Origin of the sequence: Bacillus sp. GZB (assembly GCF_001975995.1) — a bacterium.
In the GTDB taxonomy this organism is placed as follows: Bacteria; Bacillota; Bacilli; order Bacillales; family Bacillaceae; genus Bacillus; species Bacillus velezensis.
Genome location: NZ_MTQG01000017.1, coordinates 112,590 through 170,260, shown reverse-complemented (window position 1 = coordinate 170,260; position 57,671 = coordinate 112,590). Strand labels below are relative to the sequence as shown.

Genomic DNA, 57,671 nt, shown 5'->3' with positions numbered 1-57,671 from the left:
TGAGTTCGCCGTTCAATGAATCGTCCTTTTCCGCCCGGTTTTCTCTCAAGGTGACAGGCTGTGTTTTATCAATCAGTTCCGGAAGCTTCCCGCTTCTTTCAATTTGGTACCAGTCGCTGGCCGCTTTCCTCAGCGCTTCGGCCGTTATCGTATCCTGTTCATTAATTGCGGTCATGACGACGTGCTGCATGGAGATAGGATCTATTCCGTATAAATATGAAAGCTTTTTAATGCTCTCCCGCACGTCCTGTGTGATTGATTTACGCGGTATCATCGTTTCTGACAGTCCCGCCATGAAAAGCTCAAAATCAAACACTTCCTCCGTCACCGTATAGGAAGGCGCTTGTCCGACAGACGCCGTCTCATAGTCCTCGGGGAGCTTCATCGCTTCTTCCATATCAGGCGTCATTTTCCATTCACTCGGCTGAAAAGAGGCAAAGGCGTGATTAAACGGACGGGTAATTTCCCTTGCGCCCGCGCCGACGGAAGGATGCGTGTAAAATTGTCTCAGCTGCTGGTATTTCGTTTTACCGACTCTGTTATAAAGAAAGACATTCAGCATGCCGTCTTCAAAAAAATCATTCGGTCTGAGCGGGGGCAGCAGCTCATAAATAAACATCCGCTCTTTTTGCTCGGACTCCCGGATATACACTTTCAGCAGCCCGATTCCTTCAAGCTTTCCCTGTTCATGATGAATCTTCTTTAAATTTGACTGCATCATGCCCATCAGCTGCCTGTGCGTGGATTCCGCTCCCCACAAGCGGTTCTGCTCAAGCTCCCCCCATAAGGTCATATAAAGGGAGTATGCAAAAGAACCGATCAGCGGCTGGTACAGATGTGTCAAAACCTGTCTGTCGACATCCTGAAGAAGCGAACGGCTTTTGACCGTATAAGGATCTACAGGCAATACGTCATTCCAATAGTCAGCCATGATTCTCAAACCTTCCGATATGTTTCTACTCTCATTTTACACCGTTTCTGTGATCTATCAAATGCCAATTTTGCTCATGAGAAAAGAGCCAGACACAATCTCTTAGCTCTCTCAGCGTTCTTTCTTTATTAAATCTTTCAATTCATCGATAAACACGTTTATATCCTTAAACTGCCGGTAGACGGAGGCAAAGCGGACATAAGACACCTCATCGATTTTCGCCAGACGGTCCATTACCATTTCTCCGACAAGTTCGCTTTTGACTTCAGATACACCTTGGTTTCTCAGCTCTTTTTCAATGTCAAAGCACATGTCTTCCAATGTTTTTAAAGGAACGGGCCTTTTTTCACAAGCTTTAATTAACCCGCGCAGCATTTTTTCACGGCTGAATTCTTCCCGGACGCCTTCTTTTTTCACGACGATCAGAGGCATCTCTTCAAACTTCTCAAATGTAGTGAAGCGGTAATGGCAGGCTTCGCATTCCCGCCTTCTGCGGATTGATTTCCCTTCGTCCGCAGGCCGTGAATCAAGTACGCGGGAACCGTTATGCTGGCATGAAGGACATTTCAAATTGAATCAGCTCCCATCTGTTTCGTTGCTGTAATGCGGTTCGCAAGCTTCCGGTAAATGCCCGCCAACGTTTCTAGGATGAGCCTATTTGTTGGGAGAGCCGATAGACCGGCCTTATCTTTTCTATTTTACAAAAAAAATGCTTAAAGAAAAAGCAATGCTGTTTTTTTACATTAGAAAAGGAGCATCAGCTTCAAAGCGCGTAATGGCTTTTTCAGCTTAGCTCCCTTGTGTTTGCGTTTTGAAAATTACAGTACTTTCGCTTGTGCCTGTTTAATCTGTACAGGCCCCATTCCTCTCGGTATTTCAATGTTTTCTCTTGTATCTGCATGTAATGCGTCCGCAATGTAATCCGCAGCCACATTAGGATCCAGGTCTCCACAAGTATAAACATCAATGCTTGCATATCCGTGTTCAGGAAAACTGTGAATCGTTAAATGTGACTCAGAGATGATAACGACTCCGCTTACGCCTTGCGGTGCAAATTTGTGAAATGCGACCTCGCGCACTTCAGCTCCTGATTTCAAAGCAGCATTTACAAACGTTTTTTCAATAAAATCCATGTCATTGAGCTTATCAAAATCGCATCCCCACAGCTCGGAGATGACGTGACGCCCCATTGTTTCCATAATCATGGACCCCCCTTAACAAGAATTAAAAAAGTGAATTTCCGAGAACTGACCCGGCCATTTACCACGGGGGAAAGTTAGTCCGGAGAGGTCCTAACCCTTTAAGTAATTCCGAAGCAGTCACGAGCAAGAAGTTCACGAAAGATAGTATACTGTGTTTAAGTTTATTTTGCAAGGTGTGTTTTTTGCGAATATGCCGTTAAGGGTTTTTTTCTAACAAATGTCCATGATCTTTAGTCTACACAGCTGACGGGTGTTTCATTCGCGCGGCGACGTGACGGATAAGATCAACGACCCGGCAGGAATATCCCCATTCATTGTCATACCAGGCGAGCACCTTTACTTTTCGGTCTTCCATCACCATCGTTGTCAGTCCGTCGATGATCGCAGAGTGTGAATTCGTATTATAATCCGAAGAAACGAGCGGCTCATCCGAATAATCAAGAATTCCGTACATCGACGTTTTTGCGGCTCTTTGGAAAGCGGCGTTCACTTGCTCGGCCGACACATCTGTTTTCAGATCGCAGACAAGGTCCACTAATGACACATTCGGAACGGGAACACGCAAAGCAAGACCGTGAAGTTTTCCTTTCAAATGAGGCAGCACGAGCGACAGCGCTTTGGCGGCGCCTGTAGAAGTCGGAATGATGGATTCTCCGCACGCTCTCGCCCTCCGCAGATCTTTATGCGGATTGTCGATATTTTTTTGATCATTCGTGTAAGCGTGAACAGTCGTCATCAGGCCGCTTTCAATCCCGAATTCCTGATCAAGCACTTTGACGACCGGCGCAAGACAGTTTGTCGTGCAGGATGCATTTGAAATAATGACATGTTCATCGGGGTTGAACTGCTCTTCATTTACTCCCATGACAATGGTAACGTCTTCATTTTTGCCCGGAGCCGTTAAAATGACTTTTTTCGCCCCTGCTTCAATATGGCTCATCGCTTTTTCTTTTGAATTAAATTTCCCCGTTGCCTCTACGACGATGTCTATTCCGCATTCTTTCCACGGAAGCTCTCTCGGGTCCCGGCGATTGAACAGCATAATATGTTTTCCGTTGACGATCAGGCTGTCGTCGGCGGTCTCAACTTCTTGATCGTATTTGCCGTGAATTGTGTCATACTTTATCAAATGAGCAAGCGTTTCCGGGGGATAGCTTGCATTAATGGCTGTTATTTGAATTTGATCATCTTCCATTGCTTTTCTGAACACCATTCTTCCGATTCTTCCAAACCCGTTGATTGCTACTTTTACCTTCATGCTCAGGTCACCCCTTTTTAATATGCCACTCTAATTTACCTTTATTTATATATAGTATAACACATTAAAAGAAATCCGCCAGTACAACTTGATAAAAATCCACCCTTATACCGATCAATATGTTGTTCAATCGGTTTTTTTGCATATAAAATGATCTTTCTTCCATAAAAAAAGCAGGATCAGCGTCTCAGGCTGCCTGCTTTTTTCTTATATTTGTCCCGGTTCTTTAAATTTGTCATTTAAAATGCTGTCCTCTAAAACGGAAGACACCTCGCCGTACCGTTTAGCAATATGCATCGCGCCCCAGTCGCACAGCGCGTTTAAAATTCTTTCCAGACTGTGCCCGTATTCACTCAGCTCGTATTCCACTTTCGGCGGCACCTGATTGTACACGATCCGGTTGATGACGCCGTCAGCTTCCAGCTCCCGCAATTGCTGTGTCAGCATCTTCTGGGTGATGTCCGGCATAAGCCGCTTCAATTCGCTTGTCCGTTTTTTCCCGCGCATGAGGTGGCAGAGGATCACACACTTCCATTTTCCGCCGATCACTTCAAGCGCCGCCTCTACGGATATATTGTATTTTTTCTTCAGCAACGGTAATTCCTCCTCATCTATAGGAACTAAAAAGTGCCTATGGCACTTAAAAGTACGTTCTTTTCAATGACACTTCTATCGATCATAATGACATTTGCCGGCTGAAAAGGAATGTACTCTTATACTTATATCGTTTACCCGGCATCATTTCAACCATACATTATCGTTCAAGGAGGAAAACAGATGTCTTCACATCGCCAAAGCTATTTACCAGCGCTGCTGGCATTAGCCGTCAGCGCTTTTGCGATCGGCACAACCGAATTTATCAGCGTCGGGCTGCTGCCGCTTATATCTCAAGATCTGCATATACCTGTGACAACGGCGGGGCTTACCGTTTCCATGTATGCTCTGGGCGTGACATTCGGCGCGCCGGTTTTAACATCTCTCACATCCGGCATGTCACGGAAAACGCTGCTGCTCTGGGTGATGTTAATTTTTATCGCCGGAAATACACTCGCAGCGAGCGCTTCCTCAATCGGCGTCTTACTGGCGGCACGGGTTATTTCGGCTTTTTCCCACGGCATTTTCATGTCAATCGGGGCAACAATCGCCGCCAATATCGTGCCGGAGCATAAAAGAGCAAGCGCGATTTCCATTATGTTTACGGGGCTGACGGTGGCTACGGTGACCGGCGTTCCGTTCGGCACCTATCTCGGCCAGCAATTCGGATGGAGAATCGCATTTGCCGTCATTGTGTCGGTAGGAATCATCGCATTCCTCACAAACGCGCTTCTCGTTCCGTCACATTTGCGCAAAGGGACGAAAACCGCATTTTCCGAGCAGGTCAAACTCGTCACAAACGGCCGGTTATTGCTTTTATTTATTATTACCGCGTTAGGCTACGGCGGAACGTTTGTCGTGTTTACGTATTTATCTCCGCTTCTTCAGGAGGTAACCGGTTTCCAGAAAGAAACCGTCGCGGCCATCCTGCTCATTTACGGAATTGCGATTGCTATCGGAAACATGATTGGCGGCCGTTTATCAAACCGGAATCCGCTGAAAGCCTTGTTTTATATGTTCATTGTCCAGGCTGCTGTGCTGTTTGTTCTGACTTTTACCGCGCCGTTTAAAACAGCCGGGCTGATCACCATTATTTTCATGGGGCTGTTGGCGTTTATGAATGTGCCGGGGCTTCAGGTATATGTTGTGATGCTGAGTGAACGTTTTGCGCCAAGCGCCGTTGATACAGCATCAGCCTTAAATATCGCGGCATTTAATGCCGGAATCGCGATCGGCTCGTTTGCCGGCGGAATCATTACAGACTCAATCGGAATCATTCATACCGCTTGGATCGGGGCGCTGATGGTGCTCAGCGCGGTCGTATTAACCGGATGGAGCAGGAAGCTTGAAAAGCGGGATCGCACTGCTCTTGAAAGGAGGTGAGTTTTTCTTCAGCGCATTTTGATTGTTTCAACAGACAACTAATAGGAGGAATATATACATGACAACACATTTACAAGCAAAAGCAACATTGCATAACGGAGTAGAGATGCCTTGGTTCGGCATCGGAGTTTTCAAAGTAGAGGAAGGCGCGGAACTCGTCAACGCGGTGAAAACGGCATTGGTGCACGGCTATCGCAGCGTTGATACCGCCGCGATTTACGGAAATGAAGAAGGTGTCGGCGAAGGCATCCGCCAAGGACTGCAAGAAGCGGGATTAAAACGTGAAGACATTTTTGTCACGTCAAAAGTGTGGAATGCCGATTTAGGATATGAAGAAACGTTAAAAGCGTTTGACACAAGCTTAGAAAAACTCGGTTTAGATTATTTGGATTTATATTTAATTCATTGGCCTGTCGAAGGAAAGTACATCGATGCGTGGCGGGCGCTCGAAACCCTCTACAGGGATGGACGCATTAAGGCCATCGGGGTCAGCAATTTCCAAATTGACCATCTGAAACATCTCATGAAAGAAACGGAAATCAAGCCAATGATCAACCAGGTGGAGTACCACCCGCGTCTGACACAGAAAGAACTGCTTGCTTTCTGCACTGAACAAGGCATTCAGCTTGAAGCGTGGTCGCCATTGATGCAAGGGCAGCTGCTTGATCATCCCGTCTTACAGGAGATCGCTGAGAAGTACGGCAAATCAGCCGCTCAAGTGATTTTGCGCTGGGATTTGCAGAACGGTGTCATCACCATTCCGAAATCAACTAAAAAACATCGTATTGAAGAAAATGCAAATGTCTTTGATTTCGAACTGTCAGCTGACGATATGAAGCGGATTGATGATCTGAACGAAAATCTCCGTGTCGGCCCTGACCCTGACAATTTTGATTTTTAACCAGAAAAACACCGTTCGGCTTTCCGAACGGTGTTTGTTTATGCCCAGCCGCTCAATACTTCCTCAAGCTGGTGCTTTGTATATTCAAGACTGCCGCTGTTATCAATGACGGCGTCAGCTTTTTTTGTTTTGTCCGCTAAAGGCATTTGCGACGTTATCCGGCTCATCGCTTCTTCTTCTGTAAGGGAATTCCGCTCCATCAGCCGTTTGAGCTGAATGTCTGCCGGTACGGTGACGACGAGCACCTTACCGACAAGATAATCAAGCCCGCTTTCATACAAAAGCGGTATATCCAAAACGACGAACTGCTCTTTTCGTGCAATGGCTTCATCCCGCTGTTTCAGCATTTCCGCACGTACCGCCGGATGAACGATCTGATTCAGCTTCAGACGCTTCTGTTCGTCAGTAAAAACGATAGAACCGAGTTTTTTTCTGTCAATATCGCCATTTTCCAGCAGGATGTCTTTTCCGAATGCTTCCACAATTTGTCCGTAAGCCGGCATTCCTTTTTCCACCGCCTGTTTTGCGATGACATCCGCATCAATGACTGTTATTTTTTTGTCGATCAGCATACGCGCTACCGTGCTTTTGCCGCTTGCGATGCCTCCCGTTAAACCGATGACCAAGCTCAAAAAGCCCACTCCTTCTTACATTTTCCAAATCCCGATGATAATCAGCAGGACTCCCGGCAAAAATGTCATTTTATCTATCCAATTCCATCTTGAAAGCAAATGCCCCGCGTTTATGCCGAGTGAAACAAACAGCGAGCTCATCAGCCCGACAGTCACGCTCATCATAACCGGAGAAAAGCCGAGAATGGCCGCTCCCAGCCCGGCACCAAACGCGTCAATGGATAAGGCGATACCGAGCAGAAGCGCCTCGACTCCGTTAATGGTTCCGGATTGATCAATATCGGCGCTGGTCGGTTTTTTCAAAATGTGAATGACGATGCCGAGCGATTTCACTTCAAGATTAAGTAGCGTTTTTTCATGCAATAAGTAATCCGGCTCTTTAGCCGGTTTGAAAAATTGCCAGATGACCCATGCCCCGATTCCGATTAAGATCAGCCCGCCCAGTTTTTCCGTGACGGATACGGGAAAAATCTTTGTCAGAAAATGGCCGATCAGCATGGATATAAACATCACAGAGGCTGAACAGCAAGCGATCACGGCAATCGCTTTGAACGGGATTTTCATTTTTCTCAAACCATACGTAAACCCGACTGAAAAACTGTCCAAGCTGACAGCAAAAGCCAAAAGCAGCAAAGAAACAATCTCCATATCCGTTTCTCCCTTTCTCTTGATCGGCAATTGTGACATATGCCTATTGGGTGAATCACAATATATATATGGAGAAAGGTCATCAACTGTGTTAGAAAAAAGTCATTCTGCTGCCGCCTGCTTGTACAGCTTCAGTTTATGATTTTTTTTGGCAGCGGGCGCAAAAATGCGTCCCCCTTCCGCCGACCACGATTTTAGAAATCATCGTGCCGCACGTTTTGCACGGTTCATCCTTTTTGCCGTATACGTAATGTTTGAGCTGAAACATTCCGATCTCCCCTTGAGAATTGATATAAGACCGGACGGTGCTCCCGCCCGCGTCAATCGCTTCCTGAAGGGTGTCTTTAATTTCTGTATGAAGCGTTTTTATCTGCCCGTCTGACAGACTGTTCGCTTTTGTCTCAGGATGAATACGCGCCCGGAATAAAGCTTCATCGACATAAATATTGCCGAGGCCGACGACCGCTTTTTGGTCGAGCAGGGCTGTTTTCACCGCGCGGTTCGTTTTTGCAAGCCGCTCTTTTAAATAAGCAGCGGTAAATGCTTCATCATCGGGTTCGGGCCCGAGCTGTGAAAGCGGTAATGCATTCAATTCCTCTCCCGGCGCAAACAAATGCATCGTGCCGAATTTCCGGACATCCCGGTAGCGGAGCTGTGTTCCGTCCGTCATGTGAAACACGACGTGCACATGTTTATCGTCAGGCTCATCGGCCTGATGAAGACCGTATTTCCCCTCCATCCGCAGGTGGGACACCATGACATAATGATCCAGATGGAAAAGCAAAAACTTTCCCCTTCTTCCGATGGATCGGATTGTTTCTCCTGCAATCTGCCGCGCGAATTCCTCCGGCTCGGCGGGTTTTTTGATGATATTCGGCCATCTGATATCCGCCGATTCAATCGTTTTCCCCTTCACAAGACCGGTCAGAGTGCGCCGGACCGTTTCAACTTCTGGTAATTCCGGCACAATCATCACTTCCTTTTTCTCTGTTTATTTTGCATCGTACCAAGACGGCCCTGAAGCATAATCCGCCTTCAGCGGCACGTCTAATGCCAAAGCATGCTCCATCACTTCAGGAACCAGCTTCTCTAATATTTCAATTTCTTCCTTAGGCGCTTCAAAAATCAATTCATCGTGCACCTGAAGCAGCAGTCGTGCCTTCAGGTTTTTCTCTTTCAGCTCAGCTGCCATGTCAATCATGGCTTTTTTAATAATATCGGCGGCGCTTCCCTGAATCGGCGTATTCATGGCCGTCCGTTCCGCAAAGCTCCGCAGGTTGAAGTTGCGGCTGGTCAGCTCAGGAATATAGCGGCGGCGCTGCATAAGTGTCGTGACATATCCTTTTTGCTTCGCTTCCTGCACCGATTCTTCCATATATGCCTTGACGCCCGGGAAGCTCTCCAAATAGCGGTCTATAAAAGCGCCCGCTTCTTTCCGGGTGATGCCGAGGTTTTGTGACAGCCCGTAATCACTGATGCCGTAAACAATGCCGAAATTGACGGCCTTTGCCTGGCGGCGCATCGCTTGTGTCACTTCATCTTCACTGACATGAAACACGTCCATGGCGGTTTTTGTGTGAATGTCCATGTCATTCGTAAACGCTTCGATCAGATTTTCATCTTTTGAAATATGCGCAAGCACCCTTAATTCAATTTGTGAATAATCGGCGGCGAAAATAAGCCAGTCCGGTTCGGACGGTACGAAAGCCTGACGGATTTTCCGCCCTTCCTCCAGCCGGATCGGAATATTTTGCAGGTTCGGATCCGTTGAGCTGAGGCGTCCGGTTTGAGTCAATGCCTGATTGAATCGTGTATGCACCTTATGAGAACCCTTGCGCGTGACTTTCAGCAGCCCTTCAATATAAGTCGATTGGAGTTTGCCGATTTGTCTGTATTGCAGAATGTATGCGACGATATCATGTTTGTCTGCGAGCTTCTCAAGCACATCAGCTGAAGTGGAATAGCCCGTTTTTGTTTTCTTTACTGGCGGCAGGCCGAGTTTTTCAAACAGAATGACGCCGAGCTGTTTTGGTGAATTGATGTTAAACGGCTCACCGGCGATGTCATGGATTTTTTCTTCATATTCTTTCAGTTTTGCCTTGAGCTCTTCTCCCATTCGCTTCAGTCTTTCAACATCCACTTTGACGCCCATTGATTCCATTTCTCCGAGAATTAGCGCAAGCGGGAGTTCAAGATCTTCATAAAGCTCAAGCTGATTATTTTCTTCCAAAGCGTCAAGCAGTTTGTCACGGAGGCTGTTAACGGCAGACGCTTTCCGCGCGAGATGATCGGCAAGCTCTTTTTCAGCGGGAACGGCGCGTTTTGCGCCTTTTCCGTATACCGCTTCATCTTTTGAAACGATATTCAGCCCGTATTCTTTCGCTACGCTCGCGACATCGTCGTACGAATTGCCCGGGTTTATAATGTAGGCAGCAAGAAGCGCGTCAAATTCCGTTCCCTTCAGCTCAATTCCCTGCCAGCGCAAAGCGACGACGGAACGTTTGCTGTCGAACACCCACTTTTTCATCGATTCATCTTCAGCCCAAGATTTAAAAGCTTCAGACTGAATGGCGATTTCTTTCGGAATATAATAAAGACCTGTTTCATTCACGATGGAAAAGCCGAGGATCGGTTCTTCGTGATAGTTATCACCGATTTGTTCGACGACCAAAGCGGACGGCGAAACGAGCATATCTTCGGTGATTTCTTCTGCCGTTTCGACATTGATGTCTTCAAAATTTTCTTCCGCCGTTTCCCCGCTTTCTTCACCGAGCCGCTCAAGAAGCGTATTAAAACCGAGGTCTTTAAAAATGGCAACAACTTGTTCACGGTCAAACCCTTGGTAATCTAAATCTTCGGGCTTGACTTCAATCGGCGCATTTGTCATAATCGTCGCCAGCTCTTTGCTCATCAGGGCTTGTTCCTTATATTCTTCAAGCTTTTCTTTTAATTTTTTTCCGCTGACTTCATCAATGGAATCAAGCAGTTTCTCAACCGAATGGAACTGCTTTAAGAGCTTAATCGCGGTTTTTTCTCCGACGCCGGGGACGCCCGGTATGTTATCGGATGAATCCCCCATTAATCCCTTCATATCAATGATTTGCAAAGGAGTCAGACCGTACTTTTCCCGCACGTGCTCCGGCGTGTAATCTTCTACGTCGGTAATGCCTTTTCTCGTAATGGCAACGGTCGTTTTCCCGGTTGCAAGCTGGGTTAAGTCCTTGTCCCCCGAAACGACCTTCACTTCAAAGCCGTCTTTTTCAGCAGATACGGCAAGCGTGCCGATAATATCGTCCGCTTCATATTCAGGAAGCTCGTAGCGGCTGATGTTGTAGGCATCGAGGAGCTCACGGATGAACGGCATCTGTTCTGAAAGCTCCGGCGGCGTTTTTTGTCTTCCGCCTTTATATTCTTTAAACGTGCTGTGGCGGAAAGTGGTTTTCCCCGCATCAAAAGCCACCAGCATATGGGTCGGTTTTTCATCCTCCAGCATTTTCATTAAAATCATCGCAAACCCGTATACGGCATTTGTATGAATGCCTTTTTCATTGCTTAAAAGCGGCAATGCAAAAAACGCCCGGTACGCCAGACTGTTTCCGTCGACAAGCACTAATTTTTTTCGTTCCGTCATTCAATATCCTCCTAAGAGCAAAAGCTCGTCATTCCTCTGTTTTTTAATCTCACAGCTTCTCTTATTTTAACAAAGTTCAATTTGAAAGGAAAATGAGCGGACCCCGTGAAAACGCAAAAAAGGACGGGAACAAGAAAACGCGTTCCCGCCGTCAAAATTGGCTCCTTGGATGAAGGGGTTCTGTTATATCCTAACAAGATAGGTTTAACAGGTCATGAAGAAATTGTTAATCCTTTGTAAAGCTGATCACGCTGCCGGCGGCCGCTTCAGCGTCACAGTGAACACAGTTCCCTGTCCAGGCTCGCTTGTGACCTCGATTTTACCTTCATGGGCTTCTATTAAGTGCTTCACAATGGCGAGGCCGAGGCCGGTTCCTCCCGAGTTGCGGCTTCTGTCTTTATCCACGCGGTAGAATCTCTCAAATATCCGCGGGATCTCTTCTTTCTGAATGCCGATTCCCGTATCGGACACTTTGATATCGACAACGGTTTCTTTCACATGTACCGAAATCCCCACCGTCCCTTTTTCAGGCGTGTAGGTCAGGGCATTGTTCGCCAGATTCAAAAATACCTGCTTCAGCCTGTGCGCATCACCCGTCACAAAAATCGGCTCTTCCGGGAGATCGAGCTGAAAGCTGATGCCTTTTTCCTCAGCCTTATGCTGCAAAAGCGCCTCAATTTCATGCAGAATTTTTGCAGCATCAAAGGACTCTACGCGCATCGTAAAGTTTTGCTGCTCCATCTTGGATAAATCCAATAAATCCTGCACGAGAGATTGGAGCCGCTCACTTTCTTTCAGAATGATAGACAGAAAGTCTGAAAGCGCCTTTTCGTCTTTCATCGCTCCGTCTAACAGTGTTTCCGTAAATCCTTTAATCGAGGTGATCGGTGTTTTCAGTTCATGGGAGACATTGGCGACGAAGTCCTTTCTCATCTGCTCCAATTTTTTAATTTCTGTCATATCGTGAAAAACGAGGACGATGCCCTTCCATTCATCATCAGGGCCCATGATCGGAACGCCGTCAACTTCAAAGTAGCGCCGCTCAATGTTGATGGGAAGTCTGAGCAGCTGGCATTTTTTCGTCTCCGTCATAAAAATGTCTTCGACAAGCCGAATGATCTCCTCATGTTCAAACGCATCGTGGTAAAGGCGCCGAAGCAGACGTTCAGGCTTTGTATGAAACTGCTTCGTGTATGACCGGTTCACGAGATTGATAAAACCTCTCCCGTCTATTAAAATCAAACCGGATCCGATATTTTCAATGACGGTTAACAGACGATCGCGCTGCATATCCTGCGTTCTTGTCATTTCCATTAAATCGACCGCCAGGCTGTTCATCGCACGCCCGAGACGGTCCGACCGCCTTGCGTAACCGCTGTAGGAGCGGGCGTCATAATTCCCCTTGGAGAGCTCCGTCGCCACCTTTGTCGCGGCGTCGATTGATTTTTTGTAACGGGACGTCATGTTTGTATAAAAGAAAACGATAATGATAAAAGCGGTACAAAGACTTGCTGCCAGCATGCCCCACATTTCTCCGGTAACGCTTGAACCGCCGTTGATCTCCGAGGAAACGAGTACATACCCCGCAATTTTCCCTGCGTCATTTTTTACGGCAGTGCCGCGGATGACTCTGCTTTTCGACTGTACGGCTTCCTCGCTTTTATTGTGAGAAATGAATTCCTTTACGGCTGAATCATCAGCACGACTGCCGGAATGATATACGGCGTCACCCTTCTCGTTGAGCAAGGAGACGTTTATACCGAGGGTGCGGCCGGCGTCACGGATTACCGTTTCATTGCTTTTATTGCCGATTCGGCCGGTGTCAAGAAGGCCCGCTATGTATACCGATTCCTTTTTCAGCTGATCCGCCGTTCTTTCTTCAGCGGATGAAGAAATAAGCTGCTGTAAAAAAAGGCCGAGAACACTGAAAACCAATATGATACATACAACGAGTAAAGCGAACAGACGCACACGGACTTTATTCATTCATTTTTGGCTCCTCCAGTTTATACCCCAAACCTCTGATTGTTTTAATATAGATCGGTTTTTTGGTATTTGATTCGATTTTGTCGCGCAGATGGCTGATATGAACGTCAACAATCCGGGTATCCCCGGCAAAATCATAGTTCCAGACCGCGCTCAGCAGAAGATCTCTCGTCAGCACTCTTCCCTTGTGTTTTCCCAAATACAGAAGCAGTTCAAATTCTTTAGGCGTCAATTCCAGCTGTTCTGACTTAAAATACGCTTCGTAATGCTCAGGAAGAATTTTCAGCTCGCCGATGAGGATCTGCCCGTCCTTTTCCTCTTCTCTGCCTTGTGACAGCGAAGAAATGTCAGCCCTTCTTAAAATGGCTTTCACCCGCGCAGTGACTTCCCGCGGACTGAACGGCTTTGTCATGTAATCATCCGCTCCGAGCTCCAGTCCCAGCACCTTATCAAATTCCTCATCTTTTGCTGTCAGCATCAAGATCGGAACCATCATTTTCTGCTGTCTGAGCTGTTTACAGACGTCGATTCCGTCCACTTTCGGCAGCATGACATCCAGTACGATTAAATCCGGATTTTCATTCTCTGCCAGCTCCAGAGCCTCTTCGCCGTCTGATGCGGTTATGACATCATAGCCGGACCGTTCCAGATTATACTGTAAAAGAGTAACGATAGATTGTTCATCATCTACAACTAAAATTTTTTTGTTCATGCTGCGCCCTCCGCTGTCTATTTTCCCCGACATCCAATTTTCTCTATTTTATGTGCTGCATATCACTTTATGATTTCATTTTATCCAATACTGCCCGTTCAGACAATTCGCCTTTTTGATCATTTTCAGAGAAAGGATCGCTCAGGGAAAAAGAAAACGCTTTCATTAATTGTAAAAAGAGGAAGGCTTCTGATTCGGAAGCCTTCCCTTTTTTCTTATGACAATACTTTCATCACGTTTTTGACAGATTCAACTGATTTACTCAGCTGCGCTTTTTCATAGTCTGTCAGTTCAAGCTCGATGATTTGCTCCAGGCCGTTTCCTCCGATAATCGTCGGTACGCCTAAGTAAATGCCTTCATGACCGTATTCGCCTTCTAAGTAAGCGATGGTCGGAAGCACGCGGCGCTGATCTTTCAAAATGGCTTCTACCATTTCAGTCAGTGATGCAGCAGGCGCGTAGTAGGCGCTTCCGTTTCCGAGAAGGTTGACGATTTCCCCGCCGCCTTTTCTTGTGCGTTCTACAATCGCATCAAGACGGTCTTTCGGGATAAGCGTTTCAAGCGGAATGCCGCCCGCATAGGAATAACGGACGAGAGGAACCATGTCGTCACCGTGTCCGCCAAGAACAAAACCGGTCACATCTTTTACAGACAGGTTTAATTCTTCAGCGACGAATGTTCTGAATCGCGCAGTGTCAAGCACTCCGGATTGTCCGATGACGCGTTCTTTCGGGAAGCCTGATTCTTTGTACACCGCATATGTCATCGCATCAACAGGGTTTGTCAATACAACGATAATGCAGTCAGGAGAATATTTCACGATCTCACGTGTGACGCTTCTCATGATTTTTTCGTTTGTAGATACGAGATCATCACGGCTCATGCCTGGTTTTCTCGCAATTCCGGCTGTGATGACGACGATATCAGAACCGGCTGTGTCCTCGTAGTTGGACGTGCCTGTGATTTTCGCGTCAAATCCTTGGACCGGACTTGCTTCGAGCATGTCTAGCGCTTTTCCTTTTGTCGGGTTTTCTAATTGCGGAATATCAACGAGCACAACGTCCGCAAGCTCTTTTTGAGCTGTAAGAAAGGCTGTTGTCGCTCCCGTAAATCCTGCTCCGATAACAGAAACTTTACTGCGTGTTTTTCCCATGATTCTCTTCTCCTTTTTTGGCTTCATTAGAAGTCTGCTTTAGGTTCAGTCCATGTTTTTGATTAGCTCTTCACCAAACTCTGAACATTTCACTTCAGTTGCACCGTCCATTAATCTAGCAAAATCGTACGTTACTACTTTTGAAGCAATCGTTTTTTCCATAGATTTAATGATCAAGTCGGCAGCCTCATTCCAGTTCAGGTGTTCAAGAAGAAGCACTCCTGAAAGGATGACGGATGACGGGTTGACTTTGTCAAGGCCGGCATACTTAGGAGCCGTTCCGTGAGTCGCTTCGAAAATCGCATGCCCTGTTTCATAGTTGATGTTCGCTCCCGGCGCGATTCCGATTCCGCCTACCTGAGCGGCAAGCGCATCAGAGATATAGTCTCCGTTTAAGTTCATTGTCGCCACGACGTCGAATTCGCTCGGACGGGTTAAGATCTGCTGAAGGAAAATATCAGCGATGCTGTCTTTGACGATGATTTTTCCTGCCGCTTCCGCGTCGCTCTGCGCTTTATCAGCCGCTTCTTTTCCGTCTTTTTCGACAATGCGGTCATATTCAGCCCAAGTGAATACTTTATCTCCGTATTCTCTTTCGGCAAGCTCGTAGCCCCAGTTTTTAAATGCCCCTTCAGTGAACTTCATGATGTTTCCTTTGTGGACAAGCGTGACAGACTTACGGCCGTTTTCGATCGCATACTCAATGGCAGCTCTGACTAAGCGGCTTGTGCCTTCTTCAGAAACAGGCTTGATGCCGATTCCTGACGTTTCAGGGAAACGGATTTTGTTAACACCCATTTCATTTTGCAGGAAGCTGATCAGCTTTTCAACTTCTTCAGAACCTTTCGCATACTCAATTCCGGCGTAAATATCTTCGGTATTCTCGCGGAAAATGACCATATCCGTATCTTCAGGACGTTTGACCGGGGAAGGCACTCCCGTGAAATATCTGACAGGGCGCAGGCACGTAAACAAATCAAGCTCCTGTCTCAGCGCCACGTTCAGAGAACGGATACCGCCGCCGACCGGTGTCGTCAGAGGACCTTTGATGGCGATGAAATACTCTCTGATGTCTTCCAGCGTTTCGGCAGGAAGCCACTCACCTGTTTTATTATAAGCCTTTTCACCGGCATAAACTTCTTTCCACGTGATTTTTTTCTCGCCTTTATATGCTTTTTCAACAGCGGCTTCCAATACTTTAGAAGCGGCGTTCCAAATATCAGGGCCTGTGCCGTCGCCTTCAATAAACGGGATAATCGGATTATTTGGTACGTTTAATACTCCATTAGAGACTGTAATTTTTTCACCTTGTGACACAATATTACCTCCCAGTATGTAATTCATATTTAGAAAACATTTTATTTTTCTTGTATAGAAAATAAAATGACTTTTCTCAAGATTCTATCAAAATTGTAAACCAATCCGGGCTTGATTAACAAGAGGCTAACGACATGAAAATCACCAGCCTCCCGTTTGATCAGGCTCTTTCATCAATCGGAACAAAAGTCTGCTTATCCGGACCCGTGTAATCAGCGCGCGGGCGGATGAGGCGGTTGTTATCGTACTGTTCAAGAATATGGGCGATCCATCCTGACATTCTGCTGACCGCAAAGATCGGCGTGAACAGATCGTGATCAATGCCGAGACTGTGGTATACAGATGCGGAATAGAAATCAACGTTAGGCGGAAGTTTTTTCTCCGACGTCACGATTTCTTCGACACGGATTGACATCTCGTACCATTTGCTTTCACCCGTCAGATTCGTCAGGCGTTTGCTCATTTCTTTTAAGTGTTTGGCGCGCGGGTCTCCATGCTTATACACACGGTGTCCGAAGCCCATTACTTTTTCCTTTTTCTCCATTTTGCTGCGGATATAAGGCTCGGCGTTTTCCACTTCGCCGATTTCTGTCAGCATTTTCATGACGGCTTCATTGGCTCCGCCGTGAAGCGGTCCTTTTAAAGCACCGATGGCGGCAGTGATGCCTGAGTAAATATCAGATAAGGTGGCGACACATACTCTCGCCGTAAATGTTGATGCGTTCAGCTCATGATCCGCATGAAGAATGAGCGCTTTGTTAAACGCTTCCACTTCGATCGGAGAAGGCTCTTCACCGTTTAAGGTGTAAAGGAAGTTCTCCGCGATTCCGTACTCTTCCTTCGGTTCAACAGGATCAAGTCCTTTGCGGATTCTTGAGAAAGCGGCGACAATGCCCGGCACTTTCGCCTGCAGACGGATGGCTTTTCTGTAGTTCGCTTCCGGATTCATAACATCGGCTTCACTGTCAGTCAGACCGAGTAATGAAATCGCCGTCCGGAGCGCAGCCATTGGATGTACGTTATTGAGGGGATAGGATTTGAAGTGCTCAATGATTTCTTGTGGAACGGCAGCTTCTTTCGCAAGCTGTTTTTTCAGTTCAGCAAGTTCCGTTTTATTCGGCAGGCGCAGATGCCACAGCAAATAAATGATTTCTTCAAAACTTGCATTCTCTGTCAAGTCGTCAATATCGTACCCTACATATGTAAGGGTATCGTCGATAATAGAGCTTACAGATGATGTTGTTGCTACAACCCCTTCAAGACCGCGTGTTGCTGTCATATTCAACCTCTCCTTTTCAATCAAAATTCCCCTTTAAAGAGTATATAAAACATACGGCTTACTTAAAATGAGTCATGCAAACACTCCCTTTCCCCTTCAAGAAAATGCTTACATTTCACTGGTTGCGGTTACATAACCGATATGCTTATAGAGGAACATAACAAATTCTTATAAGCTTATTTAAGTTTAAGCCTATTCTTATTATAAACAATAATCTGATTAATTTGTAGACTTTTAACTAAAAATGTTTTAAAAGCCCTATATATCAAGGTTTTGCGTTGATAAATTTAATCGCTTGCTTTCAGGCGCTTTGTAAAACCATGTATTCTCATGTTTTCAATTGGGGGAGTTTTGGAGGAGACTTTAAAAGGACAGGCGCGACAACTTCACCGCAAATTCCCCCTCCTTCTTTACCGGAGAAGAGGGTTATTTTGTTTACTCGACTGAATCAATGTTCGGATCAGCTTCAGAAATCCATGTCTTGGTTTTAGTTGGCTCCCCCCACATGGCCTGGAATCGTTTGACTGCATTTGCGCTGATTTCGGGCCGTAAATATCCTCATCAAACCGTTCATCAATTGAAACTGACTCATTTACTGATGTAAGTGAATTTAAATAAATTGCAGAAAAACCCTCCTCATCTCGAGAAGGGCTCGATTTCTACTTCTTTTTCTCTAAATCAGTCCGAAGAAACAAACTGATGCCGCTCAACTTTTCAATCGAAGGGCTTCATCGGGTTCTCCAACTATTTTCCCCTATGCTTTTCTTTTGCTTTTTGTTTTCTGATTAAATATTTTTGTTCCCTTATTTTTTCTCTTTGTTTTCTATTCAGTTGTTTTTTCTTTTCTTTTCTTGCTTCAAGCTCCTGTTTTATCGCTTTTTGTGCCTTAGTTGATATCCCGATATTTTTCATCTCTTTAGAAGCTTGCCGTTGCAATCTTTTTGGGTTTAATTTCTTAGATTTTGCTTTAACACAAACCCCTTCTTGTTCAATGTGGGAGAGAGTCTGTAAAAGTTGATTATTAACAAAATGCATTATTTCTGAATCCTTTGGCTCTTGTCCAAACAAATGACTCATTGCTCTTAATTTCCCATCATCCACAACTTCAATGACTCCTACCCAAAACTGACCATCGTAGTAAACCGTTAATTTCATAACGATTCCCTCCTCCTAAATTTACTGAAGAATGATGGACATCCCGAGGAGGGGAAGGTTACTGACATTTTAAATCATGCATCCGGACTACCAACCGAATTGTGTTTTTTCATTCTCATTATAAATTTAACAAACTTTCAAATTGAAGGAAAGGGTCTCCGCTTATTTTGACAACACTTCAAGTTTTGCTTTGGTATCAGCGCATAAATTCCATCAGCTTTTAATCCATTCATCAATTGAAATTACTGCAATCGCTGTTTTCGCTCCATGTGCGCCGTCGATTCCAAAGTTCTTTGTTACATGGTAAGCCACTTCATTCATCGGAATAATGTAAATGGCATTTGTCTGAACTACAAAATGCGCTGCAAACTCTTATTTTCACACGCAAAAAAAGCAGCTTTACGCCGCTTTTTTACTTTACGAGGTGAATATTTTAACGATTTGCATGGCCAAGTAGGCGATTCCGGCGCCGATTAACGGGCCGACGGCGACGCCTCCGAAAAGCGCGACGGCAAGTATCGTGCCGATGACCAGCGCCGTTGTAATATGAGGGTCGTTTTCCAATAAGGTGAGTCCGTTTTTGGCGATTAAGGCAACCGCGATCCCGGCACCGAGAGCGATCCACGCATAATATGATTTCATTGCTTCTCCGAGCTGTTTAAAACCGATATCACCTGTGGCAATCGGCACTAAAACGGCGATTGTAATGACGGTGACTCCCCAGTTGATGCCTTTTGACTGAATAACCGGAAATAGTTTCTGATCAAGACCGACAGCTTTTATCACAATGAGAAAGCCGACGGCAAAAAGCAATGACTGATTTTTGGCTACCAATGCGATGGCCAGCAATAATAGTAAAAATAAATTCGCCTGTGTAAACATCCTGAAAGCACCTTCTTTCATCATATCTGTATTCATATCCTTTTTTTTGACGAATAAACTAATGTAATAGGACGTGCCGACCGAGAGGAGGATCGATGTGAACCCGCACTATGCAACTGTTTTTTTCCGCGCGCTGTTTGTACTCGCTGCGGCCGGCGGCGCTTTAGCGGCCGGTTACGCCTCATTTCCGTTAACTTATCCGTTTCTGATCGCCCTTATTCTGTCATCAGCGATCATTCCCGTTGTTGACTGGCTGGACAAACTGACGGGGCTGCCCCGGTCAGTCAATACTGTCATTGTCCTGGTCTTCTTTTTGCTTATTCTTCTTGGCGCGGCGACATTTCTCGTTGCGGAAATCATTTCGGGAACCGCCTATCTGGCCAAAACGCTCCCTCCTCATATCAGCGCCTTTATGACGTATTGTGAAGAGCTGTTCACTTCCCGCATTCAGCCATTGTACCACGAGCTGACCGTCCTATTTAACGGGCTGGAAACCAATCAGCAAGCATCCATCGTGACGCATATTCAGACCCTCGGTGATACAGCCGCTAAAAATGCGGGGCTGATGCTTTCACATCTTTTGGAGCTGGTGCCGAAATGGATTGCCTTCCTTCCCAATACAGCTGCCGTCTTCATTTTCGCAATGCTGGCGACTTTTTTTATGACAAAGGACTGGCATAAGCTGAAGGCGCTGCTTTATTCCATTCTTCCGGAACGGGTTTCGGCAAACGCCAAGGCCGTATCGGGAGAGCTGAAAAAAGCGATGGCAGGTTTCATTAAGGCGCAGGCCGTGCTCATACTTTTCACGATGATCATTGTCTTTATCGGACTTTTTCTTTTAGGGATTGAGCATGCGGCAACCATCGCCTTTTTTATCGGCCTGGTGGACCTTCTCCCGTATCTCGGCGCCGGGTCGGTCTTTGTTCCCTGGATTATGTATTTGGCCATTGCCGGTCAGCTTCCTCAAGCGATCGGTCTCGGTGTTTTATATATTGTGGTTCTCATTCAGCGCCAGCTGACGGAGCCGAAAATTTTAAGCAGGTCAATCGGGCTTGATCCGCTTGCGACCTTAATCGCCCTGTTTGCCGGCTTTAAACTGTTCGGAATTTTAGGACTGGCTGCGGGGCCCGCGCTGCTCGTTTTCATTCAGGCCTTTATCACAACGGGCGCTTTAAAAGAAATATGGGCCTATATTACTGTTCAATCCAAATAAAAACAGCAGCCCTGTAAGAAGGCTGCCGTTTTTATTTGATAATGATCCGCTTGTTTTTTGACATTCCTCTCAGCCATTTGAACAAAAGCGGCTTCATGCGGTTCCGAGTGAACGGAATCAGAAGACAGGCCCCTGCAATATCGGACAGAAAACCCGGAAGCATCAAAAGCAGGCCTCCGAAAAAGACGCATATTCCATCAAGAAGCGCTTCCCCCGGCATTTTGCCGTGCTGCAGGTCGCGCATCACCCGATGATACACATCGGTTCCCTGTCTTTTTGCCACCAAGGCGCCTAACACGCCTGTCAAAATGATGAGAAGGAAGGTCGGAAAAATACCGAGCCATTTTCCCGCCAGCAGAAACAAGCCGATTTCAATTGCCGGACACACGATAAACAGTAAGAATAAAACTCTCATTTTTCTGTCCTCCTGCCCTTCTAAAAGCGCGTCACCGCCCGCATGGGAATAGGAAAATCAGCCTAAAGACAAAAGAGAAGGGAAAACCCCCCCTCTCTTTTTTAAAGCTGTTTAAAGAACGCTTGCGCGGCCTTCATACACAGCGCCGCGGGCAGCGTCAACTGTGATAACCTGTCCTTCTGTTAAAACTGAAGTTGCGTTCTCCAGACCGACGATAACCGGAATGCCCAAGCTTAAACCGACAACGGCTGCATGGCTTGTCAGACCGCCTTCTTCAGTGATGAGCGCTGATGCTTTTTCAAGTGAAGCGATCATGTCGCGGTCAGTGCTTGAAGCAACCAATACTGCGCCGTCTGTCATTTTTTGTTCAGCTTCTTTCGCATTTTTTGCAACAACGACCGGACCGAATGCAGATTTGCGCCCGATGCCTTGCCCTTTCGCGATAATGCTGCCGACAGTGTGGACTTTCATCAGATTCGTCGTGCCTGATTCACCGACAGAACCTGCTGTAATGACAATCAGATCACCGCGTTTCACGATGCCGCTGTCAAGTGATTTTTGAACCGCGTCTTCAAGCATTTCATCGGTTGAATTCGCGTTTTGGCCGCTTGCCGGAAATACGCCGAATACAAGGCCGAGTTTGCGTGATACAGACTCATTAACCGTAACGGCTACAATCGGAGCCTGCGGACGGTATTTCGCGATCATACGCGCCGTATGGCCGCTTTCTGTAGGGGTAACGATAGCTGCCGCACTCAGATTGATCGCCGTGTGCGCAACTGATTGGCCGATCGCATCGGTAATCGTCATGCCGACCTGATCTCTGCGTTTAGACAGAATTTCTTTGTAGTTCAGAGATTCTTCCGTGCGTGTGGCGATGTTAAACATTGTTTGAACCGCCTCGACAGGATATTGTCCCGCAGCCGTCTCACCGGAAAGCATGATAGCATCTGTGCCGTCGAAAATGGCGTTGGCAACGTCACTTGCTTCAGCGCGTGTCGGACGAGGGTTGCGCTGCATGCTGTCAAGCATTTGTGTCGCAGTAATAACCGGTTTGCCGAGCGCGTTGCATTTTTTGATCATTTCTTTTTGCACGAGCGGCACTTCTTCGGCCGGAATCTCTACGCCGAGGTCTCCGCGCGCTACCATTAAGCCGTCAGATACTTCCAGGATCGCGTCCAGGTTGTCCACGCCTTCCTGGTTCTCGATCTTAGGAATGATTTGAATGTCAGACGCGTTATGCTCTTCAAGCAGTTCGCGGATTTCAAGGACATCCGTAGAACGGCGTACAAATGACGCAGCGATGAAATCAACGCCTTGCTCGATACCGAATACGATGTCTTTGGCGTCTTTTTCAGTAATTCCGGGAAGGTTGACGCTGACGCCGGGAACGTTTACGCCTTTTTTATTTTTCAGCGTGCCGCTGTTTAAGATTTTTGTTTTGATTTCGTGTTTTTCCGGATTTGATTCTAGCACTTCCAATCCGATTAAACCGTCATCCAACAGGATGATAGACCCTGCTGACACGTCGTCTGCCAGGCCTTCATAAGAAACTGAGAATTTTTCAAGCGTTCCCAGCACCTGTTTCGTAGAAACGATAATTTCATTTCCCGCCTGAAGCTCAAGCGCGCCGTTTTCCATATCGTGCGTGCGGATTTCCGGACCTTTCGTATCGAGGAGAATCCCCACGTTTTTGCCGAGCTTTTTGCTTGCTTCTCTGATGTTTTTGATTCTTGCGCCGTGCTCTTCGAAATCACCGTGTGAAAAATTCAGACGAGCAACGTTCATACCCGCTTCCATCAATTTTGTCAGCATTTCTACACTTTCACTGGCCGGACCGATTGTACAAACGATTTTTGTTTTTTTCAACTCGTTCACTTCCTTCTGAAATCTTCAGCTTCTTCCGCCTTAAATAGACAGTTCTTTTGAAAGCTGATACATGTTTGGTTCAACAGTATGTTTTGATTCTAAAATTTCTATAATATCATGGTCTACAAGCTTGTTGTTTTGTATACCTACGCAGCGTCCGCCTTTTCCTTTAAGCAGAAGCTCAACCGCGTAAGCGCCGAGGCGGCTTGCAAGAACCCGGTCAGAAGCGCTTGGAGATCCGCCGCGCTGGATGTGCCCTAAAACGGATACCCGTGTTTCAAGGTTCGTTTCTTCTTCGATGCGTTTTCCGAATTCAACCCCGCTGCCTACCCCTTCTGCAACGATGATGATACTGTGTTTTTTGCCGCGGTCGTGCCCTCTCTTCAAACGGCCGATAATTTCCTGCATATCGTAGTCCGCTTCAGGAATTAAAATTGATTCCGCTCCGCCTGCAAGACCTGCCCATAAAGCAATGTCGCCCGCATGGCGCCCCATCACTTCAATAACGTATGTACGCTCATGAGACGTAGCGGTGTCACGGATTTTATCAATCGCATCAATTACGGTGTTTAACGCCGTATCAAATCCGATCGTAAAATCAGTTCCCGGGATGTCATTATCTATCGTACCCGGTACACCCACACACGGAAACCCGTGTTCCGTTAATTTTTTCGCACCCATGTATGAACCGTCTCCGCCGATGACGACAAGACCTTCAATGCCGAGTTTCTTTAAATTTTCGATTCCTTTTTCACGGCCTTCAACTGTTTTGAATTCAGGACATCTGGCCGTATACAGCTTTGTTCCGCCGCGGTGGATGATGTCACCGACCGAACCAAGCTCCAGTTTCTCTATTTTTCCGCTGATTAATCCTGAATAACCGTTATAAATTCCGTACACTTCGACGTCGTGGTAGATAGCTTTCCGCACAACCGCGCGCACCGCAGCGTTCATACCCGGGGAATCCCCGCCGCTCGTTAAAACTCCTATACGCTTCATTTCCTATTCACCTCAGCAACATATATATGTTAAACATATCATGATCATTGCCCTAAAACAATGAAAAGGGACGCCTGAGCTCCCATGAAACCTTACCTATTATACAATTAAATAAATTGTTTTTAAATAAAATTTAAGGAATATCACAAAAATCACAAAAAATAAACGTGAGCCATAGGCTTCACGTCTATTCAGTTTACCCCGATATATTGATCCTCAACCGAAACTTTCCCGATTGCTTTATATTTTTCATATCGCTGTGAGATCAATTCTTCGGCGTTCAATTGAAGAAGAGATTTTAACGTTTCTTTAAGTATACCGTCAATGTAGCCCGCCTGCTGCTTGATATCATGGTGAGCTCCGCCCTTCACTTCTTTAATCATATCATCAATAATTCCTAATTCTAATAAATCGGGCGCAGTAATCTTCATGGTTTCGGCCGCTTTTTTCGCAAGGCTGGAGTCTTTCCACAAAATGGATGCGGCTCCTTCAGGAGAAATAACGGAATACGTCGAGTTCTCAAGCATCAGCATGCGGTTGCCCACACCTAACGCAAGCGCGCCTCCGCTGCCGCCTTCCCCGATGACGATACAAACGACAGGCACTTTCAGGCCGGCCATCTCGAACAGGTTCTTGGCGATGGCTTCACTTTGTCCCCGTTCCTCCGCCGCTTTACCCGGGTACGCTCCCTTCGTGTCGATGAAGCAGATAATCGGGCGGTTGAACTTATCCGCCTGCTTCATGAGACGAAGCGCTTTGCGGTAGCCCTCAGGGTGAGGCATCCCGAAATTGCGGACAAGGTTTTCTTTCGTGTCTTTTCCGCGCTGATGTCCGATAACGGTGACCGGCATGCCGTGATATTTGGCGACTCCGCCGACAATCGCCGCATCATCTCCGTATGTTCTGTCTCCGTGGCACTCAAAAAAGTCGGTAAACAGGTATTGAATGTAATCAAGCGTCGTCGGCCGGTCGGGAAGGCGTGCGATCTGCACTCTGTCCCACGGCTTCAGGTTTTTATAAATCTCATCCTGAAGCTTGCTGAGCCGGTCTTCAAGCCTTGCGATTTCAGCGCTTAAATCCATCTCCGAATCTTGGGTGAATTTTTTCAGTTCGGCGATTTTCGTCTGCAGTTCAATCACTGGTTTTTCAAATTCTAATCTTGCAGCCACTCATGCTCACCTCCTGTTTGGTGCATGTCCAGCAGAAATGCGAGTTTGTCTTTCATGTCGTTTCGGTGAATCACCGCATCAAGCTGGCCGTGCTTTAATAAAAATTCCGCCGTCTGGAAATCTTCCGGCAGTTTTTCCCCGATCGTCTGTTCAATAATACGTCTTCCGGCAAATCCGATCAAGGCGCCCGGTTCAGCGAAATTATAATCACCGAGAGACGCGAAACTGGCCGATACGCCGCCTGTCGTCGGATGGGTCATGACAGAAATAATCAGTCCCTGCTCCTCACTGAACAGTTTTAATGCAGAGCTTGTCTTGGCCATTTGCATAAGGCTTAAGACCCCCTCCTGCATACGTGCGCCGCCGGAAGCGGTAAAGATGATAAACGGGACTTTTTCCTCTTTTGCTTTTTCAATTGCAAGCGTGATTTTTTCGCCGACAACCGAACCCATGCTGCCCATTCGGAATGTTGAATCCATGATCGCGATCACGGCAGGGAATCCGCTGATGGTTCCTTTTCCGGTAACCACCGCTTCATTCAGCGATGTTTTCTCACGGTCTTTTTCGATTTTTTCTAAGTATTCCGGGAAACCGAGCGGGTTTTCAGATATCATTCCCTGGTTGAATTCTTCGAATGAATCTTCATCCAGGAGGCTTTCAATGCGCTGCTTTGCATTCATCGGGAAATGGTGCCCGCAGTTCATGCAGACGCGCAGGTTTTTATCTAACTCTTTTGTGAGCATGATTTTTTTACATTTGGAGCACTTTGTCATAATGCCTTCCGGAACATCATGTTTTGCCTGCTCAGACGGCACGGAAGCATATTTTTTCTTTTTTGTGAATATATCCTTTAACAAATGATTACCTCCCTTTTGTGAAGGGTTCTCTTCACTGCATGTCTTCCGATTAGATAGACTTAATAATAACTTTACCGAAACTATTGTACTTTTTTTGTCAAACGGTGTCATCCTCCATTCGACATTTTTTGCTGCAAAACAGACGGAAACGGACGGATTTCATACCGTAAAAAGCGTTGTTCAGCCTTATCTGTCAGCGTTTTCAAAAGAAATAAGAATTCTGCTGAAATTTTTTTAAGACCTGCCCTTAAAAAAATGCCAGCAGTCCGTATATTGAACAGCAGCGCGTTGTTTTTTTCCAACGCGCTGCCATTTCATTTTTGTGTTATTATTCGCCGATAACCGTGAGCTGTCTTGTTTTTTCAGCCACTTCCTCAGGATCGACCGTAATTCTGGCGACGCCCGTTTCCATCGCTGCTTTCGCAACAGCTTTCGCAACGGCAGGAGCCACACGTTTGTCAAATGGAGCCGGGATGACATAATCAGCGCTTAATTCTTTCTCTGAAACGAGGGAAGCAATCGCTTCAACCGCAGCAATTTTCATTTCTTCGTTGATGTGAGTCGCACGAACGTCAAGCGCCCCTCGGAAAATTCCAGGGAATGCCAGAACATTGTTAACCTGGTTCGGGAAATCAGAACGGCCTGTTCCGATTACGCTTGCGCCGGCTGCGCGCGCGTCTTCAGGCATAATTTCCGGATTCGGGTTGGCCATTGCGAAGATAATTGGATCTTTCGCCATGCTCTCCACCATTTCTTTCGTCAGCGCGCCTTCGACTGATACGCCGATAAAGACGTCTGCATCTTTAATGACATCCTGCAGGGAACCGTCGTTGCGGTCTTGGTTTGTAAACTTGGCCACTTCGTTTTTCACTGCGTTCATGCCGGCCGGACGCCCTTCGTAAATCGCCCCTTTAGAGTCGCACATCACGATGTCGCGTACGCCGAAATGGTAAAGAAGCTTGATGATCGCGATGCCTGCCGCTCCCGCTCCGTTTGCCACAACTTTAATGGATGACATGGATTTTCCTGATAATTTCAGCGCATTTACAAGTCCGGCAACGGTTACGATGGCAGTGCCGTGCTGATCATCGTGGAAAACCGGAATGTTTGTTTCTTTTTTCAGGCGCTCTTCGATAATGAAGCAGTTCGGCGCCGCAATATCTTCAAGGTTGACACCGCCGAATGTCGGTGCAAGCAGCTTCACAGTGTCAATGATTTTGTCCACATCGTTTGTGTCAAGCGCGATCGGGAATGCGTCCACGCCCGCGAAACTTTTGAACAGCACCGCTTTCCCTTCCATGACCGGAAGTGAAGCTTCAGGCCCGATATTACCGAGACCGAGAACGGCTGATCCGTCTGTTACGACTGCTACCATGTTCCCCTTCATTGTATAATCATATACTTTGTTTTTATCGTCATAAATCTCTTTACAAGGCTCAGCTACTCCGGGAGAATAGGCAAGGCTTAAGTCGTCCGCGTTTCTGACTTCTACCTTTGCTTTTGATTCCAACTTTCCTTGGTTTACTTTGTGTAAATGTAACGCTTCTTCTCTTAATGACATTCTAAACACTCCTTTTAAGTACTTTGTTACATATTCTGCCGCATAGACTGGTACAATCGCTGGAGGTGAAAAATTTCAGAATCTTTAAATAAGATAGCACAATTGTTTCAATTGTATAACAAAATGATTATTGTTACCACTATTTTAACACGACGTTTTCGCGGCCCAGCAGCTCTTTTAAACGGTATAACGCCTGATGGTCCGCCTGAATATGAAAAGTATCCGGCAGCCTGATCGTCTGCTTGTCTTTTTCATAATAAAGATAAACGCCGGTTTCCCCTTTATGCTCCAGTAAAATACGCTTCATCTTTTCCAAAAACTCCTGATTGTGCCGGCTGCCTTCGATTTTGATGTAAACAGACGGCGCTCTGTCTGCCTCCGTCTGCTCAAGAAGAGAGGCGGATGACATGATGAATTGTGTCTTCTCCTGACGCTCTTCCATTTTTCCGGCGGCGAATAAAAGCGCGCCTTCTTTTAACAGCGGAGACAGCCTTCTATATTGGTCAGGAAACACGACGGCTTCCATTTCTCCCGTTTCATCACTTAATGTGAGAAACGCCATATGCTGACCTGTCTTTGTCCGAATCGTTTTGATGCCCGCGAGCAAAGCGCCGATTGACAGCTGCCCCTTCGGCATCTGCCGCGCTGCTGTGATCGCTTGCGCCCCCCTTTTTTTCAGGAGATCCCTGAAAGCAGATAAAGGATGGCTTGAGAAATAAACACCGAGAGCTTCTTTTTCGAACCGAAGCTTGTCCACGAGCGGAAATTCCTCAGCCTCTACATATTTTGGCTTAATGGAGAACGATTCTTCCAAAAACAATCCCATTTGGTCATCGTCTGCACGAAAAAGTTCAGCGTGCTCTAAAGCCACATCAACGGAGGCCAGCAAGGCGGCGCGATTTTGATTGAATTCGTCCATGGCGCCAGAAAATATAAGGGCTTCGATGGTTTTCCGATTCACACTTTTTGCGGGTACGCGAAAGCAGAAATCGAAAAGATCCTCGAACGGTTTATGTGTTCTTGCTTTATAAATATCTTTCACTGCCGAGACGCCTACGTTTTTAACGGCCCGCAAACTGTATCTGACGGCTCCGTTTTCCGGCGCAAACGGAAAACCGCTTTTGTTTATTGACGGCGGAAGGACTTGAATCCCGCTCCCCTTCGCTTCATGCAGATATTGCGATATTTTGTCCTCATTGCCGATGACGCTCGTCAACAGCCCGCACATAAAATATAACGGATAATGCGCTTTTAAATAGGCGAGCTGATAGCCGATCATGCTGTATGCGACAGCATGGCTTCTGTTGAATCCGTAGTTAGCGAATTTTACAATCAGATCGTAGACCTCGTTTGCAGTGACTACAGAATACTCCTTTTTTATGCACCCTTCAACAAAATGGCTTCGCTCTCTGTCCAGAATGTCCTTTTGCTTTTTGCTGACAGCCCGTCTGAGCAGATCCGCTTCACCTAATGAAAACCCTGCCATGCGCGAGGCGATCATCATTATCTGTTCTTGATAAACGATGACGCCGTAAGTGTCACTGAGAATATTTCTTACGTCCTCGTGCGGCACTTCCACACGCGCCCGCCCGTGCTTCCGGTCGATAAATAACGGAATATTTTCCATCGGTCCCGGCCTGTAAAGCGCGTTAACCGCGACAATGTCTTCCAGTCTTGACGGCTTCAGGCGCTTCAGCACGTTTCTCATTCCTGATGATTCCAGCTGGAAAATACCCGTCGTATCACCGTTTGACAATAGTGAGAACGTTTTTTCATCCTGATAAGAAATCTCGGAAAAATCAATTTTTGTATTCGTTTCTTTTTCAATCATCGTTTTAATGGATTCAATAAGCGTCAAGTTGCGCAAACCTAAAAAGTCCATTTTTAAAAGACCGAGATCTTCCAAGTGATCCATCGCATACTGCGTTAAATACACGCCGTCATGCCCTTCTTGAAGAGGGACAACTTCCGAAAGCGGCTCTTTACTGAGAACGACCCCGGCCGCATGTGTTGACGTGTGCCTCGGAAGACCTTCAATTTTCCTTGCGATCTGAAACACTTTATGAAGAACGGCGGATTCGGACAGCCGCCTGTTCAGCTGAGCGGACTGCCGCCTCGCCTCCTCAAGCGTCATTCCCGGTTTTGACGGAATCAGGCGGGCAAGCTGGTCGGCTTCTTTCGGGCTGATTCCGAACACTCTCCCGGTATCCCTTAACGCCGCCTTTGCGGCCAATGTCCCGAAGGTGATAATCTGGGCGACGTGCATGGTCCCGTACTTATTTTGTACATACTGAATGACCTCATCCCTTCTCGTATCAGGGAAATCGATATCAATATCCGGCATGCTGATCCGCTCGGGATTAAGAAATCTCTCAAACAGCAGAGAATGTTTAAGCGGATCCACGTCGGTAATGAAAAGAGAGTAAGCGACAAGCGAGCCTGCCGCGGACCCCCTTCCCGGGCCTGTCACAATGCCCTTTTCATGCGCGTACTTCATAAAGTCCCATACGATGAGAAAATAATCACTGAATTTCATGCGCCTGATGACGTCCAGCTCATATTCAAGCCGGCGGACAGCGCGCTCATCAGGAGTGCCGAAACGGAGGCGCAGCCCCTCATGACAGATCTCCGCCAAATAGTCATCGGCTGATTTGCCGTCCGGTGCCGGAAAAGACGGAAGCTGTGTCTGTCCGAGGCTGACATCGACCCGGCATTGCCGGGCGATACGCGCGGCTGCTTCAATCGCTTCCGGATGCCGCATGTAAAGCTCTGCCATTTCTTCAAGCGTCCTCAAGTATAAGTCCGGCAGATCCCCGCTCTGATCCTCCCACTTCTCTCCGGCTTTAATAGCGCACAGACAGCGGTACGCATCTTGATCTTCTTTCTTGATATAACGGACATCCCCCGCAGCGCAGACAGGGATTTCCGTTTCGGCTGACAGGCGGAGAATCTCTTCTGATAACGTCTCATGTCCTTTAAACGGCTGGTACCCCAAATAAAAACGGCCGTCTCCGAACAGCTCCCGGAATCCTTCGGCAGCCCGGACCGCTTCTTCAAACTTCCCGGTTTGAAGCAGGCTTTCAATGTAGCCGTTTTCACCGGGCGTAATGGCGATCAGCCCCTCACGATAGCTCTTCATCCATTTTCGCTTCATGCCGCCCTTTGCCATGGATTGCAGCGCACTTGAGATTTTCACCAGGTTCTGATAGCCGGTGTTTGTCTCTGCTAAAAGAATGAGCGGGTGTGCTTCAAGCTCCGTATCGTCCGTGTATATAGAAGCCGTCAGACCGATAATCGGCTTAATTCCGTTTGATTTGCATGCTTTATAAAACTCAATGGCGCCGTACATCACATTTTCGTCCGTCAGCGCCAATGATGAATATCCGAGTTCCTTCGCTTGTGTAACAAGCTCTTTTACAGAAGCGGCGCTGTTTAACAGGCTGTAGCCGCTATGTACTTGCAGGTGAACAAAAGACAATGCCGCCACTCCTTTCCCATACGTTCATTTTGCCTTTCTACATTATAAGACGGGTTTTCTTAAGAAACAAATGTTCTTTTTTTGACTCATCATCATACTTGTCCGTTTCGCTCAATATGATAGAAAAGTGAGGTGGTGTATATATGGATCAGGAAGCCGGATTTATGGCGAATTTCATCAGCAGTTATTTTATCGCCCTCGGTGTGTTGCTCGGCGGCGCGCTGATCGGCGGACTCGGAGCTTATTTATCAGGTGAGCCTCCGCTGACAGCGATCACAAAATTGGCGAACAGGCTGAAGATCTGGGCGCTTGTCGCGGCCATCGGGGGAACATTTGACGCGGTATACAGTTTCGAGCGGGGGCTGTTTGAAGGCAACACGCGCGACATCTTCAAACAGCTTCTTTTAATTATTTCAGCAATGGGCGGCGCGCAGACCGGCTGGCTGATTATTTCATGGCTGACCCAGGAGAATATGTCACCATGAGAATTCCCGAGTATTATAAAAAACCGGGATGGCAGCGTTTTTTTGCGGGAATGATGTGCGGAGCCATCGTCAGCTGGCTGTTCTTTCTGTTTACATACGGAACGTTTCAGGAAGAACAGGTGACGTTAATTGAAAAGCAGCGGGAGCACGCGCGGGATTTAAAAAACCAAATCTCCATCTATCAGAAGGATCTTCATAAATTAAATGAGGATAATAAGCAAAGACTTCTCATCCAAAGTGTTGATGTGAAGCTGATCAATGGGGAAAAATACAGAATCGCCCAGCCTGACAAGATGAAATTTGAGGAACAAGTGAAAGATAATATTTCTGAAGTCATCACAAAGGATATTGAAAGCGTGTATAAAACAAAGGAACTTTTAAAACGGACGATCGAAAACAAAATATACACCATAAATGAGAAGGAATTTAAAGCTGAAGTAAAGGAACTGACGATTTATACGAGATTGTCTGTCGAAATTCATATTTCTTTTGCGACGTAATTATGTCATTTTTAAAAAATTTCCATAGACCTGTCGCTTTTTTCTCCGCTTTTTTATAAACTGTAGATGAGACATTTTCAATGATTCTGAAGGGAGGAAGGGAAAATGGAGGTTTTTAGTGAACGCCGCTTGGCAAAAGATCATGCAGCCCGAATCAGACAAGGCTATTCCGCATATGCAGAAACAGACACACTCGCTTCCCTCATAAAAAAAGAACTCCAAATCTGTAATCTCCGCGTCTACGAAGACCTGACTGATTTCGGCTGCTGGTTCATCCCCGTGACAGATGAACACTAAGAAAGAGGGTCTCCCCTCTACTTGTGTTCGTTACATACCTCTTCCAGATCAGCAAGAATCTGATCGGTTTCATCCCAGCTGAAGATGGATGCGCCGGCCGCAAGCGGATGTCCGCCGCCATTGTATTTCCGGGCAATTCCGTTGATGACCGGACCTTTTGAACGGAACCGGACTCTGATTTGATCGTCTTCTTCTACGAACAACACCCAAGCGCGGATACCCGAAATATTTCCGAGTGTTCCGACAAGCTGCGACGCTTCAGAAGCGGTGGTTCCATATGTCTCCAAAATGTCTTTTTTAATGAAAACGGAAGCGACGCCGTTTTCAGACAGTGACACATTTTGATAAATAAAGCCGTTAAGCTTCACCACATTTAACTTTGTTTCATACAATTGATTGAACAGCTCTGACGATGAAAATGGGAACTCAATGAGCTCTCCCGCGTATTTTAATGTCTTTTTTGTGGTGTTCGGGAACAAGAAGCGCCCCGTATCACCGACGATACCCGCGTAGATCAGCTCAGCTGCTTTCGTATTCAGTTTCCAGCCGTGCTGCTTTCCTTCCAGGTACAGCTCATAGATCATTTCGCTTACGGAGCTTGCATTCGTATCGACCCATAACAGATCGCCATACGGATCTTCATTTGGATGGTGGTCTATTTTCATGAGCTTTGCGCCGGAATGGTAGCGCTGATCGTCGACCCTGCCTTGGTTTGCGGTGTCGCACACGATGACAAGAGCATCTTTATAGGTTTCGTCATCCACCTCATCGAGGGAATATAAAAAAGACAAGGACGGTTCAGGCTGTCCGACGGCAAAAATATTTTTTTCGGGATACGTTTCCCGCAGGATTTCCGTAAGGCCGCACTGTGAACCGTAGGCGTCCGGGTCAGGCCTCACATGTCTATGTAAGATAATGGTGTCATATAATGATATGGTTCTGATCAGTTCGGATTTCATCGTTTTCTCCTTTTCGTTTTTATTCATTTAATCATACTCTTTATCCATGGAAAAGGAAAATCTTTCAGCAACGGTATAAACGGTTTTGCAAACTCATATAATGGAGGATTTCATTTATGCTGGTTTTTGTTTTTCTCATCGGGCTTTCTGCCTGCTTTTACGTGTATTACAAAGTAAAAGGAATCCAGACGAAACGGGCGCTGGAGAAGGAATGTTTTTCGGCTAAATCAAGTATGGCATTAGGCGCGCTGGTGCTTTTGTACGGAGTAAACCAAATGATTCTGTTCCACTCCGTTCTGACCCTGGTCATCGGCGGCGTCTTCATTTTAATCGGAGCAGGCAGCGCATGGGCCGGGTATAAAGCCTATAAGCATTATGAGCCCATCCATGCAAAGGAAGCGGAGAGGGACCACGCATAATGAATGCCAAGGGACCCGGGTGCGTCCCTTAACTTCTCTCCATCAGCTGCACCATGAGCATCGCTTTTGAAACGATGCCGCTTTGGCTTGACACTTCCACTTCCATTTTCCCGAATTTCCGGCCCGCCTCTAAAATGCGCGGTTTCACTTCAATGACCGACTCCATCTGTACGGGCTTCAGGAAGAAAATCGTAATGCTTTCAATGACCAGCTCGCCGCGTTTGCGGGAGCGTAAAAATCGGCTGGCGGCCTGGGTTAAAATCGTGGTAAACACCCCGTAAGAAATCGTGCCGAGCTGATTGGTCATTTGCGGCGTGACTTCATATTGATAAACGGCCGGCGTTTTGTTATCTTCCTCTTCTTTAAATCCCCTTGAAACAATATCATCCAGCTTTTCTCCGACCTGAGGCTGCTTTTGAACCATCTGAAGCGCTTTTAAGACATCCTGGCGGCTGATCATTCCGATCAGTTTGTGATGCCCGTCTGTCACCGGAAGCACTTCAATTCCTTCCCAAACCATCATTTGAGCCGCTGAGGCGACAGATGTTTTTCCGATCACCGTGACAGGGTTTTTGGTCATTACTTTTTCAATGGGAACTGACCGGTCATGCCCCGCGATATCTTTCGGCGTGAGGATTCCGTGGATTTTCATCTGCTGATCGATAACCGGAAAGCGGCCGTGTCCGGTTTCATAGTTCTTTTCGTACCATTTCTCCAGTTTATCCTTAGGGAACAGCGTCACTGTCCGATCTGCGGGCGTCAAAATATCTTCCACGAGCACAATCTCTTTTTTTATGAGCTGATCATAGATCGCCCGGTTGATCATCGCGGCGACCGTAAAGGTATCGTAGCTCGTGGAGAGAATCGGAAGCTCAAGCATATCGGCCAGCTCGATAATGCTGTCATCGGTATTAAACCCTCCTGTTACCAAAACGGCCGCGCCCGCTTCAAGCGCCTGGCGGTGGGCGTTGATTCGGTTCCCGACGATTAACAGGTTCCCCGCCGCCGTATAACGCATCATCGCGTCAAGCTCCATCGCCCCGATCACAAACTTATTCAACGTTTTATGCAGACCGGCTTTTCCGCCGAGCACCTGGCCGTCGATCACATTGACGACCTCGGCGTATGTCAGCTTTTCAATATTTTCTTTTTTCTTCTGTTCAATCCGGATGGTCCCCACACGTTCAATAGTGGAAACGAATCCTTTGTTTTCGGCTTCCTTAATGGCTCTGTAAGCCGTTCCTTCACTGACTTTCATTTCTTTCGCAATTCTTCTGACCGAAATTTTTTCACCGACAGGAAGCGAATCTATGTATGATAGGATTTGTTCATGCTTTGTTGCCAAGCGTTTCACCTCTAAGGACAGTCTTCTGCTTTTATTATAAGGGTACGGGGGATTCATTCGCAATGAGACGCCCGAAAAAAGGCGGCATCACAAAAAGACCTTCTGAATGCTTGATTCAGAAGGTCTTTGACACATATGTCAGGCAAGCTCAATGGTCTCGCCGACCGCCATGACTTTGCCGACGCCTCCGGGCAGACTTTCGGCGAAAGCGTCAGGGTCCTGTTCAATGACGGGAAATGTATTGTAATGAACGGGAACGACCTGTTTCGCTCTCAGCCACTCAGCCGCGAGTTTCGCATCCTCAGGCCCCATGGTGAAGTTATCACCGATCGGCAGAAACGCCAGGTCAATGTGATTCAGTTCCCCGATCAGTTTCATATCTGAGAACAGCGCCGTGTCCCCGGCGTGGAAAATCGTTTTGCCGTCAATCGTCAATAAAATCCCGGCCGGCATCCCCGTGTACGTAATGGTTTTGTTTTCTTCATCAGTGACCGCCGATCCGTGGAATGCCTGTGTCAGTTTCACTTTGCCGAAATCAAATTGGCGCGCCCCGCCGATATGCATCGGGTGGACCTTTAAACCTTTAAAGCCGAGATAAACGGCCAGCTCGTTCGGCGCAATGACGAGCGCATCGTTTTGTTTGGCGATCTGCTCTGTATCTCCGACATGGTCATTGTGTCCGTGAGTAAGCAGGATGACATCCGCTTTCACTTCTTCCGGTTTCAAATTTGTCAGACTGTTTCCGGTCAGAAACGGATCAAAAATAATGTTATGGGTTTTCGTTTCCACTTGAATGACAGAATGTCCGTGATAAGTCACTTTCATTGTTTTCACCTCATAAAAAATTAATATTTATCAAGTTCCCTTTTTGACAAACGAAAAAACTTACAGGGATTGATGCCTGTTAATCACATTCAGCCCGCCTGTTGCTTCAATGACCGTTCCGGTTACAAGATCGGAATCTTCTTCACATAAAAAGGCGATGATTCTCGCAATATCCTCTCCGGTTCCGGACCTGCCGATCGGCGTCTTTTCTTTGCCGATTTTCCGTCTTGCTTCCTCTATAGACGCTTCTTTCATATCTCCTACAATATCACCCGGACAGACCATATTGGCCGTAATGCCTGATTCAGCTTCTTCAATCGCAATGGTTTTCGTTAACGAAGCCAATCCGACTTTAGCCGCTCCGAAAGCGGAACGGTGAAGCCAGCCGGGGGCATGGTCCGCTCCTTGAAAACCGTATGTAATAATCCGGCCGAACCGCTGCTGTCTCATGACCGGGATAACCGCTTTAAACAGATGGAAAACGGCGCTTAAATTCCCTTCAAGCATGTCATACCATTCGTCATCGGAATAATCGGCAAGCTTTTTGCGCTCAAATATGTACGGCCCGGCATTGTTAATCAGTATGTCAATCCTTCCAAACCGCTGAAGGGCTGCATCGGCGATCCGCATGAGATCTTCTTTCCGGGTTACATCGCCCTTAACGAATTGCAATCTGTCATGGCACCCGGGATAATCCGCCTTCAGACAGGCGACCGCTTCTTCGTCTTGTCTGTAATTCACTGTGACAGAAAAGCCTTTTTCCAGAAGCATTTCAGTCACTTTTCGGCCCAATCCCTTTGTACCGGCAGTGATTAGAGCATGTCGCACATTGAATACCCTCCCCAGGCAACGTTGCCGCTTCAATAAAATCAAGACGTTTCTCCCTCTACTTTACTATAAACAAACGGCAATATCACTTTTTTGCACTTCGACCGCACGAAAAAAAAGCCGTCTTTACAGACAGCTTAATTTTCTGAAGGAGCAGAAGCTTCCTCCATGCCGACATAACCGCTTTCGTATGCCTCTGAGATGAGCCTGGCCGTTTCTTCACTTTCTCTTTCATCATAGATGTAACGGTCTTGTTCTTTGCGCATTCCTTCTACCTCCCATCTTTATAGATGTAGGGTGTCTGATATGACGGGAAAATATGAAGGAAATTTCAGCAAATTAAATGCCGGCGCAGGCTTTTGCTTTTACGAGCGCCTGTTCTACCTGCTGAAAACCCGTTCCGCCGGCGCTCATTCTTTTTTCAACCGCATGATGCGGATCGAGCACGGTATAGATATCTTCTTCAAAGAGACTGCTGGCTTGAAGGAATTCTTCAAATGCCATGTCACTTAAATAGATTCCTTTTTCAATACAGCTGTACACAAGCTTGCCGACCACTTCATGCGCTTCTCTGAACGGCATGCCTTTTTTAGCTAAATAATCGGCAAGTTCCGTCGCATTTGAAAAATCTTGTTTTGTCGCTTGTTTCATGATGTCTTTGTTTACTTTCATCGTTTCAATCATGCCCGTGAAAATCTGAAGGCTTCCTTCTACGGTTTTCACCGTGTCAAACATGCCCTCTTTATCTTCCTGCAGGTCTTTGTTGTAAGCGAGCGGGAGCCCTTTCATAATCGTGAAAAGCCCCATCATATCACCGTATACGCGTCCGGTTTTACCGCGGATCAGCTCCGCCATGTCGGGGTTTTTCTTCTGCGGCATCATGCTGCTTCCCGTCGCGTACGTATCATCCAGTTCAATGAATCTGAATTCCTGCGAGCACCATAGAATGATTTCTTCTGATAAACGTGAAAGGTGCATCATCAGCATGCTGCTGCCGCTTAAAAACTCGAGAATAAAATCTCTGTCACTGACTCCGTCAAGACTGTTCTCATAAATGGAGTCAAAACCGAGCAGCTCCGCCGAATAGTTACGGTCTATCGGAAACGTAGTTCCGGCAAGCGCCCCGCATCCGAGCGGCGATATGTTAATCCGCTTCATAGCATCCCGAAAACGCTCTTTATCCCGTTCAAGCATCCAAAAATAAGCAAGAAGATGGTGGGCGAAAGAAATCGGCTGGGCCCGCTGCAAATGGGTGTACCCCGGCAGAATGGTCTCGACATTGGCCTCCGCTTTTTCGATCAGCGCTTTTTGGAACTGTTCAATCAGCACGATGATATGAGAGACATGATCTTTCAAATATAGATGCATGTCAGTCGCCACCTGGTCGTTCCGGCTTCTTCCGGTATGGAGTTTGCCGCCTAGCGGTCCGATTTCTTCAATCAGCATTTTTTCAATATTCAAATGGATATCTTCATAATCAACAGAGAATTCAAGCGTTCCTTCCTCTGCTTTTTGCAGGAGGGTCTGAAGCCCTTGACGGATGGCACCTTCTTCTTCTTCCGTCAGAATGCCGCATTTTTTCAGCATTGCCGCATGAGCGAGAGACCCTGTAATATCCTCTTTGACTAAGTTTTGGTCGAATGTGATGGATGCGCCGAACTCATCGACCCACTTTTCCGGTGTTTTTTGAAAACGGCCTCCCCAAAGCTTCTTCATGCTTCAATCTGCTCCTTCTTTTTCACAATGCTGTTTACTTTTGTCGGCAGTCCCCAAAGCTCGATAAAGCCGATTGCCGCATGATGGTCAAACGCATCGTCTTTTGTATATGTCGCAAGTTTTTCATCGTAGAGTGAATATTCCGACTTACGTCCTTCTACAATGGCATGGCCTTTAAACAGCTTGACTCGCACAACGCCGGTGACGTGCTTTTGGGTTTCTTTCAGGAATGCAAGCAGCGCGTCTTTTAACGGCGAGAACCATAAACCGTTATAGATGATTTCAGACAGTTTTTGTTCAATTGCCGGTTTGAAATGGGCCACTTCTTTCACTAAAGTCAGATCCTCAAGCTCTTTGTGAGCCGTAATCAAAGTCATGGCGCCCGGGCACTCATAAACTTCACGGGACTTAATGCCGACCAGGCGGTTTTCCACATGGTCAATCCGGCCGATGCCGTGTTTTCCGGCAGTCTCGTTCAGCTTGAGAATTAAATCAGCGAGCGGGTAGGTTACGCCGTCGATTGAAACCGGAACACCGGCTTCAAATGCGATTTCGATGATTTCCGGAACATCCGGCGTGTTTTCAAGAGATGCTGTCAGGTCATATGCCCCTTCAGGCGGCGCCGCCCACGGATCTTCTAATATACCGCATTCATTGGCGCGTCCCCATAGGTTCTGGTCGATGGAATACGGGCTGTCAAGATTGATCGGAATCGGTATGCCGCGGCTTGCAGCGTATTCAATTTCTTCTTCACGCGACCATTGCCACTCACGGACCGGAGCAATGACCTCCAGATCAGGATTTAATGATTTAATGGATACTTCGAAACGAACCTGATCGTTGCCTTTTCCCGTGCAGCCGTGCGCTACGGCCACCGCGTTTTCCTTTTCCGCCACTTCAACGAGTTTTTTCGCGATTAACGGACGGGATAGTGCAGATACGAGCGGATACTTGCCTTCATACATTGTATGGGCCTGCATAGAAATGAGCGCGTACTCCCGGGCGAATTCTTCTTTCGCATCAATCACATACGAATTTACGGCGCCAACTTCCAGCGCTTTTTGCTGAACGAATGCCAAATCCTTTCCTTCCCCAACATCTAAGCAGCAGGCAACAACATCGTATCCCTGTTCTTGCAGCCATTTTATCGCTACAGAAGTATCAAGACCTCCTGAGTATGCCAATACAACCTTTTTTTGTTCTGCCATGTTAAAAGCTCCCTTTGTATAAAAATTAGTTTTAATTAATAAAAATGCATTTTGTATGTATACACTGTAACAAGTAAATTCTGTTTTTTCAAGCCTTTTATAAAAAAAACCCCACCCAATTTTTTGAGCGGAGCAAAGCCTTTTTATACATTTATAAATCTTTTCGGATTTCCCGGAGCACATGAGGCAGTTCAGGAATAATCAGTTTACTCATTGCAAGCTTTACGGCGCCTGAGGAGCCGGGCGTGCAGAAGACTGCGGTATTTCGGATCACACCCGCTGCCGCTCTGGACAAAATGGCGGCGGAACCGATGTCCTCCGTATAGCTCAGCATGCGGAACAGCTCGCCGAATCCCGGGAGTTCTTTTGAAAACAGCGGCGTGACCGCTTCAATTGTGACATCCCTTTCGGCAATGCCCGTCCCTCCGTTTAACAGCACCGCATCTGTATATTCATCCATACAGCCGGATAAAACGGCTTTCTGCAATTCATCTTTTTCATCTTTTACAATGTCATAACCGACCGTTTCAAATCCCGCTTCTCTGATGAAATCCATCATGACGCGCCCGCTTTTGTCGGTTTCTTTCGTTCTCGTGTCGCTGACTGTAATCACCTTGCAGCGCACGGCTGACGGGGCTTCTTGTTTATGTTCATGCACACTCATTGCTTCACCTCATCGTTTATGTATTAAACATATCGTAACGTTTGACTCTGGGGCATTCAATAAAAAAGCACACCCTAAAGGATGTGCTTTTTTCGATCATTACTGTGCAAGGCGGACAACGTCGCGTGCGATCATGACCTCTTCATCAGTCGGAATGATGATGACTTTGACAGGAGAGTGAGGGTAGCTGATAAACGCTTCCTCGCCGCGCACGTTGTTCAGCGCAGGATCCCAATATACACCCATGAATTCTAAGCCGCGAAGCACGCGTTCTCTGACTTCAACGCTGTTTTCACCGATACCCGCAGTGAAAATAATCGCGTCAACGCCGCTCATTCTCGCAGCGTAAGAACCGATGTATTTATGGATTCTGCTTGCAAACACTTCAAGAGCCGTTTCCGCTCTTTCGTTTCCTTCTTTTGAAGCTTCTACGATATCGCGAAGGTCGCTGGAGAAACCGGATATGCCAAGCAGTCCGCTCTTTTTATTTAACGTATTCAATACTTCATCTGCCGTCTGATCCGTTTTTTCCATAATGTACGGGATCAATGCAGGGTCGATGTTTCCTGAACGTGTTCCCATCGCAACACCCGCAAGCGGTGTGAAGCCCATTGACGTATCAATGGATTTTCCGCCTTCTACGGCCGCGATACTTGCGCCGTTGCCGAGGTGGCAGGAAATCAGACGCAAATCTTCAATCGGACGGCCGAGAAGCTCAGCTGCGCGCTGTGTCACGTATTTATGAGAAGTGCCGTGGAAACCGTATTTGCGGATGCCGTATTTCTCGTAGTATTCGTACGGAAGGCTGTACAGGTAAGATTGCTCAGGCATCGTTTGGTGGAACGCCGTATCAAACACTGCAACCGCAGGCACATCCGGAAGCACTTCTTTAAAGGCTTTAATGCCGACGATGTTAGCCGGATTATGAAGCGGCGCAAGTTCTGAAATCTCTTCAATCTCACGGATTGTTTCATCCGTAAGCAAAACAGAATCGCTGAATTTTTCTCCGCCGTGAACCACACGGTGGCCGATTCCGTCAATTTCATTTAAATCCTTTATAATACCGAATTCAGTCAGCTTGTGAAGCAGCATCTTCACCGCAACCGCATGATCCGGAATATCTGTCACTTCTGTATTTTTTTCGCCGTTAACAGAGATAGTGAAAACGCTGTCGGCGATACCGATCCGTTCTACTAAACCTTTTGTTAGCACCTTTTCTGAAGGCATTTCGAATAACTGAAATTTTAAAGATGAGCTTCCTGCGTTAATTGCAATAATTTTAGACATAAATGACGCTCCTATCAAAATTCTTCTTCGTTTGTTCGTTCTTTTTTCCCAGACCATAACTGCGGTCCAAAAAATATCTGACTTTTCCATTTAAACATTGTCAACCCAGCATTTCAAGTCAACATCCACATTGGTACCGCTTACAACATGAAGTCGATATTTTCTGATAAATCTCATTTGTGCCAAATGGACGGCACGGCCTTACGGAATGTTATTTTCTTTCCTTAATTTGTGTTTTCGCCCTGATTTCCATTCATTTTAAAAAGCGAAAAGCAGCGCGGGATTTTGCGTCTCACACTGCTTTTTCGCCATTATTTTTCTTTTTGAATCCACTGATCCAATTTTGCCATCATCTCCCGCATCGCCTGCTGGTTCGCAAAAGAAGGAAGATTCGCCAAAAGCGCTTGTTTCGGCGGCTTTGTGTCTTCGCCTTTTTTCTGCAAGATTAAAATGCTCTTTGCCTGCGCTTCGTCTTTAAACATCGTAGCCGGCAGCTGGAGAAGGGCGTTGATATACACTTTTTCCGCAAAAAACCGCTTCAGTTTATCGCTTTGCGCGCTGTCAAACAGATGGTTCGGAATCATAAAAAATAAGTATCCGCCCGGTTTTGTATGTTTGACGCTCTGCTCAATAAATAAGTGGTGAGCAAATGAGTGGCCTTCATCTGCTTTCAGCTCAAACGCTTGAGCGCCTTCGTCATTCGGATAGTAGCCGACCGGCAAATCGCAGATAACCGCATCGGCCGGTTCGATAAATAACGGCTGAAGACTGTCCTGGCAGAACAGCTCCATTTCTTTTTCCTGCAGATTCGCCTGCGCATATGCGATCTTCAGAAGGACATCGTCGATTTCAATGCCGAAGCTTTTTCCCGCTTTGTCAGAAAGCTGGTTTGCCGCGGTCAGCAGAAGATTTCCGGTGCCGCAGGCGGGGTCCAGCAACGTCAGGCCTTTTCGGCCGCCCGTAAATTTATTCACGAGGTAACTGATGAAAAGGCCGATCGTATCAGGCGTCATCTGTCTGTTCGGATGGGACTTATCTTTCAGTCCTTTTAAAATGGCGAGCTGGAACGCCTTGCGGATCCATTCATGCTCCCATTTTCTGAAGTCTGCTTTCGCAAGCAGGCTTTTAAGCTGTTCGGTTTGTTTTTCCTGAAGCGGAAGCTGGTCCGTTGTTTCAAGAAAATACATTTCTCCCGCTTCCGCAAGCCCCTCAATATAAGAAATCTGAAGGCCTTCTGCTATCACTTGGGCGGCTTCATCTAAAAGTTCATAAATCTGACCGACATGGTCGTGTTGCATGCTGTTTCCTCCTTGCCATGAAAAGAGCTCCGCGGCAGCACCCGGAGCTCTTTTTCTCTCTTTACTTGATTAACGCTTTTGCAGCTTCGATAGGCTTTTCATAATTCGGGTGGTTTGTCGCTTCACTTACGTATTCCGCGTAAACGACTTTTCCGTCCTGATCAAGGACGAATACGGAACGTGCCAAAAGACGAAGTTCTTTGATATAAACACCGAATGCTTCACCAAATGACATCTCTTTATGATCCGATAATGTTTCAACTTTATCAATTCCGTTCGCTCCGCACCAGCGCGCTTGTGCAAACGGAAGGTCGGCGCTGATTGTATAAACGTTCACATCACCGAGTTTTGCGGCTTCTTCGTTGAAGCGGCGTGTCTGCGCGTCACATACGCCTGTGTCAATGGAAGGAATAACGGATATGATCGTTACTTTCCCTTTCATATCTGCTAATGTCTTCTCTTCTAATCCGTTTGTCAGAACCGTGAAGTCAGGAGCTTGGTCCCCCGGTTTCACTTCTTGTCCGATCAGCGTCACGGCTCCGCCTTTAAATGTAATTTCAGCCATTCTGATTCCTCCCTTTATCTATGTATAGCTCTATCATAGTCGAGTTTTATGCAAACTGCAAAGGTTATGCCGCATCGTAAAAAAAGCTAACTGCGGGCGGCAGTTAACTTTTCTGTTATAAATCGATATCCGTTCTTTTTTGGTTCCGGCCTTTTTCATTCTTTTTAAACATATGCTGGATGCGTTCAATCGTTTGAGGCGCGGAGTCTAACAGTTTATCAATCAGATGGGTGTTTTCGTCTAAATGAAGCATGCGCACGCCGTTTGTTCCGACAATCAGAAACGCAATCGGCGTAATGGATACTCCGCCGCCGCTTCCGCCGCCGAACGGGAGCTTCTGCTCTTTTCTTTCATCATCATCGGTTCTTTTTTCAGCCGGCTTTCCTCCAAACTCGCTTCCGCCCGCCGCAAATCCGAAGCCGACCTTTGAAACCGTTAAGATTACGCTGCCGTCAGGCGTTTCAACAGGATCGCCGATGATTGTATTCACGTCAATCATTTCTTTTAAATTTTCCATAGCGGTTTTCATTAAACCTTGAATGGGATGGTCTGCCATATGCGCTCCTCCTTAAACTGATGAATCATTCTTTGAAGCAACCGGAACCGGCTGTTTCTTTCGTATGATAGAAAGTCCGTTCCGCCCGTATTTGAGCAATTTGAAAGCTGCACCTATAAGATGTCCAAAACGAAAAAAGAATATACACTGCAAATGCGTCTTGGATGCAGGCACTTGAAAAGACGGAATGACTTCGCACACCGGTTTATGTATGAAACGCAGATGATCATACAGCATCGCCGTAAGTCCTCCCTTTACGGCCCACAATCCGCCGGCGGCGATTCCAGTAACGGCGGCGTCCTTTATTCCGATAACCGTCACCCATTCGAACTTCGTAACACGGACTCCCGCAAGAAATGAAGCGGCGATTTGGCGCATCTGAAAGACTTGGTGCAGAATCATTTCTATTCTGTGAATGCTCTGTTTGACATCTTCATATGTGATTTTTTTCTTCTCTTTTTTCTGACCTTTCATTTCTGATTTTGTGTCCTGTTTGACATCAATTGACGCGTCTTCGCTGTTTACTTTAATGACGGGCAGCGTTTTTTTAATACGGATCAGCCCGTATAAGGCCGAGATTTTAAACGTCAGTTTGTCGTTATCTTTATCGTGAAGATATTCGAAAGTCAGGTGGATTTTCATCCTCATGAGCAGCCAGGCCAAAATGAGAATGAGAATAACAGCTGCTGCGGCATATCCCATAAGCTTCACTTCCTTAGCAGCATTATCGCCAAAACCAAAAAAAATAAACCCGGACGTTTATTCCGGGTTTACTGCTTTTATTTGCGGTACAGCGCTTCGTGAATCACCGTTGTGTCGGCGATCAGATCATGAATGCCCTGCTTTTTGGGCGTAAACGCAATGACGATATAGAGAATCCAGATTTTATCGATATAACGCCCCACCGCTTCTCTGAAAATGACGGTGCTCCAAGTCAGCGGCTTTCCGGGCGTCAAAGAAGTGACCTTTAACCCGAAGACCATCTTGCCGAGTGTCTGATGAAACCATTTCGTCATGAACACAAAATAGGCGAGGTAGACGATCAGGGTTGTGACGGAATAAGCTGAGATTGTAAACATTCCGCTTGTTGCCGGGAGCTTCATCAGCGTGAAAATCGGTGAAACGATGAGATGGTTAAGTCCCCAGACCACCAGCCAATCAAGAAGAAACGCCCAAAACCTGATCCAAAAGCCCGCATATGCCTGCTCGGGCGCCCTCTGTTGTTCGGCTTCCTCTTCTTTGCCGTGAAAGCCTTCGTAAGTCGCGTCCATTCTTTCTTCCCCCCTACTTTGCATAGAGATACATCATCCGCGGCGAACCGGATTGCGAAATGAGTTCTTTCATATTCAGAAAATCAATTTCGCTTTTAAACATTTTCGCTGCGCTCATGGAAAAGAGCGAGCCTAATCCGAATCCTTCCTCGTATGTGATGACTGAAGCGTTTTTCATATTTTTATGGTCCTTTTTCATCGCGCTGATCGTATCGTCGTAAAAACCGAGCTCATCAACGAGGCCGTTTTTTTTCGCTTGTCTGCCGTCGTAAACACGGCCGTCGGCAATTTTTTTCACATCCGCTTTTGACATGTGCCGGCCTTTTGAAATGACATTGACAAATCCTTCATAAGAATCGTTGACCATTGTCTGCATGATCTTTCTTTCTTCCTTCGTCATGTCGCGGGTCGGGGACATGATGTCTTTATGCGCGCCGCTTTTAATGGTTTCAAACTTGATGCCGAGTTCATCGGCGAGCTTGGAATAATTGACGCTTTCCATGATGACGCCCAGTGAACCCGTGAGCGTTTCCGGTGAAGCATAGATTTTATCGGCGGCCGTTGAAATATAGTAGCCTCCCGATGCCGCCATGGAGCCCATGGATACATAAATCGGTTTCTTGGTTTCTTTCTTTAGTTCTTCCAGTTTTTTATGTATTTCCGCGCTTTCGTACACGCCTCCGCCAGGGGAATTGATTTTCAGCACAATTCCTTTGACGCTTTTGTCTTCTTTCGCACGCTCAACCTGTTTTAAAAATGATCTGTGATCATACCCGCCTGAGCTGAGCAGGCCAGCGGACCCGCCGTTATCCTCAATCGTGCCGTCCACTTCAAGCACGGCGATTTTACTGCCGGGGCTGCCCTTATCCAGCGTCACTTCCTCTGTGTCATCTGTCAGTGATGCAAAGTCAGACCCTGTATCCCCGATATTCTTCAGCACCCCGACGGTCACACTTGCAATGACTGATACGCCGAAAATGCCGAGCGCGATGACGAGCGCAATCCATCTTTTTGCATTCATTTGTTCTCCTCCTTTTCTGTCAATATTCGTACGTTCCCCCGTAAAAAAAGATTCATTTTTTTCATGAAGCGCTTTCCCTTAACGGATAAACAGGAAACATGTTACACTATTGCCACAGGTATTTTAACACAATACCTGCTGGGAGAAAAACGTAAATATGACAGCAAAGGGGAATGGGGATATGACCGATCTTCGCCGCAATGTTTATTTTTTTCACAAACAAAACAACGAAACAAAAGAACAAGTCAGCTCTTTGAAGCAGCTTGCTGAATCGCACGGTTTTACAGTTGCGGCTCAACCGGAGGATGCCGGAATTATCGCCAGCATCGGCAGCGACGGCTCATTTCTGCAAGCCGTCAGAAAAACCGGATTCCGTGATGACTGCCTGTATGTCGGCATCGCTAAAAAAGGGAAAGCCCATTTGTACTGTGATTTTCACAGCGATGAACCTGAAAAAATGGCGGCCAGCATGACCGCGGAACAGCTTGAGGTCAGAAAATACCCGCTCATTCACGTAACGGTAGACGGCAGCAATCATTTTCACTGTTTAAACGAGGTTTCCATCCGTTCAAGCATTATTAAAACGTTTGTGATGGATGTGTTAATTGATGACCTTCATTTTGAGACGTTCAGAGGAGACGGGATGATCATTTCCACCCCGACGGGCAGCACTGCCTACAATAAATCTGTTTCAGGCGCCGTTGTTGATCCTTTGATTTCCTGCATGCAGGTATCCGAACTGGCGTCGTTGAACAACAACACATACCGTACACTCGGATCTCCGTTTATTTTAAGCTCAGACCGGAAGCTGACACTGCAGGTGGTGCAAGACGGCAATGAGCATCCGATTATCGGGCTTGATAATGAAGCGCTCAGCACGCGGAATGTCAAAAAGGTTGAGATTAGACTATCCGATAAAAAAATCAAAACGGTGAAACTGAAAGACAACTCTTTCTGGGAAAAAGTAAAACGATCATTTTTATCATAAAAAAAGAGGACGGGCATCACTGCCTGTCCTCTTTTTCATATACGATACGGCCGCCGACGACGGTTTTGACAGCTTCCAATTCATGAAGCTTTTTCGGGTCCGTCCTGAACGGATCACCGCTGAGTACGGTAAAGTCGGCATCATAGCCGGGGGCGATCCGTCCGCGGCTATGTTCTTTATGGATGATGGCCGCGCTTCCCTCCGTGTAAAGCTGAATGGCTTCGTACACGGTCAGACACTCTTTTTCATAATAGGCCGGACCTTCCGGGTGCTGCTTGCTCGTACGGAGCACAGCCGATTGAATGCCCAGAAGCGGATCGGCCGGCTCAATCGGGGCATCTGAACCTCCGGCGCACAGCAGCCCTTTTGACAGCAGTGTTTTCCAGGCGAAAGCCGTTTTCATCCGCTCTTCTCCGAGCCTGTCAATCACCCACGGAAAATCACTGGCCACAAAATGCGGCTGAAGATCAAGTCCGATCGGCAGCCGGGCGGCTCTTTCAATCAATCCGTCATCTAATACTTGCGCATGAATGAGCCTATCTAGCTGTCCGGGCTTTGCCGGGTATCTTTCGATAACATCCAGCACCTTTTCAAATGCAAGGTCGCCAATCGCGTGCACGGCGATCTCCAACCCTTTCTCTCTCGCTTTATAAACAAGAGCGGCAAGGATTTCGTCATCATGCACCTGAACGCCGGAAACTGACGGATCATCATGATAAGGCTTTTTCAATAGAGCGGTTCTGCCTCCGAGCGCGCCGTCAGCAAAAATTTTCATCGCTCCGTATTCCAGATAAGGTCCGGTCGATTTATCCAGAGCGCTCCAGCTGTCGACGGCTTCGTGATGTACGAGCAGATGGGCGCGAAAAGGATAAAGGCCGCTGCCGGTTAATGACTCGTACGCGGCAACGGGAACGGACGCGTCTCCGTAGTATGCCAGATCTTCTGAATGCCCGCCTGTCAGGCCTTTTGACCAGCAGTCCGTAATCGCCGTTTGAAGCGCGCGTTTGACATAGTGAAGTGAGACGGGCGGCAGGGCCTGTGTCACAAGCTCTTGGGCTTTATCCAGCAGGAGGCCTGTCGTACCGGTGCCGTCCCGGACGATAATCCCGCCGTTTGGATCAGGTGTTTCGTTTGTAATTCCCGCCGCGCGCAATGCGGCCGAATTAACCGCCGCGGCGTGCCGGCATACCCGCTTCAGCAGGACAGGGCGGTCGGGAAAGAGCGGGTCTAGGTCATGCTTCGTGACGTAATCCGGCTGTTCAAACAGATTTTCATCCCAGCCTTCGCCGATCAGCCATTCGCCATCTTCCAATTCACGCTCTGCTTCTTTTGCGGCCCGCAGTATCGCTTCTTTTGACGTCAGCTGCGACAAATCGAGGCGAAGCTGTTTTTCCCCGTGTCCGATTAAATGCATATGACTGTCCGTAAACCCCGGGAACATGACAGCCCCATGTAAATCGATTTCCTCCGTATCAGGCGAACCGTATGTTCCTTGGAGCTCCCGGAAGCTGCCCGTCTGCCTGACGACGCCTTCTTCGGTATAAACGGCTTCAGTGACATGATTCTTGTCCAGCATTGTATAGATGGTGCCGCCGTGCCAAATCGCTTTCATCCCCGCTCACCCTTTATCCTGTATTATGCTTTTTTATCAGCCTTCAGCCGTTCTTCACGCTGTCTCAGCTCCACACGTCTGATTTTTGCGGACGCCGTTTTCGGCAAGCTTTCGACAAATTCAATTTCTCTCGGATATTTGTAAGGCGCCGTAATCGTTTTTACGTGGTTTTGCAGTTCTTTGACAAGTTCATCACTGCGCTTTTCATCGTCTTGTAAAACGACATAGGCTTTTACGATTGAACCTCTGATTTCATCCGGGCTCGCCACGACGGCACATTCTTTCACTTCCGGATGCTTCACGAGCGCGTCCTCTACTTCAAAAGGCCCGATTGTATATCCGGAGCTGACGATGATGTCATCATTGCGGCTCTCAAACCAAAAGTAGCCGTCCTCGTCTTTTTTCGCGCGGTCTCCTGTAAGAAAGTAATCTCCGCGAATCTGCTTTTTCGTTCTTTCGGGATCTTTATAATATTCCTTGAATAAGGCCGGTGTGCTCAGATGCACGGCGATATCGCCCGTTTCGCCTGTTTCGCATATTTCGCCTTTATCGTTTATAATCTCCACTTGATTTCCAGGGGTCGGTTTGCCCATGCTTCCCGGCTTAATATCCATATCCTTCAGGACGCCGACTAACAGGGTGCTCTCCGTTTGGCCGTATCCGTCTCTCACTTTAATGCCGAAATGCTTCCGGAATACGTCAATGACTTCCCGGTTTAATGGCTCACCCGCAGAAACTGCGCTGTGAAGGGCAGAAAGATCATATTTGTCCAACTCCTCCACTTTTGCCATCAGGCGGTATTCCGTCGGGGTACAGCAGAAGACATTTACTTGATGGCGCTCCAGCAGCTCTAAATACGTCTTGGCGCTGAATCTGCCGTGATAAATGACTCCTGTCGCGCCGCTTCCCAGAATTGCGAGCAGCGGGCTCCACACCCATTTCTGCCAGCCGGGCGCCGCGGTGGCCCACACTGTATCGTCTTCAGAAATATCCAGCCATGCACCGGCTGATGTTTTTAAATGGGCAAAGGCCCAGCCGTGTGTATGTACAACGCCTTTAGGCTGGCCGGTCGTGCCTGAAGTATAGGACAAAAACGCCATGTCTTCTCTTGTTGTATCAGCTGTTTGAAAACTGTCTCCATCCGCTTCAATCGTTAGGAGGTTTTTCCAGCCGGCATCATTTTCACCGATTGACAATGTCACCAGCTGTTCGGTATTCACCTCGTCAAACGCGTTTATAAATGAAGGATAAACGATAGCGCCTTTCACTTCGGCGTGTTTGATCCGGTATTCAAGGTCTTTGGCGCGCAGCATTTCCGAGCAAGGAATGACGACCATCCCCGCTTTTAAGATCGCTAAATAAACGGCATACGCTTCAAGCACTCTCGGAACCATGACAATCAGCTTATCGCCTTTTTCAAATCCGAGACCTTTCAGGCGGGCTCCGATTTTATTCGTTTCTTCCATCAATTTTTCATACGTCCAGACTTTCTTGCCGCCTGTTTGATCTTCCCAAATAAGCGCGTTCTTCTCTTTGGAACGGCTGAACTTTTCGATTTCATTTACAAGGTTATAGTTCTTTGGGGCGATTAAATCTTCTCGTTTTAACACGAACAACTCCTCACTTTCTTTCCCCATTATACATAAACATAGGCCATTACAATAAAAATATGCATAAATTGCTTCCCGCCTTCTATCTATACTCATGAAAAAAGAGCGGGGAATTCCCCGCTCTCTTAGCCATTATGTGAAGTTGTGATTAAAACTGCTGCTGGCTGCTTCCGCCCATGCTTTGCTGAGCAAAAGAGACAAGACGTTTTGTGATTTCTCCACCGACAGAACCGTTAGCGCGAGAAGTTGTTTCCGGTCCAAGGTTTACACCGAATTCAGAAGCGATTTCATACTTCATTTGGTCGATAGCTTGAGCAGCGCCTGGCACTAAAAGCTGGTTGCTGTTTCCGCTGTTTGATTGTTGTGACATGTGTATCACCTCCTTGTGAGTATAGAATGTGATAAAACACATGTCTTCATTCAAAAAAACTTTGGTAATTGTATACAGTTTTAAAACAGGCCGGCAAACTTATCGTGAGCTTCCTGCTCTGAGTAAACAGTGATGGTTTCGATGCCGGCAGCGGCCTCAGCAATCAGCGGTTCAAAATCAACGAAGCTTTCGAAGTGCTCGATTTTTTCTTTTTTCGGGCGTGTTTTCGGACTTGGCGGCGTAAAGATGGTGCAGCAGTCCTCAAACGGCTGAATGCTTGTTTCATAAGTGCCGATTTCTTTTGATTTCTCGATGATTTCTGTTTTGTCCATTCCGATTAAAGGGCGTAAAATCGGCGTTGCCGTCACGGCATTGATCGCATACATGCTTTCAAGCGTCTGGCTCGCTACCTGCCCGAGACTTTCTCCCGTAATGATCGCGAGCGCTTTTCGTTCTTCTCTGATTCTGTCCGCGATTTGCAGCATAAGACGCCGCGTCGCCGTCATCGTATAGTTCTCCGGGATTTGTTTTTGGATGAGTTCCTGCGTCTTTGTAAACGGCACGATATGAAGCGTCATACTGCCGCCGAACTTTGCAAGGCATCCCGCGAGATCCATGACTTTCTGCTTTGCACGTTCACTCGTATACGGCGGACTGAAGAAATGTACGGCTTCAACTGATAATCCCCGTTTCATCGCGTAAAAACCGGCGACCGGACTGTCAAAACCGCCGGAAAGCATCAGCATCGCTTTACCCGCGGAACCGACAGGAAGGCCTCCGGCGCCTTTTTCGTTGCGAATCGTCAGGAATGTCGCTTCCTCCCTGATTTCAATCCGAAGCGGAATATCGGGATGTTTCACATCGACGGTTAATCCATCCGTGTTTTTCAAAATATGGCCGCCGATTTCAGCGTTCATCGCATTCGTATCTAATTCAAACTGTTTGTAAGCCCGTTTGGTCTCGACCTTAAACGTATTCCCCGGTTTATATTCGCCTTCTATCGCGGCTAAAGCCGTTTTTTTAATGTCTTCCAGCTTGCTTTCGCATTTAATTGCGAGACTAAAGCTTTGAATGCCGAATATATTCTTTAATAAGGAACAAATTTCCTCCGGGTTTTCTCCATTAAGTGTAATTGACATCCGGTCCCGGTTTGAAAAGTATTTTACTTTTTTATAATCCTTTAATACCAGGCGGATATTCTGTTTTAATCTTTCAATAAAACTGCGTCTGTTTTTTCCTTTTGTGGATATTTCACCAAAACGGATTAAAATATGATCGTAATTCATATGCTACCTCATCATTTTTTTTAGTTTTTGAACAGCCGGCGCCAGCGCGGCCATAAACGGCTCCGTGATGTCAGCCGTATGGCTGAAGTTCAGGCTGACTCTGATGCTGCTTGATGCAATCTGTTCGCCTTTATTCATTTGCAGAAGAACACGGCTCGGTTTGTGCTCTCTTGCCGAACATGCCGCGGTTGTGGAGACATATATTGCTTTTTCCTCAAGCATGTGCAGCAGCACTTCCGCCTTCACGCCCGGAACGGAAAAATTAATGATATGCGGCGCGCTGTTTTCGGCGGGAGTATTGATGACGACCCCGTCCGTCCCGCTCAGCCTTTCCATGAGCGCATTCTTGGCAGCCTCCATGGAAGAAAGCCGCTCGTTCATGTCACGCGCGGAAAGATTGATCGCTTTCGCAAGGGAAACGGCGCCTGCCGTGTGTTCTGTTCCGGCGCGGACGCCTTTTTGCTGCGAGCCGCCCGTTATAAGCGGAATGAGCCGCGTTCCTTTTTTGACGATAAGCGCTCCGGTCCCTTTTAAGCCGTGAAACTTATGCCCTGAAACGGTGCAAAGGTCAATGCCCGCTTCTTCTATAGACAGAGGAACTTTATGAATGCCCTGCACATGATCAACATGAAACAGAATATTCCGGTGCTGCTTCAAAAAACCGCCGATTTCCTTTACAGGCTGAATGGAGCCGACTTCGTTATTGACATGCATGACGCTGACGATTATCGTATCCGGCCTGATAGCCGATTTGACGTCTTTCAAAGAAACGAAGCCGTTTTGATCGGCCGGAAGATATGTGACTTCAAAGCCGAACAGCTCTGTCAGCTGATCAAGCGTCTCCGTCACAGAAGGATGCTCAATCGCCGAAGCAATGATATGTCTTCCTTTACTCATGTTTGCCCAGGCTGCTCCCTTTAACGCCGCGTTATTCGCTTCAGTCGCGCCTGATGTAAATACAATATCATAATTTTTTAAACGCAAGGTTTTTTTTATTTGCTGAGCGGCCGCTTCAAGGAGCTGTTCCGTCTCAGTTCCTAACTGGTGCAGAGACGAAGGGTTGCCGAAATAACGGCTGCTCGTCTGTTTATACACTTCCAAAACCTCTTCATACGGCTCGGTCGTTGAGCTGTTGTCTAAATATATCATTTTTTTTACTCCTTTAATGAAAACGGTACATCGTATGATATTTATGCTACCATAACAAAAGTAAATATAAATTCGCAATAAATCGAGTATTGACTTCTCTGTACATTGCCATATAATAAGTAATGTTCGTCTTGTTATATTATCTGACAATTAATTGACAGAATATTTCAACATAGTATTTAGGAGGATTTTTATGAAACACTCACTACCTGTCAAAGATACCGTTATTATCGGTTTCATGCTTTTCGCACTTTTTTTCGGGGCAGGAAATATGATATATCCGCCGGAGCTCGGGCAAGCGGCGGGGCATAATGTCTGGAAAGCGATGGGCGGTTTCTTACTGACCGGCGTAGGTCTGCCGCTTTTGGGTATTATCGCCATCGCATTAACGGGCAAAGACGCAAAAGGGCTTGCCGATAAAGCTCATCCGGTATTCGGGACTATTTTCACCGTTGTGCTTTATTTATCAATCGGGCCGCTTTTCGCGATTCCGAGAACCGGAACCGTTTCATATGAAATCGGTGCAGTTCCGTTTTTAAGCGGCATTCCGGAAAGATTATCTTTATTTGTTTTCACGTTGATCTTTTTTGCTATTACGTATTATTTAGCTCTTAATCCTTCCAAAATCGTTGACAGAGTCGGAAAGATTTTGACTCCTATTAAATTCGGTATTATTTTAATCATCGTCGTAAAAGCCATTGTCACTCCGATGGGCGGACTGGGCGCCGTACATCAGGCATATTCCGGAACGCCGGTGTTCAAAGGATTTTTGGAAGGCTATAAAACAATGGACGCGCTCGCCTCAATCGTCTTCGGCGTCGTTGTCGTCAACGCTGTTAAAAGCAGGGGCGTCACCCAGCGTAAAGCGCTCGCGGCCGCTTGTATTAAAGCGGGTCTTATAGCTGCGGCAGGTTTGACATTCATTTATTTATCTTTGGCCTATTTGGGAGCGACAAGCACGGACGCTGTAGGTCCGATCGGCGAAGGCGCAAAGATTTTATCAGCTTCATCAGATTACCTGTTCGGTTCACTGGGAAACATCGTTCTCGGCTCTGCCATCACCGTTGCGTGTTTAACGACAAGCATCGGGCTTGTCACATCTTGCGGCGAATATTTTTCAAAATTGATTCCCGCTTTATCATACAAAATGGTGGTTACGATTGTCACGCTGTTCAGTCTGGCGATTTCAAATTTCGGACTTGCTGAGATTATTGCATTTTCAGTTCCTATTTTATCAGCGATTTACCCGCTGGCGATTGTCATTATCGTCCTTTCCTTTATTGATAAAATCTTTAAGGAAAGACGGGAAGTCTATATCGCCTGCCTGATCGGAACGGGGCTGTTCAGTATCTTGGACGGTTTGAAGGCAGCAGGCATTCCGCTCGGATCATTAGATTCATTCTTAAACGCAAATCTTCCGCTTTACAGCATGGGAATCGGCTGGGTGCTTCCGGGCATTGCCGGAGCGATCATCGGCTGCATCATCACGTTTTTTACCAGCCCGCCCATCGAATTAAATAAAGCAAAATCGTAACATTCAGCGCTTGCGGCTTGACGTATATCAGCCGCAGGCGCTTTTTATATTCCGTGAGAAACTAAAAAACTGCACCTCTGATTTCCATCAGGGTGCAGTTTTTGCTTATGCGTCTATGAAGCAGATTGATCAGCTTTAATTTTTTTCACGGCGCCGGGAGCTGCTTTTTCAACAGCATCTGCCGCCATCTCATAAGCTTCATTATAGCTGTAAGCGTAAAACAGCCGTTCCGCTTCTTTCAGCTGTTCGGATAAAATATGATTCTGGCTTCGGAAGCGGTTGCCGTACTGGATGATCCGCTCAATCAGCTTCACCTGAATCACAAGATCTTCCGCCTCTTCGCTGACTTCCTCAACCACCTTTTCGGCTTCGGTCAGATGTTTGGCGGCTTCCTCCATATTCAGCGGCAGCACTTCCAATTGGCTGACGGTTTCTTCTATATGATGATTTGCCGTCTCGAGCTTGCCCTTGACTTGTTCAGGAATTCCCGGCACGTTGCTTTTTTGCAGCATTCGGGCCGTGTCAGAAATGGTTTTCCGAAGATGCATCAGCGTTTCCCGCGCCTGCAGTTCTTCTTTTCTGAGCGCCTGCAGATTTTCACGGTATTCGGCATGTTCTTTCTGAGCCTCTTCCATCTGCTTTTCGATGGCCTCGACTTCTTCAATCAATAGAGAGTAAGCGACATGCTCACCATCAAGCTTTTCTCTCGCCTGCTCAAGGAGCCGGCCGATCGTTTCCAGCTGTTTTTCGAAGGCATGCTGTCTGCCGATTTCACCCGCCGTCAGCTGATAGCTTTCCTTGACGAGCTCCGTTTCGGTTTTTGTGCGGTCTTTTTCTTCCTCAAGCTTTTCATACGCGATGATCAGCTCAGGCATTTTGCTTAATACGGACTGTCCGGCTTCCACTTCGCCTTCCAGCTGGTCATACATCGATTGAATGGTTTCATCAATCAGCTGAAGAATGGCGGACGCTTCGTCGACATCCAATTCTTCCAATAGCGCGTTTTCGGCCCGTTTCAATTGATTTGTGAGTGTATCCAGCTCTTTTTCGATTTGAATATGCTCCAATTTGTAGCCTTTTTCCGTCATTTCCCGGTAGCCGTCTTTCAGCTTGGCAATTTGGTTCGGCACGGTCTGTTTACAGTCCGCAAGCAGTTTCGGAACGTCATCTATGTATGTCTGAAGCTGATCCAGTCTGCGGTCCTGTTCAAGCAGCACTTTTCTCGCTTTGATGTAATTGCCGCCTTCCGTCTCTTCTTCGAACTCTTTTATGCCGCTCCAGATTTCGTCGAGATCCGTCTCCAGGCTGTTATAAAGCTCTCCGTAGAGATGGCTGTACGCCAGAAGATTCTTCCGCGCTTTTGAATACCGCTCACGCACCTGTTCAATCTCTCCGCGGCTTTTTTCCTCGCTCGTCACAAGGTCGCTGATCTCACGCAGTATGCCTTCTATATTTGATTCGGCTGCAGTGAGAAGGTCGTCGATGTGGACAAGCACCTGATTCGCTTTTTTAAACCGGTATTTGTCGGCGTTCTCTTCGGCATCATAAAGGAGCTCTTCTACTTTCGGCAGATGGGCTGTGACAATTTCATCCCACTCTTCGCGCCATCTTTCAAAGAACTCTTCCGTCTCTCCGGTCATTTTCAGATGTTTGATCTTGGACATTTCTTCCACTATCGAACGGTTTAAAATTTCAATCTTCCATGACTCCAGCCGGTCAATTTCCGTATAAATTTTTTTCCTGAAAAAGTAGCCCGCCGCAAAGAGCGCGAGCAGTATAACCAATAATCCGATGACTAACTCCATAATGAGCCCCCTTGTTGTTCTCTTAATCTGTCAGGGTGTTTTATGTATTCAGAAAGATTTCAATATATGTATTGAGAAAATCTGTCGTTTTCATTGTTATTATGATACCATGTAACCAACATTTTTTGACCAGAAATCAAAAACTTTTTGCATAATTTCGGCAGGATTCTGCAATTTTTTAATGGAGTGACACAAATGGAAAAACGAGATGCTCATATCCACACGCCTTTTTGCCCTCACGGCTCGAAGGATACGCTGAAACAATATGTCGAAAAGGCTCTGGAAAGAGGCTTTGACTCGATCACATTTACAGAGCACGCCCCCCTTCCTCCGTCATTTCAAGATCCCGTACCGCTTCAGGACAGCGCGATGGATCTCAGACAGATGGAGGTTTATTTGGAGCGGCTGTCACACCTGAAAAAGGAATACGATGGACAAATCAGCATTCTGACTGGGCTGGAAACCGATTTTATCACAGGGTATGAAGAGGAAACCGCGGCGTTTCTGAACACGTACGGCCCCTCACTGGATGACGGCATTTTATCCGTTCATTTTTTGAAGACCGGTCCGTCTTATATATGTCTGGATTTTGACGAGCACGCCTTTCAGCAGCTTGCCGACCGCTTCGGAAGCGTTGAATCCGTATATGAACAATACTATGAAACTGTGTATTCTTCCATTGTAACACCGCTCGGCCCCTTTAAGCCAAAACGGGTCGGCCATATCACGCTCGTCAAAAAATTCGCGCGCCTTTTCCCTTACAGCATGTCACCTCAAATAAGAGAGCTTGCGGCCCGCTGTCTTGACGCCGTGAAAGAACACGGAATGGAGCTGGATGTGAATACAT

At 46.9% G+C, this 57,671-nt stretch carries 54 protein-coding genes (2 of these 54 cut by a window edge); 10 read left to right on the top strand and 44 right to left on the bottom strand.

All coding sequences use genetic code 11. The features are described from left to right. From dnaB to BXO87_RS11845, 5 genes are all read right to left on the bottom strand, one after another. On the bottom strand, positions 1-931 hold the 5' portion of the coding sequence (gene dnaB, locus BXO87_RS11865; protein ID WP_038459453.1) for a replicative helicase loading/DNA remodeling protein DnaB. 479 nt of this gene lie to the left of the window's left edge; the window shows 931 of its 1,410 coding nt (coding positions 1-931); its start codon is at positions 929-931; the stop codon falls past the left edge of the window. A gap of 111 nt (positions 932-1,042) precedes the next feature. Further along, on the bottom strand, positions 1,043-1,501 hold the full coding sequence (gene nrdR, locus BXO87_RS11860) for a transcriptional regulator NrdR (RefSeq protein ID WP_003152473.1): 459 nt from the start codon (positions 1,499-1,501) through the stop codon (positions 1,043-1,045). Positions 1,502-1,749: 248 nt separating this feature from the next. Next, positions 1,750-2,130, bottom strand: coding sequence for an adenosylmethionine decarboxylase (gene speD, locus BXO87_RS11855; protein ID WP_003152471.1), 381 nt, complete (start codon positions 2,128-2,130; stop codon positions 1,750-1,752). 238 nt (positions 2,131-2,368) lie between these two features. Further along, positions 2,369-3,391 carry a glyceraldehyde-3-phosphate dehydrogenase gene (locus BXO87_RS11850; RefSeq protein ID WP_063174674.1) on the bottom strand — a complete coding sequence of 341 codons (1,023 nt, stop codon included), beginning with the start codon at positions 3,389-3,391 and terminating at the stop codon, positions 2,369-2,371. Positions 3,392-3,598: 207 nt separating this feature from the next. Next, the gene (locus BXO87_RS11845; RefSeq protein ID WP_003152469.1) at positions 3,599-3,985 is read right to left on the bottom strand and encodes a winged helix-turn-helix transcriptional regulator; all 387 of its coding nucleotides are present in this window, start codon (positions 3,983-3,985) and stop codon (positions 3,599-3,601) included. 183 nt (positions 3,986-4,168) lie between these two features. Here BXO87_RS11845 and BXO87_RS11840 point away from each other — a divergent pair, with 183 nt between their 5' ends. Both BXO87_RS11840 and BXO87_RS11835 read left to right on the top strand, forming a co-directional pair. Next, positions 4,169-5,368, top strand: a complete 1,200-nt coding sequence (locus tag BXO87_RS11840) for an MFS transporter (protein ID WP_038459457.1) — start codon at positions 4,169-4,171, stop codon at positions 5,366-5,368. A 58-nt stretch (positions 5,369-5,426) separates the two neighbouring features. Beyond that, positions 5,427-6,269, top strand: a complete 843-nt coding sequence (locus BXO87_RS11835; RefSeq protein ID WP_038459459.1) for an aldo/keto reductase — start codon at positions 5,427-5,429, stop codon at positions 6,267-6,269. Positions 6,270-6,307: 38 nt separating this feature from the next. Here BXO87_RS11835 and coaE read toward each other — a convergent pair whose 3' ends face one another. The 11 genes from coaE to BXO87_RS11780 all read right to left on the bottom strand — a co-directional run bounded on the left by coaE (position 6,308) and on the right by BXO87_RS11780 (position 19,665). Then, the gene (coaE, locus tag BXO87_RS11830; protein WP_038459462.1) at positions 6,308-6,901 is read right to left on the bottom strand and encodes a dephospho-CoA kinase; all 594 of its coding nucleotides are present in this window, start codon (positions 6,899-6,901) and stop codon (positions 6,308-6,310) included. 15 nt (positions 6,902-6,916) lie between these two features. After that, positions 6,917-7,549 (bottom strand): sporulation membrane protein YtaF, encoded by a 633-nt coding sequence (gene ytaF / locus BXO87_RS11825; protein ID WP_003152461.1) that lies wholly within the window; start codon positions 7,547-7,549, stop codon positions 6,917-6,919. A gap of 136 nt (positions 7,550-7,685) precedes the next feature. Beyond that, complete coding sequence (gene mutM / locus BXO87_RS11820; protein WP_015417984.1) at positions 7,686-8,516, bottom strand: DNA-formamidopyrimidine glycosylase; 831 nt, start codon at positions 8,514-8,516, stop codon at positions 7,686-7,688. A gap of 24 nt (positions 8,517-8,540) precedes the next feature. After that, on the bottom strand, positions 8,541-11,180 hold the full coding sequence (gene polA, locus BXO87_RS11815) for a DNA polymerase I (protein WP_052586427.1): 2,640 nt from the start codon (positions 11,178-11,180) through the stop codon (positions 8,541-8,543). Between the two features lie 246 nt (positions 11,181-11,426). Next, positions 11,427-13,166, bottom strand: a complete 1,740-nt coding sequence (gene pnpS, locus BXO87_RS11810; protein ID WP_076851353.1) for a two-component system histidine kinase PnpS — start codon at positions 13,164-13,166, stop codon at positions 11,427-11,429. Then, positions 13,159-13,878 carry a response regulator transcription factor gene (locus BXO87_RS11805; RefSeq protein WP_003152457.1) on the bottom strand — a complete coding sequence of 240 codons (720 nt, stop codon included), beginning with the start codon at positions 13,876-13,878 and terminating at the stop codon, positions 13,159-13,161. Before BXO87_RS11805 ends, pnpS begins: the two co-directional genes overlap by 8 nt. Before the next feature lie 215 nt (positions 13,879-14,093). Further along, positions 14,094-15,032 (bottom strand): malate dehydrogenase, encoded by a 939-nt coding sequence (mdh, locus tag BXO87_RS11800; protein ID WP_003152455.1) that lies wholly within the window; start codon positions 15,030-15,032, stop codon positions 14,094-14,096. A gap of 45 nt (positions 15,033-15,077) precedes the next feature. Beyond that, the gene (gene icd / locus BXO87_RS11795; RefSeq protein WP_007408075.1) at positions 15,078-16,349 is read right to left on the bottom strand and encodes an NADP-dependent isocitrate dehydrogenase; all 1,272 of its coding nucleotides are present in this window, start codon (positions 16,347-16,349) and stop codon (positions 15,078-15,080) included. A gap of 160 nt (positions 16,350-16,509) precedes the next feature. Continuing rightward, positions 16,510-17,628: a citrate synthase gene (gene citZ / locus BXO87_RS11790; RefSeq protein ID WP_003152453.1), complete on the bottom strand. Its 1,119-nt coding sequence runs from the start codon at positions 17,626-17,628 to the stop codon at positions 16,510-16,512. Between the two features lie 744 nt (positions 17,629-18,372). Continuing rightward, on the bottom strand, positions 18,373-18,783 hold the full coding sequence (locus BXO87_RS11785) for a YjdF family protein (RefSeq protein WP_038459468.1): 411 nt from the start codon (positions 18,781-18,783) through the stop codon (positions 18,373-18,375). A 417-nt stretch (positions 18,784-19,200) separates the two neighbouring features. Continuing rightward, positions 19,201-19,665 (bottom strand): DUF441 domain-containing protein, encoded by a 465-nt coding sequence (locus BXO87_RS11780; RefSeq protein ID WP_003152447.1) that lies wholly within the window; start codon positions 19,663-19,665, stop codon positions 19,201-19,203. A gap of 97 nt (positions 19,666-19,762) precedes the next feature. Here BXO87_RS11780 and ytvI point away from each other — a divergent pair, with 97 nt between their 5' ends. Continuing rightward, a complete protein-coding gene (gene ytvI, locus BXO87_RS11775; RefSeq protein WP_038459470.1) occupies positions 19,763-20,878 on the top strand; it encodes a sporulation integral membrane protein YtvI in 1,116 nt (371 codons plus the stop codon). Positions 20,879-20,909: 31 nt separating this feature from the next. Here ytvI and BXO87_RS11770 read toward each other — a convergent pair whose 3' ends face one another. The 7 genes from BXO87_RS11770 to dnaE form a co-directional block, all read right to left on the bottom strand. Further along, complete coding sequence (locus BXO87_RS11770) at positions 20,910-21,293, bottom strand: FxsA family protein (protein ID WP_012118168.1); 384 nt, start codon at positions 21,291-21,293, stop codon at positions 20,910-20,912. A gap of 111 nt (positions 21,294-21,404) precedes the next feature. After that, on the bottom strand, positions 21,405-23,162 hold the full coding sequence (gene pyk / locus BXO87_RS11765) for a pyruvate kinase (protein WP_031379141.1): 1,758 nt from the start codon (positions 23,160-23,162) through the stop codon (positions 21,405-21,407). 39 nt (positions 23,163-23,201) lie between these two features. Further along, positions 23,202-24,161: a 6-phosphofructokinase gene (gene pfkA, locus BXO87_RS11760; RefSeq protein ID WP_007408068.1), complete on the bottom strand. Its 960-nt coding sequence runs from the start codon at positions 24,159-24,161 to the stop codon at positions 23,202-23,204. Positions 24,162-24,352: 191 nt separating this feature from the next. Further along, positions 24,353-25,330 carry an acetyl-CoA carboxylase carboxyl transferase subunit alpha gene (accA, locus tag BXO87_RS11755; protein ID WP_020956193.1) on the bottom strand — a complete coding sequence of 326 codons (978 nt, stop codon included), beginning with the start codon at positions 25,328-25,330 and terminating at the stop codon, positions 24,353-24,355. Beyond that, on the bottom strand, positions 25,315-26,187 hold the full coding sequence (gene accD / locus BXO87_RS11750; RefSeq protein WP_007613077.1) for an acetyl-CoA carboxylase, carboxyltransferase subunit beta: 873 nt from the start codon (positions 26,185-26,187) through the stop codon (positions 25,315-25,317). The genes accA and accD overlap by 16 nt, the downstream gene beginning before the upstream one ends. A gap of 328 nt (positions 26,188-26,515) precedes the next feature. After that, positions 26,516-27,748, bottom strand: coding sequence for an NADP-dependent malic enzyme (ystJ, locus tag BXO87_RS11745; protein ID WP_038459476.1), 1,233 nt, complete (start codon positions 27,746-27,748; stop codon positions 26,516-26,518). A gap of 139 nt (positions 27,749-27,887) precedes the next feature. Continuing rightward, a complete protein-coding gene (gene dnaE, locus BXO87_RS11740) occupies positions 27,888-31,226 on the bottom strand; it encodes a DNA polymerase III subunit alpha (RefSeq protein ID WP_046702258.1) in 3,339 nt (1,112 codons plus the stop codon). A 143-nt stretch (positions 31,227-31,369) separates the two neighbouring features. Here dnaE and ytrH point away from each other — a divergent pair, with 143 nt between their 5' ends. The 3 genes from ytrH (at position 31,370) to BXO87_RS11725 (ending at position 32,508) form a co-directional block, all read left to right on the top strand. Further along, positions 31,370-31,711 (top strand): sporulation membrane protein YtrH, encoded by a 342-nt coding sequence (gene ytrH, locus BXO87_RS11735; RefSeq protein WP_046702257.1) that lies wholly within the window; start codon positions 31,370-31,372, stop codon positions 31,709-31,711. Beyond that, positions 31,708-32,211, top strand: a complete 504-nt coding sequence (gene ytrI / locus BXO87_RS11730) for a sporulation membrane protein YtrI (RefSeq protein ID WP_007408062.1) — start codon at positions 31,708-31,710, stop codon at positions 32,209-32,211. The genes ytrH and ytrI overlap by 4 nt, the downstream gene beginning before the upstream one ends. Positions 32,212-32,316: 105 nt before the next feature. Then, on the top strand, positions 32,317-32,508 hold the full coding sequence (locus BXO87_RS11725; protein WP_007408061.1) for a YtzJ family protein: 192 nt from the start codon (positions 32,317-32,319) through the stop codon (positions 32,506-32,508). A gap of 17 nt (positions 32,509-32,525) precedes the next feature. Here BXO87_RS11725 and BXO87_RS11720 read toward each other — a convergent pair whose 3' ends face one another. Continuing rightward, positions 32,526-33,467: a DHH family phosphoesterase gene (locus BXO87_RS11720; RefSeq protein WP_076851396.1), complete on the bottom strand. Its 942-nt coding sequence runs from the start codon at positions 33,465-33,467 to the stop codon at positions 32,526-32,528. A gap of 116 nt (positions 33,468-33,583) precedes the next feature. Here BXO87_RS11720 and BXO87_RS11715 point away from each other — a divergent pair, with 116 nt between their 5' ends. Continuing rightward, entirely contained in the window at positions 33,584-33,886 is a 303-nt protein-coding gene (locus tag BXO87_RS11715) for a YtpI family protein (RefSeq protein ID WP_003152434.1), read from the top strand. Between the two features lie 28 nt (positions 33,887-33,914). On the opposite strand, the gene BXO87_RS11710 is transcribed toward BXO87_RS11715, so the two are convergent. The 14 genes from BXO87_RS11710 to sppA form a co-directional block, all read right to left on the bottom strand. Next, positions 33,915-35,231 carry a CBS domain-containing protein gene (locus tag BXO87_RS11710; protein WP_003152433.1) on the bottom strand — a complete coding sequence of 439 codons (1,317 nt, stop codon included), beginning with the start codon at positions 35,229-35,231 and terminating at the stop codon, positions 33,915-33,917. A gap of 138 nt (positions 35,232-35,369) precedes the next feature. Continuing rightward, entirely contained in the window at positions 35,370-36,056 is a 687-nt protein-coding gene (locus BXO87_RS11705) for a metal-dependent hydrolase (RefSeq protein WP_007408057.1), read from the bottom strand. Between the two features lie 60 nt (positions 36,057-36,116). Beyond that, a complete protein-coding gene (locus BXO87_RS11700; RefSeq protein WP_017418355.1) occupies positions 36,117-36,884 on the bottom strand; it encodes an SDR family oxidoreductase in 768 nt (255 codons plus the stop codon). Between the two features lie 137 nt (positions 36,885-37,021). After that, complete coding sequence (locus BXO87_RS21155) at positions 37,022-37,150, bottom strand: hypothetical protein (RefSeq protein WP_257720510.1); 129 nt, start codon at positions 37,148-37,150, stop codon at positions 37,022-37,024. Between the two features lie 73 nt (positions 37,151-37,223). Further along, on the bottom strand, positions 37,224-38,600 hold the full coding sequence (argH, locus tag BXO87_RS11695; protein WP_003152429.1) for an argininosuccinate lyase: 1,377 nt from the start codon (positions 38,598-38,600) through the stop codon (positions 37,224-37,226). Continuing rightward, the gene (locus BXO87_RS11690; RefSeq protein ID WP_003152428.1) at positions 38,597-39,808 is read right to left on the bottom strand and encodes an argininosuccinate synthase; all 1,212 of its coding nucleotides are present in this window, start codon (positions 39,806-39,808) and stop codon (positions 38,597-38,599) included. The genes argH and BXO87_RS11690 overlap by 4 nt, the downstream gene beginning before the upstream one ends. A gap of 151 nt (positions 39,809-39,959) precedes the next feature. Further along, entirely contained in the window at positions 39,960-40,472 is a 513-nt protein-coding gene (locus BXO87_RS11685) for a MogA/MoaB family molybdenum cofactor biosynthesis protein (RefSeq protein ID WP_076851352.1), read from the bottom strand. Between the two features lie 99 nt (positions 40,473-40,571). Further along, a complete protein-coding gene (locus tag BXO87_RS11680) occupies positions 40,572-41,759 on the bottom strand; it encodes an acetate kinase (protein ID WP_076851351.1) in 1,188 nt (395 codons plus the stop codon). A gap of 311 nt (positions 41,760-42,070) precedes the next feature. Beyond that, positions 42,071-43,057 carry a class I SAM-dependent methyltransferase gene (locus BXO87_RS11675; RefSeq protein ID WP_076851350.1) on the bottom strand — a complete coding sequence of 329 codons (987 nt, stop codon included), beginning with the start codon at positions 43,055-43,057 and terminating at the stop codon, positions 42,071-42,073. Positions 43,058-43,118: 61 nt separating this feature from the next. Next, positions 43,119-43,622, bottom strand: coding sequence for a thiol peroxidase (gene tpx, locus BXO87_RS11670; RefSeq protein WP_007408050.1), 504 nt, complete (start codon positions 43,620-43,622; stop codon positions 43,119-43,121). A 115-nt stretch (positions 43,623-43,737) separates the two neighbouring features. Then, a complete protein-coding gene (gene ytfJ, locus BXO87_RS11665) occupies positions 43,738-44,178 on the bottom strand; it encodes a GerW family sporulation protein (RefSeq protein WP_003152423.1) in 441 nt (146 codons plus the stop codon). 12 nt (positions 44,179-44,190) lie between these two features. Next, positions 44,191-44,880, bottom strand: a complete 690-nt coding sequence (locus tag BXO87_RS11660) for a DUF2953 domain-containing protein (RefSeq protein ID WP_007408049.1) — start codon at positions 44,878-44,880, stop codon at positions 44,191-44,193. A 77-nt stretch (positions 44,881-44,957) separates the two neighbouring features. Then, positions 44,958-45,449, bottom strand: a complete 492-nt coding sequence (locus BXO87_RS11655) for an RDD family protein (protein WP_007408048.1) — start codon at positions 45,447-45,449, stop codon at positions 44,958-44,960. Positions 45,450-45,462: 13 nt separating this feature from the next. Next, complete coding sequence (gene sppA, locus BXO87_RS11650; RefSeq protein ID WP_053103928.1) at positions 45,463-46,470, bottom strand: signal peptide peptidase SppA; 1,008 nt, start codon at positions 46,468-46,470, stop codon at positions 45,463-45,465. Between the two features lie 181 nt (positions 46,471-46,651). Between sppA and BXO87_RS11645 the strand changes: the two genes are divergently transcribed. Beyond that, positions 46,652-47,458: an NAD kinase gene (locus tag BXO87_RS11645; RefSeq protein WP_017418362.1), complete on the top strand. Its 807-nt coding sequence runs from the start codon at positions 46,652-46,654 to the stop codon at positions 47,456-47,458. Positions 47,459-47,474: 16 nt separating this feature from the next. On the opposite strand, the gene BXO87_RS11640 is transcribed toward BXO87_RS11645, so the two are convergent. The 5 genes from BXO87_RS11640 to BXO87_RS11620 all read right to left on the bottom strand — a co-directional run bounded on the left by BXO87_RS11640 (position 47,475) and on the right by BXO87_RS11620 (position 53,485). Further along, positions 47,475-49,070 carry an amidohydrolase gene (locus BXO87_RS11640; protein WP_053103927.1) on the bottom strand — a complete coding sequence of 532 codons (1,596 nt, stop codon included), beginning with the start codon at positions 49,068-49,070 and terminating at the stop codon, positions 47,475-47,477. A 23-nt stretch (positions 49,071-49,093) separates the two neighbouring features. Next, a complete protein-coding gene (gene mbcS / locus BXO87_RS11635) occupies positions 49,094-50,680 on the bottom strand; it encodes an acyl-CoA synthetase MbcS (protein ID WP_007408044.1) in 1,587 nt (528 codons plus the stop codon). 148 nt (positions 50,681-50,828) lie between these two features. Further along, positions 50,829-51,050 carry an alpha/beta-type small acid-soluble spore protein gene (locus BXO87_RS11630; protein WP_007408043.1) on the bottom strand — a complete coding sequence of 74 codons (222 nt, stop codon included), beginning with the start codon at positions 51,048-51,050 and terminating at the stop codon, positions 50,829-50,831. A gap of 80 nt (positions 51,051-51,130) precedes the next feature. Beyond that, positions 51,131-52,336: a tRNA uracil 4-sulfurtransferase ThiI gene (gene thiI, locus BXO87_RS11625; RefSeq protein ID WP_007408042.1), complete on the bottom strand. Its 1,206-nt coding sequence runs from the start codon at positions 52,334-52,336 to the stop codon at positions 51,131-51,133. A gap of 3 nt (positions 52,337-52,339) precedes the next feature. After that, positions 52,340-53,485, bottom strand: coding sequence for a cysteine desulfurase family protein (locus BXO87_RS11620; protein WP_038459498.1), 1,146 nt, complete (start codon positions 53,483-53,485; stop codon positions 52,340-52,342). A gap of 193 nt (positions 53,486-53,678) precedes the next feature. On the opposite strand from BXO87_RS11620, the gene brnQ reads away from it, so the two are divergent. Continuing rightward, complete coding sequence (gene brnQ / locus BXO87_RS11615) at positions 53,679-55,019, top strand: branched-chain amino acid transport system II carrier protein (RefSeq protein WP_032873674.1); 1,341 nt, start codon at positions 53,679-53,681, stop codon at positions 55,017-55,019. A gap of 113 nt (positions 55,020-55,132) precedes the next feature. Here the strand turns inward: brnQ and ezrA are convergent, their stop codons facing one another. Then, the gene (ezrA, locus tag BXO87_RS11610) at positions 55,133-56,824 is read right to left on the bottom strand and encodes a septation ring formation regulator EzrA (RefSeq protein ID WP_038459500.1); all 1,692 of its coding nucleotides are present in this window, start codon (positions 56,822-56,824) and stop codon (positions 55,133-55,135) included. A 195-nt stretch (positions 56,825-57,019) separates the two neighbouring features. Here ezrA and hisJ point away from each other — a divergent pair, with 195 nt between their 5' ends. Then, positions 57,020-57,671, top strand: the 5' portion of a protein-coding gene (gene hisJ, locus BXO87_RS11605; RefSeq protein WP_038459502.1) for a histidinol-phosphatase HisJ. 161 nt of this gene lie beyond the right edge of the window; only the first 652 of its 813 coding nucleotides appear in the window; the start codon lies at positions 57,020-57,022; its stop codon lies off the right edge, out of view.

Bases quoted from the DNA above. Each gene is read 5' to 3' on its own strand.
- speD (WP_003152471.1), bottom strand. From the start codon at position 2,130: ATGGAAACAATGGGGCGTCACGTCATCTCCGAGCTGTGGGGATGCGAT.
- BXO87_RS11850 (WP_063174674.1), bottom strand. From the start codon at position 3,391: ATGAAGGTAAAAGTAGCAATCAACGGGTTTGGAAGAATCGGAAGAATG.
- BXO87_RS11840 (WP_038459457.1), top strand. From the start codon at position 4,169: ATGTCTTCACATCGCCAAAGCTATTTACCAGCGCTGCTGGCATTAGCC.
- BXO87_RS11835 (WP_038459459.1), top strand. From the start codon at position 5,427: ATGACAACACATTTACAAGCAAAAGCAACATTGCATAACGGAGTAGAG.
- ytaF (WP_003152461.1), bottom strand. From the start codon at position 7,549: ATGGAGATTGTTTCTTTGCTGCTTTTGGCTTTTGCTGTCAGCTTGGAC.
- polA (WP_052586427.1), bottom strand. From the start codon at position 11,180: ATGACGGAACGAAAAAAATTAGTGCTTGTCGACGGAAACAGTCTGGCG.
- pnpS (WP_076851353.1), bottom strand. From the start codon at position 13,166: ATGAATAAAGTCCGTGTGCGTCTGTTCGCTTTACTCGTTGTATGTATC.
- BXO87_RS11805 (WP_003152457.1), bottom strand. From the start codon at position 13,878: ATGAACAAAAAAATTTTAGTTGTAGATGATGAACAATCTATCGTTACT.
- mdh (WP_003152455.1), bottom strand. From the start codon at position 15,032: ATGGGAAAAACACGCAGTAAAGTTTCTGTTATCGGAGCAGGATTTACG.
- citZ (WP_003152453.1), bottom strand. From the start codon at position 17,628: ATGACAGCAACACGCGGTCTTGAAGGGGTTGTAGCAACAACATCATCT.
- BXO87_RS11785 (WP_038459468.1), bottom strand. From the start codon at position 18,783: ATGAAATTAACGGTTTACTACGATGGTCAGTTTTGGGTAGGAGTCATT.
- BXO87_RS11780 (WP_003152447.1), bottom strand. From the start codon at position 19,665: ATGTTTACACAGGCGAATTTATTTTTACTATTATTGCTGGCCATCGCA.
- BXO87_RS11770 (WP_012118168.1), bottom strand. From the start codon at position 21,293: ATGAGAGTTTTATTCTTACTGTTTATCGTGTGTCCGGCAATTGAAATC.
- pfkA (WP_007408068.1), bottom strand. From the start codon at position 24,161: ATGAAGCGTATAGGAGTTTTAACGAGCGGCGGGGATTCCCCGGGTATG.
- ystJ (WP_038459476.1), bottom strand. From the start codon at position 27,748: ATGTCATTAAGAGAAGAAGCGTTACATTTACACAAAGTAAACCAAGGA.
- ytrH (WP_046702257.1), top strand. From the start codon at position 31,370: ATGGATCAGGAAGCCGGATTTATGGCGAATTTCATCAGCAGTTATTTT.
- ytrI (WP_007408062.1), top strand. From the start codon at position 31,708: ATGAGAATTCCCGAGTATTATAAAAAACCGGGATGGCAGCGTTTTTTT.
- BXO87_RS11725 (WP_007408061.1), top strand. From the start codon at position 32,317: ATGGAGGTTTTTAGTGAACGCCGCTTGGCAAAAGATCATGCAGCCCGA.
- BXO87_RS11720 (WP_076851396.1), bottom strand. From the start codon at position 33,467: ATGAAATCCGAACTGATCAGAACCATATCATTATATGACACCATTATC.
- BXO87_RS11715 (WP_003152434.1), top strand. From the start codon at position 33,584: ATGCTGGTTTTTGTTTTTCTCATCGGGCTTTCTGCCTGCTTTTACGTG.
- BXO87_RS11705 (WP_007408057.1), bottom strand. From the start codon at position 36,056: ATGAAAGTGACTTATCACGGACATTCTGTCATTCAAGTGGAAACGAAA.
- BXO87_RS21155 (WP_257720510.1), bottom strand. From the start codon at position 37,150: ATGCGCAAAGAACAAGACCGTTACATCTATGATGAAAGAGAAAGTGAA.
- argH (WP_003152429.1), bottom strand. From the start codon at position 38,600: ATGAAGAAGCTTTGGGGAGGCCGTTTTCAAAAAACACCGGAAAAGTGG.
- BXO87_RS11690 (WP_003152428.1), bottom strand. From the start codon at position 39,808: ATGGCAGAACAAAAAAAGGTTGTATTGGCATACTCAGGAGGTCTTGAT.
- BXO87_RS11685 (WP_076851352.1), bottom strand. From the start codon at position 40,472: ATGAGTGTGCATGAACATAAACAAGAAGCCCCGTCAGCCGTGCGCTGC.
- BXO87_RS11680 (WP_076851351.1), bottom strand. From the start codon at position 41,759: ATGTCTAAAATTATTGCAATTAACGCAGGAAGCTCATCTTTAAAATTT.
- BXO87_RS11675 (WP_076851350.1), bottom strand. From the start codon at position 43,057: ATGCAACACGACCATGTCGGTCAGATTTATGAACTTTTAGATGAAGCC.
- tpx (WP_007408050.1), bottom strand. From the start codon at position 43,622: ATGGCTGAAATTACATTTAAAGGCGGAGCCGTGACGCTGATCGGACAA.
- ytfJ (WP_003152423.1), bottom strand. From the start codon at position 44,178: ATGGCAGACCATCCCATTCAAGGTTTAATGAAAACCGCTATGGAAAAT.
- BXO87_RS11660 (WP_007408049.1), bottom strand. From the start codon at position 44,880: ATGGGATATGCCGCAGCAGCTGTTATTCTCATTCTCATTTTGGCCTGG.
- BXO87_RS11655 (WP_007408048.1), bottom strand. From the start codon at position 45,449: ATGGACGCGACTTACGAAGGCTTTCACGGCAAAGAAGAGGAAGCCGAA.
- sppA (WP_053103928.1), bottom strand. From the start codon at position 46,470: ATGAATGCAAAAAGATGGATTGCGCTCGTCATCGCGCTCGGCATTTTC.
- BXO87_RS11645 (WP_017418362.1), top strand. From the start codon at position 46,652: ATGACCGATCTTCGCCGCAATGTTTATTTTTTTCACAAACAAAACAAC.
- BXO87_RS11640 (WP_053103927.1), bottom strand. From the start codon at position 49,070: ATGAAAGCGATTTGGCACGGCGGCACCATCTATACAATGCTGGACAAG.
- BXO87_RS11630 (WP_007408043.1), bottom strand. From the start codon at position 51,050: ATGTCACAACAATCAAACAGCGGAAACAGCAACCAGCTTTTAGTGCCA.
- thiI (WP_007408042.1), bottom strand. From the start codon at position 52,336: ATGAATTACGATCATATTTTAATCCGTTTTGGTGAAATATCCACAAAA.
- BXO87_RS11620 (WP_038459498.1), bottom strand. From the start codon at position 53,485: ATGATATATTTAGACAACAGCTCAACGACCGAGCCGTATGAAGAGGTT.
- brnQ (WP_032873674.1), top strand. From the start codon at position 53,679: ATGAAACACTCACTACCTGTCAAAGATACCGTTATTATCGGTTTCATG.
- ezrA (WP_038459500.1), bottom strand. From the start codon at position 56,824: ATGGAGTTAGTCATCGGATTATTGGTTATACTGCTCGCGCTCTTTGCG.